Below are 45,805 nucleotides of genomic sequence, written 5' to 3'. Positions count from 1 at the left end.
GTACGTTCCCACGCGTTACTCACCCGTCTGCCACTGACGTATTGCTACGCCCGTTCGACTTGCATGTGTTAAGCCTGCCGCCAGCGTTCGCTCTGAGCCAGGATCAAACTCTCAAGTTGGACTTGAAACTTTAAACCGGCTGATCACAACGTTTGACGAGGTCCCACCATAATCATTGAACGCGATTCACATCGCGGACAACGTGATCTCATTGCTGAGACCATGGTGTAACCTTTGAAACGTGTACCGCCGAAGTCTTTCGTCCGATCCCGAACTGAAAGCCGAAGCCTTCAATTGCGAGACCCGCAAGGACTCCGCCGTCCACGTTTCTCTTTCTTCATCTTCACTTGTCAAACAGCCCGGGTCCGAAGACCCAACTTCCATCGCTGGAAGTCGCACGAAGCACTCATCGGACGACAAATAACAACCGATGGCTATCGGCTGTTGATTCACTCAACCTAGTGAGGAGCTTCACAGGCGTAGCTAGATGCCTTGGCAAAGGCCAAAGCAGCGCCGCGCTCAGTGGGCGGTTTATAGTCCCACCCTCGGACGGTTGTCAACGCCCATCGTCAACAAATTGTTGCCCTGGGCAAAACTTCTTCGCAGCGCGAAAAAGCCCTGCCCGCCGCGGGACTGACGCCGTACTTGAGCCACATTCCTGCGACGTTCTCACAAGGAAATAAGTCTTGAATCGCCGATTGCTAGGGGCATCGGCCGGCGGCTTCAGAATTTCGTGGCTTCGGGTAAAGGGCGATCGGCAAAGCGCATCGTCCATCCAGACGACCGCGACGCATCAAGGGGTTCAGGCGCCATTGATGTTCGCGACTCTGCTCAGCACGACGTGCACGCGAGTCTCGGACGAGCATGAAAGACCCGCGGTTTCTATCGCGCCCTCCTGCGGGAGGCGCCGGAGTCCGCGAGGTGCAGGAATTTAGCCGGTCGCAGGCGGCCATCGGGGGACAACGGTTTGAATACGGCACGCGGTGGACATGGCGGACGCGAGACCGGGATCATCGACCTCGGCCACGAACCGCCGCTTTCCGCCGATGGATCCGAAGCAGCCGTGATCGATCGCCGCCGCATCTCCGTGCAGTGGTTCAGCGGCACCATTCTCACAGGCCTGTGCGGCGCGGCCCTCATCGGCGGCGCCGTTTTCGCGTCGCTTGATGGCGAGACCACCTTCGCAAGAATGCCAGAGCGCGTGGAAGGCGCGCTGCGCGGTTCGGTCGGCGCCGGCGACCATCAAACAAGCCTGCACAAGAGCGACCGCCTGCCACCGCCAAGCGAGGCCGCCGCCGCAAGGCAGGTCATCCGCGTCTCGACCGTGACCCGCGCCGGCAACCGCGACGTGATGCGCGTGCGACCGTTCGTTCGCGTGTCCGGCAACCTGTCGATGGCGACCAGCGATCTCAGTGCGAAAATCCCGCCTTTCAACGCCCAGCGGCTGCTGTCCGACGTCGGAAGCCCCGCGCGAAGCGGTTCCGACGATGCCGATGCCGCCGCCGCGGCCGAACCCGACGCCGAAGTCTCCTTTGTTACCCGCGACCTCGCGCCGCTGCTGCCGAAGGCGAAGATCGCAGCCACGATTCCGCTCGATGAAATCATGGTGCGGGTGCGCGATGCCTCGAACTGGCGCGGCAACAGCGGCGTGAGATATACCATGGCCGATGCGACGGCCGACGCCGCCGGCGCGACGTCGAGCATCAAGATGGCCTATGCGGGCGAAGGCGGCGTCGATCCCTATGCCGGATTTGAAGCCCGCATCGTTCCCGAAAACGTGACGCTGCTGCCGAAAACCAAGGACCAGCTCACCGGCGGCAATCCGGTCGGCGAACGCGTGCATCTGGTCAAGAAAGGCGACACCGTCGTCTCGGTGCTGCGCGACCAGGGCGCGACGCCGGAGGAAGCGAGATCGATCGCCGCGACGCTAGGACCGCGCGGCCGCGACGGCGGGCTCAGGGAAGGCGAGAGACTGCGCATCCTGATGGCGCCCGCGGGCCCCGGCCAGCGGCTTCAGCCCTATCGCGTGATCGTGGCGAATGACTCGACGATCGAGGCCGTCGCCGCGCTTTCGGATCTCGGCAATTACGTCGCCGTCGACGTCACAAGCATGAATTCTGGCGGAGAGATTGCCGACAGTAACGACGACGATGACGACGACGGCAGCGGCGTCCGGCTTTACCAAAGCATCTATGAGACCGCGTTGCGCGACAAGGTGCCACCCGCCATCATCGAAGACATGGTCCGCATCTACTCCTATGACGTCGATTTCCAGCGCAAGGTCCAGCCCGGCGATTCGTTCGACGTCTTCTATGCCGGCGACGACGAGGCAACGCCGACGACCGAGAAGAACGAGGTGCTTTACGCCTCGCTCACCGTCGGCGGCGAGACCAAAAAATACTATCGCTTCCAGACCCCCGACGACGCCGTCGTCGACTACTACGACGAGACCGGCAAGAGCGCGAAGAAGTTCCTGGTCCGCAAGCCGGTCGCCAGCGCCATCATGCGGTCCGGCTTCGGCATCCGGCGTCACCCCATCCTCGGCTACGTGAAGATGCATACCGGCGTCGACTGGGCCACGCCGTACGGCACGCCGATCTTCGCGACCGGGAACGGCGTGGTGGAGAAAGCCGAATGGGAAGGCGGTTACGGCAAGTACGTCCGCATCAAGCACAACAACGGCTATGAAACCGCCTATGGTCATATGTCGGCCTTCGCCAAGGGCATGGAGCCCGGCAAGCGCGTGCGGCAGGGCCAGGTGATCGGGTTCGTCGGCTCGACGGGCCGTTCCACCGGAGCGCACGTCCACTACGAAATTCTGGTCAACGGCCGCTTTGTCGATCCGATGCGGGTCAGGCTTCCGCGCGGGCGATCGCTGGAGGGTCCGCTCCTCGCCAGTTTTGAGAAAGAACGCGACCGGCTCGAGGCCATGATGAACAGCCGCAATGCCGGCGCCCGGGTCTCCGACGCGGCAGGCACCCCTGCCCTGCCCCAGGCACGACAGGTCTCCAACCGCTGAGGCGGAGTGATCAAGCCGGGCGAAGGATCCGCATGTCGGCTTAACGCGAGGGTTGCTCACATGCGCGCAGCGTCGTGACGTGAACGCCCACGGGATGGCCCAGGATGTCAGACAGGGTGCGACAATGTCCGTCCGCGCACAGCCGCCACTCGCCGGCCAGGCCGGAATTTCCGAGCACGAGTTGCGGCATCGGAGCGCGCTGCGGCCGCCACTGAAACCAGCCGTCGATAAGCCTTGCTTCCGGCGGCGGCTCCATGCCGGCGCCCGATCCCTTCACGCGCGCTTCCACCAGTTCGAGGCCATTTGGCGTGACGCGCCAGTCTTCCTGCCAGCCGGTCTTCTCGATCGAATGGGTCCACGCCAGCGTGAATGCCGCAAGCGCCAGCGCCTTGGTGACACCCGCGGAGATCAGGCAAAGGCTCATGTCGCAGCCGCCGCGGAACGGGATCGTTGCCGCCACTGCCAGAGCAGGATCGCGAGCGCCAACGCGTAGCCGACCCAGTCGCTGTACTGGAATTCACCGAGCAGACAGAGCGCGGCGACGAACGCGATGACCCGTTCGGCCGGGGTCATGCGAGTAAACAGATAGCCGATCGCGACCATCCCGAACAACCCGATCGCCACCAGCGCCTTGACGGTGGAATAGGCTACGGCGCCGTAGAAGCCGAGTTCGGCTGCCATCGGATCGCCCGCCTGCAACATCAGCGATGGCGAATACACCGCGATGAACGGAATCACGTAGCCCGCCAGCGCGATCCGCATCGCCTCCCAGCCGATCTTGTCCGGGTTTTCCTTGGCGATCGGTGCGGCCGCCAGCGCCGCCAGCGCCACCGGCGGCGAAAGGTCGGCCATGATGCCATAATAGAATGCGAACATATGGCTCACGATCAGCGGCACGCCCAGTTTGGCGAGCGCGGGCGCGGCCAGCGAGGCCGTGATGATGTAGGTCGGGATGGTCGGAATACCGGTGCCGAGCAGGATCGACAGCAGCATCGTCATGATAAGCGCCAGGAACAGGCTCCTGGCGCCAAGACCGATCACCCAGCCGCCGAACACAGTGCCGACGCCGGTTTGCGTCATCATGCCGATAATGGTGCCGACGATGGCGCAGGCCATGCCGACGGCAAGCGCCGACTTGGAACTCTCGGCGAGCGAGTCGCGGCAGGCCACCAGCGTGGCCCGTCCCCCGCGCGTCAGCAGACTGAGCACGGCCAGCCCCGCAATCACATAGGATACAAATACGATATCGAGACCGTTCCGCGACAACACGCCGACGATCAGCGCGAGTCCGACCCAGAACACATAGCGCAACGCTTTATTGGGCAGGCCGAGTACGATGCTGGCGCCAAGGATCAGCGTCACCGTCAGCGACAGGCCGATGATGCCGGCGTAGAGGGGCGTGAACCCCTCGAACAGCATGTAGACCAGCGCGGCCAGTGGCAGCACGAGAAACCAGCGATCGACCAGCGCCTTCCAGGCGCTTGGGATCTCCGCCCGCGCCATGCCGACCAGCCCGTTCTTGCCGGCTTCGAGATGCACCATCCAGAACGCGGAGGCGAAATAGAGAATGGCCGGAATCACGGCGGCCTTGACGATGACGGAGTAATCGACGCCGAGCGTTTCCGCCATGATGAAAGCGACCGCGCCCATCACCGGCGGCATGATCTGCCCGCCCATCGAGGCGGTTGCCTCGACGCCCGCGGCGAACGCGCGGCGATAGCCGAACCTGATCATCAGCGGAATTGTGAACTGGCCGACCGTGACCACGTTCGCCACGCCGGAGCCCGAGATCGTGCCCATCAGAGCGGACGCGATCACCGCGACCTTTGCCGGACCACCGCGGGTGCGGCCGAACAGCCCGAGCGAGACGTCGGTGAAGAGCTGGATCATGCCGGCACGCTCGAGGAACGAGCCGAACATGATGAACAGGAAGATGTAGGTCGCGGACACATAGATCGGAACGCCGTAGAACCCTTCAGTGCCGTAGGACAGATGAGTGATGATCTGATCGAAGGCATAGCCGCGATGATTGAACGGCGCCGGCAGATATTGCCCGAAGAACCAATAGACCATGCACGCGCCGCACATCAGCGGCAGCGCGAGACCCATCAGCCTCCGGGTGCCTTCAAAAATAAGCACGGCGAGCAAGGTTCCGACCACAAGATCAAGCGTGGTGGGGTCGCCGTCACGCAGGATCAGGTCGGCGTAGAAGATCCACTGGTAGAGGCCGCACAGAAATCCGATGCCGCCGATGAACCAGCCGAGCGCGCGGCCCGCATTACTCTTCGCGGTGAAGTTGGCCACCAGCCCGAACGTCATCAGGATCAGGAAGCCGACATGGACGCCACGCACCACCTGGCTCGGGAGCACATTCCACGCCGCGATCACGATCTGAAAGGCGGCGAAGGCGATGCCGATGGCGTAAGCAAGGTATCCCCAGCCGCCGGGACCGAACCCTGCGGGGAATCCGTGTTCGAAATTATCGAACTGCGTGACGGGCGCCGCGGCGGCGTGCGTCTGCGACATCTCGACCTCTCGGCGGACATCGTGTCCGGTCCTTGTTTCGATCCTCCGTCCGAATTCAATCGCTTCGACGAATACACAGGCGGGAGAAACGATCGATCACGTCGCTCCGCATCCGGAATAATGCCGGCGCTACTTGATAAGTCCTTTTTCCTTGAAGTAGCGGATCGCGCCGGGATGCAACGGAACCGGGCTATTCATCGCGGCGTCTTCCAGCTTGATGCCACGCGCGGCCGAGTGCGCCGCGACAAGGTCGGGCAGCGATTCGTAAACCAGCTTCGTCATCTGGTAGGCGAGATCGTCGGACACCGCCGAACTGGTGACGAGGTAGTTGACGACGGCCGCGGTCGGAACGTCCTTGTCCTGCCCCTTGTAGGTGTTGGCCGGAATGATCGCGGAGACAAACGGCGGCCCGATCTTGTCGACGATCTCCTTGGGAACCGAGACCACGACGATGTCGCTCGAATTGCTGAGATCCTTCAGCGAAGCGACGCCAAGACCGGCCGATTGCAGCGTCGCGGTAAGCTGCCTGTTCTTCATCAGGTCGACGGACTCGGCGAACGGCAGATACTCCACCTTGCCGAGATCGTTGTAGTCCATGCCGGCCGCTTTCAGGATCGCCCGCGAGTTCAGCTCAGTGCCCGATTTCGGCGCGCCGACCGAGAGCGTCTTGCCCTTGAGATCGGCCAGCGTCTTGATGCCGCTGTCGGCGGTTGCAACGATCTGGATGTAGTTCGGATAGATCGCGCCGATGGTCCGCAGCTTGGTCAGCTTGGTCTTGAAACCGGCTTCTGCGTCGCCCTCCCACGCCGCTTTCAGCGAGTCGCCAAGCGTGAAGGCGATCTCGCCACGTCCCTGCTCCAGCAGGTTGAGATTCTCGACCGAGGCCTTGGTTGCCTGGACCTGGGTTTTCACGTTCGGTATCTTGTCGCTGTATATTTTGCCGATGGCGACGCCGAGCGGATAGTAAACGCCGGAGGTTCCCCCGGTCAGCACGTTGATGAACTGCTGCGCGTGGGTGGCAGACGCCGAAAGGATGGCGGTGGACAAGGCAACGGCAACGATGAATTTCGAACCCATCAGATCGTTCTCCCGTTTGCTCGGAAGAAAGTGACCGGGTGGCGCGACGCGGTCAACGTGGAACAAACGAAGGTACGACGAAAACCGCTTTAGACATTGGTATGAGTGAAGGCGCCTCGAACGCGCATACGGATCGCACGCGCATATCGGAACATTGCCTCCATGCACTTCTGCTGTTGTGGCCTGTCAGCGCAACACTTGCGGCGCAGCCGATATCGTTTCGATGTCCTGACGGGGGTTTGCTTGCGGCCGAATTCGGCGGATAACGGCTGCTTGCTAAACTCTCAATCCTTTTTGCATCGGCCAAGCGCAAGATCCGAACCATGACCGAACAACGCAACCTTTTGCGCGCGATCTTCGATGCGGCTGTGGCCACCGCTCATCCCGACAACATTCTCGATGCGCACCTGCCGCGCGCGCCGAAAGGCCGCGTGATCTGCCTTGCCGCGGGAAAAAGCGCGGCCGCCATGGCCGCGGTCGTGGAGCGGCATTACCTCGACGCCGCGGGGCTCGACCCCGAACGTCTGGTCGGCGTGGCCACGACACGTCACGGCCACGGCGTGCCGACACGCCGCATCGAGGTGATCGAGGCCGGCCATCCCGTGCCCGACGAGGCGAGCCTGCGCGGCGCCGATCTCAGCTTGACGCTCGCGAGCAGCGCGACCGCCGACGATTTGCTGCTGGTGCTGTTGTCGGGCGGCGGATCGGCCAACTGGATGGCGCCGGTGGACGGCGTATCGCTCGCTCAGAAGCAGCAGGTCAACCGCGCTTTGCTCCGCTCCGGCGCGCCGATCGGCGAGGTGAATACGGTGCGCAGGCATCTGTCGCGGATCAAGGGCGGGCGGCTGGCGCATGCAGGACGATGCGCGGAGATCGTAACGCTGGCGATATCGGATGTGCCGCGCGACGAGCCGGCCGACATTGCTTCCGGCCCGACCGTACCCGACCCGACCACGCTGGCCGATGCCCGCGCGCTGGTCGCAAAGTATAATCTCGCGCTCGACGACGCCGTCATCCGCGCACTGAACGATCCGGCCAATGAGAGTTGCAAGCCGGGCGACGCCGCCTTCGCGCGCGCTCGCTTCGATATCATCGCGCGCCCCGGCGCCTCGCTCGCCGCCGCCGTCAGGCGCGCGCGCGATGCCGGCTACGAGGTGCTCGACCTCGGCGCCGATCTCGAGGGCGAGGCCCGCGATGTCGCCGCCGATCATGCAAAACTGGCGCTGAAAGCGCGCGCCGAAGGCCGGAAACTCGCGATCCTCTCGGGTGGTGAACTTACCGTGACGGTGCGTGGCAACGGACGCGGCGGACCTAATCAGGAATACGCGCTGTCGCTGGTATCATGGCTCAAGGACACGCCCGGTATCTCCGCGCTGGCGGCTGACACCGACGGCGCCGATGGCGGCGGGGGCAGCCCCTCCGATCCGGCAGGCGCGGTGATCGATGCCCGCACTTTTGCGACGATGCACGCGCAACACCTTGATCCCGTCGCCTATCTCGCCAACAACGACGCCACCGCGTTCTTCGCCGTTACCGGCGACCTGCTGCTGACCGGGCCGACCCTTACCAACGTCAACGACCTCCGCGTCATTCTGGTTGATGCCGCCTGATCGACGCGGCAACCATTGCTGGTGTCATGCGAGCCGACGCACGACGTGCCGGTTCAGGCCGCGGCTTCGTGCTCCTGACAGATCGCGCCGCTATCGGCATCAGAGAGCGGCTCGTCGAGTACGGCGCAATGATGCGGCGAAGCGGTCCCTGGCGCGGCATTGCAGCGAAAATGCCGGCAGGTGCGGCAGATGCCGAAGGCACGCCCGTTGTTGCGCGCGATCATTGCCGAGAGGATGGCCTGCAGCGTCGCCAGCAGTTCGCCGGCATCGCCGCCGGTGGCGACCGTGATGTCGTCTGCCAGTCGCCTCAGCGGATCGTCTCTCAACACGGTCTCGCCGCGCCGGGTCAGCGCCAATTCGACGGAACGGCCGTCGCGAGCGCTGGCCTGCCGCGACGCCAGCCCCTTCTGCTCCAGCGCGATCAGGGTTTGGGAGATCGTGCCGCGGGTCGAACCGGCATAATCGGCCAGCGCCGCCGGCGTGCGTGAAAAGCGGTTGGCGCGCGACAGGTAGCGCAACGCCTCCCATTGCGCGGGATTGAGGCCGGCAATGTTGGCGCCGCTACGGCTCAGCCGGTCCAGCCGACCGATCAGATAGGCCGCCTCATGTGCCGAAGATAGTAGCGACTCGCTATTTTTCATTGACTCGATCCAGATCGTCAGTCACACAGATAGGTATCGACTCGATATTATCAATCGGAGTATTCCATGCCTTCTTCGGTCATCAGATTTTCCGTGGGAACGTTCGCCGCTGCGCTTATACAAGGCGCACTGGCAACATCGTCCCTTGCCCACGACATCCACGCCAAGCCTGACGCAGCCGTGCCGCCGGCCTTCGACGTCACCAGCGCCTCCGCCTCGACCGATGGCCGGCTCGCCACCTTCGCCATGGAAGTCAGCGGCGACGCCGGGTCGCTGAAGCCGCAAAAGGTCGGCAAGCTCGCCGGCGCGAAGGTGGACGCCTATGTCTGGCCGACCAAGCTCGATCCCGCGGCGGTCGGATTTGCAAAGGGCTTGGGCATCCTGGCGCTGGCCATTACCGCGCACCCGGATTTCGACGATACGCCGCTGTTCGACGAAAACGGCGACGGCGACCCGACCAACGACGGCGCCGGCTGGCATTCGCACTGGGTCGTGCTGGCAAGCGACAAGGCCTGCGCCGGCGGCCTCAAGGTGCTGGACATCTCGCCGGGCCAGGATTTGTTGCCGGCCACCGCCCCCGGCCTGCCGCTGGCGCTGGACAGCCCCGGCATGAGCCCCATCATCAAAGGCAAGACGGTGCGCATCACCGTGCCGGTCAAGGGCGCGGAGAACGTCAACTTCGATGCCGTCGCCGCGCATCTGCAGGTCAACGAGGCCGGTAAGGCGCCGCTTTTGTGCGTTACCGGGACCTACAAGGTTGCGTCAGGCAGTCTCACGCTGCCGGGCGTTATCGTGAAGGAGAAGAAATAAGCTTCGCGACCAGGCGCTTGCGAAGCGCGTCCCGATCAATCACCGATGCGGCGATGCGAGCTACGCCGGGATCAGCACCGCCTCGTCGTCGTCGATCTGGTCGTCGAGCGGAGCGAACGTGCTGAGCGGTCTGGTCGACAGCGTGATCGGCTTGCGTTGGCCGTGCGCGGCCGGCGCCGCATGGGGTTGCCGGACTGCACGCGACAGCGCGAACAGCGTGGAGCCGACGCGGCCGCCGAGCTGGATCAGATCGCGCTCGGAGCAGCTCGAGGCGATCGACAGCGCCAGCGTATGCAGGTGGCTGCGGCGGTAGCAGAACAGTGCCAGCATCGCTCGTACATCCGGAGCGACGCTGGCGATGAGCTGAGGCAATCCATGCTCGTTGGCACGATACATGGCGCCCAACAGATCATCCTTGACTGGACATATGTCGTTCTCGAAGGTGTCCCGACTCGACCACATGGAAACTCTCCTGGATCAAGAGGATGCAACGCAATTTCCTAACGGGAAGTTAACCACCTGCACAAAGAGCGGCTGGACGACCTTGCAATCCGGTTCCGAATCAGACGGCGGCCGTGATCCGATGCGCGGAAAGCCGATCAGGCGTTGAAGGCCATGACCACCGACAGGCCGAAGCCGGTCAGATGATGGAGCGCCTGATCGACGCCGATCAGCGTCCAGAACCACGGGTGCTGGCGCTCCTGCGTCACCTCGAAGGTCGAGGAAATGAAACCCTTGGCGCGGTCCACGACGATATGGATCGCAAAATCGACGAATGCGAGAAACCAGAAACGCGGCGCGATCACCAAAATCAGCGCCAGCGCGAGCGCCAGATGCACGAGGCAGTGCGCAAGCAGCGGTAGCGCCCAGCCGGTCTTTTGATCCTTGCCGATCGCCATCCACGAATTTTGCAGCACGAAATCGGCAATCACGTGCTTGACGGTCAGCACAAACATCCAGCCAGCCAGCGGACCGACTGCAATCGTCGACGACAATGAGGGAAGCAGCACCCGAACGCCCCTTGTTAGTGACACGGTTCTAGCATTCGCATCCGTTTCTTGCGAGTATCCTGGCCAAGTCGGGCTCTGAAGAACTACAGCTCAGGCACCAATTCCGTCTGCGGCCCGCTCCCTGATACCCGCAATGACGCGCTTCAAGGTTTCCTGCCGCGGGTCCGAACTCACCGCTGCGCGGGCCTTTGTTATGGCATCCGCCAGATCCGGGCAGGACAATGCGCCCTCGAGCGTCGGCTTGATGAGATCGTCGACGATCAAATTCCAGTCCTTCAGACTCTGCACGTAACCATCGCCGTGTCCCCCCACTATCTCGGCTGTCGCGACCACCGCGGCGACTGCGGCAGGCTGCTTCGTCAGGCTGCGATCGATGATGTGCAGCCAGCGCTCGACCCAGGCGCGCTCTCTGGCGTAGCGGAGTGAGGACAACCGCCATCGCTTGAGCGAGGCCTCGATCCGGAGGCGGCGACGCCGCAAGCGGCTTGCCGCGCTGAACCGCATCGTGACCGACAGGTGCAGCCATCCCGGATACTCCAGGACCCAGAGCGCATAATCGGCCACCGTTTCCGGCAGCAACAACACCAGTTCGTCGAGACGCAGCTTGCGGATATCGTCCGGCGGAACGCCCCGCCTTGCTTCGGCCTCGGCAAGTTTAAGCTGCGCCATCCGGATCGCGTCATCATATGCCATGCGCAGGGCCAACAGCCGCGCAATCTCGGCAAACAGGGCATCATCGACATTGCGCCGGCCGATGAAGCGCCTCAGTCGTGCGACATAGAGTTGCGCATAGCCCGGTCCCTGATAATCGATCAGCCGGTTGACGGCTTCGGTTGCGACCGCCGCGACTACGTCGGGGAGGCCCGCGGGCAGTTCCGGATTCGGATCATTGTCGTCGCCGAGGACGTCCGCGAAGATCGAACGGATTGCATGGAGAAATCCGACGACTTTGGGAACGCCGAAATTCATGCCAGCCCGGGCGTCGCGACGGCCGGCGCCTGACGTTCCGCAAGCCGCTCCTCCAGCTTTCCGATGTTCTGAAACAGCCGCGCGCTGGCCAGCCGCAGGAAGTAGAATCCGAATTCGGGATTCTGGACGTAAAGCTGCTCCACCTGACGATAGCTGACACTGAGCACCGTGCCGCTCTCGATGCATTCGAGCGACTGGGTACGCTCGTTGGTAGGAGACAACATGCCGAGTTCGCCGACGATCGCGCCGACCGGAAGCTCGATGCCGGACTCGACCAGGCGATAGCGGCCGCTGACGATGTAGAGCATCGTCTCCGCTTTCTCGTTCTTGTAGAACAGCATTTCGCCGGCCTCACATTTGCGCTCGGTCATGAAGGGTTTCAGCCAATCCATCGACAGGTCGCTGTTCACCGATTTCTTCACGTCGCGTATGAGCTGCAACATCTGGTGCAGGCGGTAGCCGTTAAGACAGAACAGCACGGCGTGAAGCCCGAATTGCAGGAAGCTGTGAAATGGAATCGCCGTGATCATGAGAACGAGATTTGCCAGCATGCCGAACACACGCAGCGGAATCATGGTCCGCATCGTGTAGGTGGCAACAATGAAAACCGAAGCCGCCAGACTGCCGACGGTGCCGACGTGTTCGGCTAAATGTGATGTGTCCATGACGATCCAGCCAATTTCCCTGACGGTGATGAGGTGCGCAGCAATCTTCAGCCTGCCCCGGCGGCCGGGGCGGCGTGAGATATACACCGAATCATATTCAGCTTTCCGGTAAAAGCAGCGTCCTGCCAGCGCGCCGCCGCTGTCCCTTCCCGTGGGCGGGGTCGCCGCGTTGCGCACTTCCGTCGGAGATGATCGCCAGCGTTTTCGAGCGTGGCATGTCCTCAGGCTTGATCCGAGGACGGAAACGGTCCACGTGAAGAAGCGCGTCCATTTTCAAATCGGAGCCCGCTTCTGATTCTGTCGGACGCGGAAAGGAGCTAGAATTCTCCGCCCGGCGCGGCCTTGTTCGAACCAGCTTGATTGGTCTTTTGGCCAACGGACTGCAGATAGGCGACCAGATCGTGACGTGAGGGCGCATCGAGCACGCGCACCGGCATGCGTGCTCCCGGCACGAATTTCTTCGGATCGGCCAGCCAACGGTCCAGATTATCCCCCGACCAGACCAGACCGGCGTTCTGGAGCGCCGGCGAGTAATGATAGCCGGGGACAGTGCCTGCCTTGCGGCCAACCACGCCGCCCAGCCGGGGACCTGTCTTGTTGGCGTCCAACTCGTGACATGCCGTGCATCGTTCGCTGAAAAGCTGCTTGCCGTGAACCGGATCGGGTGGCGCGTTGGGCAGGAAGCGCGCGAGATTCTTGCTTTGCGACGGATTCACCGACCGGAGAAGCGTGTAGCTGAGCGTGATCGTATCGACAGCGTGGTTATCCGGATCCTCCGCGAAGGCCGGATCGACGAAAAAGACAACGGGCATCTCGATCTTCTGATGGGGGTCGAGGCGCTCTTCGTTGAAACAGAAACACTGAATTTTATTGAAGTACGGCCCGCTGGTATTCGGCGTGACATTGTAAGTCGCGTGGCCCACGATCGACTCGTTGCTCAGATTCTCGGCCGTGAAGAAAACCATCTTCTGCTCGCCGAGATGAACGGTCACGGTACGCTGCTCCGGTTCGAACTTCCACGGCAGATCCGAAGCGACGTTGGTATCGAACACGACCGTAACGGTCTTTTTGGAGGTGACGGTCGGATCCGCATATGCCCGCTGCGTCGTTCCTCCGTATCCCGTCGCGCTGCAGAACACGCGATATATTTTCGGAGAGTAGGCGACGAGTCCAAGCATAATGCCGAGGGCCCCGAGCGCGGGCAAGAGGACGTTCAGGTGCTTGCGGTAGCTCGGTTTCATTTCGATCTCTCCACGTCGATGTCTCCGCGAGGCCGTCCGGATTGATGCAATGCAAGCCGTCCACCGCGGAGTGCGGGCACATTAATGCAAAACGAGATATCGCCGACGCATTCAGTGCGGATTGACGAACTTGTGATCTCATTAGAATCGGACGATCATGTCGCTCAGATCGAGAGCACGAACCAACGACTTTGAGCTAGACTGCGTTACGCAACATTCGCTCCGGAGAATTGTCCTGGCAGACGGAGCCGGTGCGCTCTCGCATCGCTGGCGTCTTCACCAGCACCTGGGCGACATGCAATCGGGAGCCCGATGGCGAATTGGATAGAGGAATTCCGGCACGGATGGCAGGGCGTCTCCGAGCCTCCGGCGATTCTGGGCCTCGGGCTCGCGGCCGTCTGCCTGACGCTCTCAACCGCGTTCCGGTTCGGAATCTCGATGCTGCGGCCCGACGTGCCCTACAGCCCCTATCTTCCCGCTGTTTTCGTTGCCGCGGCGTTCGGCGGAGAACGGGCCGGCATTGCCGCGGCGGTTGGCGGCGCGATTCTCGGCCTCATGCTGGATTTCGGCGGGGCGGCGCAGGGGCTGGCCGCGGCGGTGCTCATCGCGGTCTATTCCATCGTCTCGGCGCTCGTCATTCTGGGCATTCGACGTCACCGTTCGCTGGTGACGCACTATCGCGAGCTCACAGCTCGCCTCGACAAGGAACAACACTATCGCGAATTCGTGGTCAGGGAGCTTCAACATCGGCTCGGGAACAAGCTCGCCACCATTCACGCGGTGATCCGGCAGGCGCTTCACGATTATCCAGCGGCATGGAACAGAGTCGACAGCCGCATGCGCGCGCTGTCGGCCACCGACGACCTGATCGCAAGCACGGACGGTCGTGGCTGCGACATCATCGATCTCTTGAAGTTGGAGCTCGGTCCCTATGGCAACGTCCGCTTCACCCTGGATGGCGATCCATTGTTCCTGCCGGCGAAACTTGCGGTCAGCCTGGCGCTGATGTTTCACGAGCTTGCTACCAATGCGGCCAAATACGGCGCATTCTCCACGACCCATGGTCTTCTCCATGTATCATGGACCGTGACCAACGACATCCTGTCGATCGTCTGGGACGAGTCGGGTGGCCCAACCATCACCGCGCCGGGAAAGCCGGGATTCGGAACCCAGCTCTTGAATATCGGCCTCCGCCCATTCAACGGCAAATCGGAGATCGCGTTTCTCCGCACCGGGCTGCACTGCATGATGCAATGCCGGATCGAGACAATCACCGACGGCCAATAACACCATCCGTTCTGCGATTGGACCTTCTACGGGCGGAGTACATCGTCCGGCGAGTACGTCATCGCAAACAGATGCATTCGCCTTTCGCTCGCCGGGAAACCGCCAGGAAAATGCCGCAGACGGGACAGCGTTCACAAGCGCGTCGCCGCGGAACGCATATGAAGGCTGCCGGTTCTATCGGGTGTTGCGTGCATCGACAGCGCAACGGACCAACTCGACGAGGAGTATCCCATGCGAACCTACATTGTGTCTCTGGCAGCCGCTGTCGCACTCGGCGCCGCCACTCCCGCGATGGCTTATGATTCGGGCAGTCTTCTCTCGATGCAGGATGCTCTCGCCGTCGCAACCGACATCGGCCTTGTCACCGTCTCCGATACCGAGTTCGCCGGTAACGAGTGGCAGATCGAGGGACGCGATATGTCCGGCCGCTATATGGAAGTCGACGTCGATGCCGTCACCGGCGAGGTGTTGAACGTCGACCGGTAGCGACATCATCCGCCGTTTCGACTGGCGTCCGCACGGGGCGCCAGCAGCATCGGTCCGTATCGAAGGGCGAACAGGCCGAAGCCGCCGATCCACAGGATTGCTGAAATCTCGAGCAGCGCGGGCAGCGATCCAATGGCGGCCGCAACGCGCCCGGCGGCGGCAAGGATCACAAACAAATAGATCAGCGTGGTGATCCGGTCCGCCGCAAGCGCGCGGCCGGTGTGGCCAAGCGAAACGCGGGTCATGACACCGAGTGTCATGGTGCCGATGGCGCCGGCGGTCAGCGCATGGATCGCCGCGGCTTCCGGAACATGGGAACTCATCATCGACGCGCCCAGGAAAGCAGCACCGATGACGACCCAGAGATATCCGGCATGAAGAACCGTCAGCAGCGGCTCGGACAAGGTGACGATGCCGCGCCAGCGCGCAAGCCGCCACAGATTCAATGCCGCGGCAACGACCAGCAGCCCGCCGACAGGCGCGAAATCCGGAAACACGGCCCACCCGATCATTCCCGCATGGAGGGCCGCGAGCGCAACGACATCGACCCGGCTGTGTCCGGCAGGGAGAACCGTCGTTCCGCGCTTCGTCAGCCAGTTGCGTGTGAATACCGGGATGATCCGCCCACCGACGACCGAAATCAGAACGATGATCGCCGCCAAGGCGAGGCGCCATCCGAGACCCGTTGGCACGGCGAAACCGGCTCGTTCCAGATACATCAAAAGATCAGCAACGCCGAGAACGGCGATGGGCAGTGGCATGGGCATGTTGCGCCAATTATGCCCGGCAGCGATTTCGCGGGCGCAGACCGCGCAAAGCACGAACGGAAAAGCAAGATCGATTGCTGCTGCAAGCCCGAACGGGATCAATGCCGACACAAGACATGCAATGCGGCCCGCGAGCCATAACGCTGCCAGCGCAGCGAGCGGAGAGCCGCTGATCGGCGCCCGGCCGGTCCAGTTCGGAATTGCGGTCAACAGAAAGCCCGCGATCGCCGCCATGACGAACCCGAAGAGCATTTCATGAATATGCCATGTCAACGGATCGAAGCGGCTGGGCAGCGCGATCCCCATCATGAGCATGACGATCCATCCGGCCAGCGCCGCCGAGGACCACACGCCGGCCATCAGGAAAAACGGTCTGAATGCCATCGTCCAGATCGCCAACGGCGTGTTTCTCAAGTTCTCCGCGGCTGGCATGGCCATGCGCATCTCCCCGGCGTTCTGCCCGATTATATCAGCTTCTCGGAGCGAGCGATCGCGGGCCGCGGGGAATGGTACCTTCGATACCGCTGCATGAGATTGCGCTAACGCAAATCCCGGGAGGCGGCTTCGACCGTGTAGCGAAGCCGCCTTGCAGGATCTTATCCCCGCAACACGCAGCGGACCCGATCAATGCGGGTCGTCTAGCGCTGCAGTTTGCCAGTTCGACAGAACCGAGAACAATTCATCGCGCAGAAACGGTTTCGAGAGTCTGGGCCGAGCTGAATATTCCGGCGGAAAGACCTTGTCGCCGCTGTAGCCGGTCACGAAGGCAAACGGAATTTTCAGAACGGCCAGCCGTTTGGCGACTGCAAAACTTTTTTCTTCGGAGAGACCGATGTCGAGAAGCGCAAAGTCGGGGGCTCGTTCGGCGATCATCACCAGCGCCTGCGCGACGCTCGAAGCGACCCGGACCCGCGTCACGCCGAATTCCGCGACCGTCTGCTCGAAGTCGAGTGCGATGATGGCGTCATCCTCCACGATCAGGATGTCGCCGGGCATGCCGGCTGACGTCGCCGCCGAACCACCGGGAACGATGGGCTTCATAGGTCTGATCCACTAGCTGAAATTTCCTGGACGCCGACGAGGGACTTCCCCCTCTGGTTCCCGCGCGGAACCGACCATACCGTCAAGGAGTTGTCTGTTCACTTTTGAACATAATTCATCAGCCGCTTTGGTTAGGGTCCCGGGAACAAGGGAGACGAGCATGGCCGCAATGCAGGATTTGCAGGGGAACGGGGATCGCCCGTTCAACAATCTCCTGCGCCGGCTCAGTCAGGCTGATTACAGGTTGATCGAGCCCTGTCTCACGACCGCCACCGCGGAAAGCAACGATCTGCTCTACAATCCCGGAGACAATGTCGAAATCGTCCACTTTCCCTGCGGATCGAGTCTCGCATCCTTTCTGGTTCCCAACGAAGACGGCCGCGATGCCGAAACCATTCTGGTCGGCCGAGAAGGCGCCGTCGGCGGCATCGTCAGCCATGGATTTCTGCCGGCCTATACGCGGATCACGGTGAAGGTGGGAGGCCCCTTCGTACGATTGCGCATCGCCAGTCTGGAGGCCGCTAAGACAAAGTCCAGCTCGCTGCGCAATCTGTTCGCGCGCTATGCTGATTGCATGCTGGCCCAGGTTTTCCAGTCTACCGCCTGCAACGCCATCCACTCGATCGAGCAGCGCACGGCCAAATGGATTCTCGCGGCGAGTGAGCGGACCGACAGCGAGCTCGTGCCGCTTACCCACGAACAACTCTCGACCATGCTGGGCGTCGGCCGTAGTTATGCCAGCCGTGTGATCCAGACCTTCAAGGCCGAGGGCGTTCTGGAGACCCGGCGCGGCGCCATCCTGGTGCGGAACCGGGACGCCCTGACTGTCCGCGCCTGTCTCTGCAATGACGCGGTCAAAAGCCATTTCGAGGAGGTTTTGCGCGGCGTTTACCCGACGGAAGACGCCCGAACCGCTCAGGAGTCGGTGGCGCCGGCAAAATGAGTTCCCCAAACGGCAAACGGCGCATTGTTTTTTGATGATTTCCGGCTATATAGCGTCGCAGCGAAAAAAGCCGGAGCCGCAATGTGCGCGGTTCGCATCCATCCGGCATTCCGACAACAAGTGGCGCCAATGACCTGGCCGGAAGCGACCAAACCCTGACCGCTTTTGCCGCGTGAACCGATCACGCCGCGCCCGTTCCCGTGACCTTAATTTCCCGCAGGACGAACCGCCGCCCGACACCTGGGCGACGCGCGGTTTTCCCCGATCAAGAAGAACCATTCCGATGAATCTCCGCAACGTCGCCATTATCGCTCACGTCGACCACGGCAAGACCACCCTGGTGGATCGCCTGCTGCAGCAATCCGGCACATACCGCGACAATCAGCGCGTGGTCGAACGTGCAATGGATTCCAATGACCTCGAACGTGAACGCGGTATCACCATCCTGGCCAAGGCGGCCTCGGTGCAATGGAAGGACACCCGTATCAATATCGTCGATACGCCGGGCCACGCCGATTTCGGCGGCGAGGTCGAGCGCATCCTCAACATGGTGGACGGTGCGCTGGTGCTGGTGGACGCCGCCGAAGGTCCGCTGCCGCAGACCAAGTTCGTGGTGTCGAAGGCGCTGAAAGTCGGCCTGAAGCCGATCGTCGTCATCAACAAGGTGGACCGTCCGGACGCGCGTCCAACCGAAGTGGTCAACGAGGTGTTCGATCTGTTCGCCGCGCTCGACGCCAGCGACGAACAGCTCGACTTTCCGATCCTCTACGGTTCGGCCAAGCAGGGCTGGATGGCGGACAGCCCGGAGGGGCCGCAGGACGCCGGCATGCAGCCGCTGTTCGACCTGATTGTAAGGCACGTCCCGCCGCCGCAGGTTGAGGAAGGCCCATTCCGCATGATCGGAACGATCATCGAGGCCAATCCCTATCTCGGCCGCATCATCACCGGCCGCATCACTTCCGGCGCGATCAAACCCAACCAGAGCATCAAAGTGCTGGCGCGGGACGGCAAGCTGGTCGAGCAGGGCCGCATCTCGAAAATTCTCGCGTTCCGCGGTCTCGAGCGCACGCCACTCGACGAGGCTGAAGCCGGCGACATCGTCGCCATTGCAGGAATGACCAAGGGGACCGTCGCCGACACCTTCTGCGATCCTGTTGTCGAGACGCCGATGCCGGCGCAGCCGATCGATCCGCCGACCGTCTCCATGACCTTCATGGTCAACAATTCACCCCTTGCCGGCACCGAGGGCACCAAGGTGACAAGCCGCATGATCCGCGACCGGCTGCTGCGCGAGGCGGAGGGCAATGTCGCATTGCGCGTGACGGAAGCCACCGACAAGGATTCCATGGAGGTCTCCGGCCGCGGCGAATTGCAGCTCGCGATCCTGATCGAGACCATGCGCCGCGAGGGATTCGAGGTTTCGGTCTCACGCCCGCGTGTCGTGCTGCGCAAGGATGAAACCAGCGGCGAATGGCTGGAGCCGGTCGAGGAAGTCATGATCGACGTCGACGAGGAGCATTCCGGCATCGTCGTGCAGAAGATGAGCGAACGCAAGGCCGAGATGACGGAGATGAAGCCGTCCGGCGGCAACCGGCTGCGGCTCGTGTTCCACGCGCCGACCCGCGGGCTGATCGGCTATCAGGGCGAACTGCTCACCGATACCCGCGGCACCGCCATCATGAACCGGCTGTTCCACGGCTATGCGCCCTACAAGGGCGACATCCAGGGCCGACGCAACGGCGTGCTGATCTCCAACGATCAGGGCGAGGCGGTCGCCTACGCGATGTTCAAGCTTGAAGATCGCGGACCGATGATGATCGAGCCGGGCTGGAAGGTCTATCGCGGCATGATCGTCGGCGAGCACACCCGCGACAACGACCTCGAGATCAACGTGCTCAAGGGCAAGCAGCTCACCAACATCCGTACCACCTCAAAAGATGAGGCGGTACGGCTGACGCCGCCGATCCGGATGACGCTGGAAAAGGCGCTGGCCTATATCGAGGACGACGAACTGGTCGAGGTAACGCCGAAGTCGATCCGCCTGCGCAAGAAGCACCTCGATCCCAACGAGCGCAAGCGCGCCGAGAAGACCAGGGACCTGGTGGCGTAAACATCGTCCTGCGGGCGATTATCGCCCTTGCGAGCGCGGACGGCCGCCCACGCTCATCCCGTCGCGAGGCACCAGGCCAGAATTCCCTTCTGGGCGTGCATGCGATTTTCCGCCTCGTCGAACACCACCGACTGGGGTCCGTCTATCACCTCGTCGGTGACCTCGTCGCCGCGATGCGCCGGCAGGCAGTGCATGAACAGCGCGTCCGGCCTGGCGAGCCCCATCAGCTTTGAATTTACCTGGTAGGGCCGAAGCAGGTTGTGACGGTGCTCGCCGTCCTTGTCGCCCATCGACACCCAGGTATCGGTGACGATGCAGTCCGCGCCGCGCACCGCCGCTTCAGGATCGGTGCCGAGCCTGATTGATGCCCCGCTCGACCTGATCCAGTCCTTCAGCGGCTTGTTTGGCGCAAGCTCCGGCGGCGTCGCGATGTTGAGGTTGAAGCTGAAGCGCTCCGCCGCATGCGCCCACGACGCCAGCACGTTGTTGTCGTCGCCGGTCCACGCGATGGTACGACCCTTGATCGGTCCGCGATGCTCCTCGAAAGTCATCACGTCGGCCATCACCTGACAGGGATGCGAGCGCCGCGTCAGTCCGTTGATGACGGGCACGGTCGCATGCGCCGCCAGTTCCGTCAGCGCATCGTGGCTGAGGATGCGGATCATGATGATATCGACGAAGCGCGACAGAACCTTGGCAGTATCGGCGATGGTCTCGCCGCGCCCGAGTTGCATCTCGGCCCCCGTCAGCATGATCGCCTCGCCGCCGAGCTGGCGCATGCCGACGTCGAACGAAACCCGAGTGCGCGTCGAGGGCTTGTCGAAGATCATCGCCAGCGTCTTGCCGTCGAGCGGCCTGTCCGTGGTTCGGCCCGCCTTGCGCTGTTTCTTCATCGCCACGCTGGCGTCGAGGATCGCGCGCAGTTCCGACGTCGGGACGTCGAACAGATCGAGAAAATGCCGCGGCGTCTTGCTCATTGCGCCGCTTCCTTCTTTGCACGCGCACCGGAAAGCCTGTCGCAGGCCCGCTCCAGCCGCCGCACCGACTCATCGATCTCGGTTTCGCCGACGATCAGCGGCGGCAGCAGACGCACCACGTTGTCGCCGGCGCCGACCGTCAAAAGTTTTTCCTCGCGTAGCGCGCCGACCAGATCACCCGACGGCACCACCGCCTTGAGGCCGATGAGAAGTCCCTCGCCGCGCACCTCGCTCAGCACATCGGGATGGCGATCGACAACCGAGGCCAGCTTCTGTTTCAAGAGCAGCGACATCTTTCGCGTCCGCTCGAAGAAGCCGGGCTCCAGCATCACGTCGAGCACGGCATTGGCGGCTGCGACCGCGAGCGGATTGCCACCGAAGGTCGAGCCGTGCGAGCCCGGCGTCATGCCGGACGCGGCTTCCGCGGTTGCAAGACACGCGCCGATCGGAAAGCCGCCGCCGAGCGCCTTCGCCAGCGACATGACGTCCGGCGTGACGCCGATGCGCTTGTAAGCGAAAAGCTCGCCGGTGCGGCCCATGCCCGTCTGCACCTCGTCGAACACGAGCAGCAGGCCGTGTTCGTCACAGATCTGACGCAGCGCCCGGAAGAACGCATGGGACGGCTCGCGCACGCCTCCTTCGCCCTGCAGCGGCTCGATCAGGATGCCGGCAGTCGCAGGACCGATCGCCTTCTTCACGGCGTCGATATTGTCGAGCGGCACTTGATCGAAGCCGTCCACCGGCGGACCGTACCCTTCGAGATATTTCGCCGAGCCGGTAGCGGCCAGCGTCGCCAGCGTGCGGCCGTGGAAGGCGCCCTCGAAAGTGACCATGCGATAGCGTTCCGCATGGCCCCTGGAGGCATGATAGCGACGCACCACCTTGATCGCGCACTCCACCGCCTCGGCGCCGGAATTGGCGAAGAAGACGAAGTCGGCGAAGCTCTGCCCGCACAACCGCGCCGCCAGCCGCTCGCCGTCCGGCGACTTGAACAGGTTCGAGACGTGCCAGAGCTTTGCCGCCTGCGCCTGAAGCGCGGCGACCAGATGCGGATGGCAATGGCCGAGCGCGTTCACGGCAACGCCGCTGGTGAAGTCGAGATAGCGTTCGCCGTCAGAACCGACCAGCCACGCGCCCTCGCCGCTCTCGAACGAGAGATCGGCTCTTGCGAAAACGGGCAACAGATGGGACGCCGCGGCTGTGATCATAATGGTTTGCCGGTTGATGGTGGGAGCGGATCGATCCGACCGCGCTGTGGCGATCGATCAACTGTCGGCTCCGGAAACGAAACGTGCCGCCTTTCCGGGCGGCACGTGAGGTTATTCTAGGTGTGCAGCGATCACTGTCAATATTTCCCTTGCGCGGCGGTGATGCGTGAAAGTCGCATAAAGCACCGATTTTTCGATTTTTTGGTAGAACATGTGGACGCTGCCGGGCCGGACTCTTGCGCGTGAGTCACGCCATATTGTAGCGTTAGAGCCGTCGGATACGACATCTCGTGCGGCGTTTTTGATCCTCGAAGGTCCCTGTTCTCGGCGTAAGCGTCCTGGCGATTTTTCCGCCCGGCGAGGGCTAAGGGATTCTGCCCACACGGGTTTTCAGGGGAACGCTTTCAGGTGCGGCCTTAGCGCAGGCACGCGTGACACAAGGGAAACGTGCGATGACGGTGATAACCTGGACCGACGACCGCGTCGAGCAACTGAAAAAGCTTTGGGAGGCGGGTCTCTCCGCAAGTCAGATCGCCGCCGAACTCGGCAACGTGACGCGCAATGCGGTAATCGGCAAGGTACACCGGCTCGGTCTGTCGGGCCGCGCCAAAAGCCCTTCATCAGCGGTTCCACGGCCGCGCAAGGCCCGTCCGGCCCAGCACATGATGCGGGTGTCACGTCCCGTTTCCCGCGGCAACACCGCGCTCGCGCATGCCTTCGAGGTCGAGCTCGAGCCGGATCCGATCGCCTACGACAATGTGGTGCCGATGAGCCAGCGGCTGTCGCTGCTCGAACTCAGCGAAGCCACCTGCCACTGGCCGGTCGGCGATCCCTCGACACCGGATTTCTTCTTCTGCGGCGGCAAGGCGCTCTCCGGCCTGCCCTACTGCGCGCACCACTCGCGCATCGCCTATCAGCCGGCCGCAGACCGGCGCCGGCACTCGCCGAAGGCGCGGTAAACGGCTTGCATGATGTCTTCCCTGCCTGAACGCAGGGACCCATGAGCACTGCCGCCGTTATCACGACAGCGCTGATCGCCTCCTATCAAAACAGAGATGTTCCCGGCCTATGCGTTCGCAGTGGGAGACGGCGATTTACTCAGCCGCCTTCGCAAACTGCTCGTCCAGCGCGTAGCCAGCGCCGCGCACAGTGCGGATCGGATCAGGCCCGCCATCGGGATTGAGTAGCTTGCGCAGCCGGCCGATGTGAACGTCCACGGTGCGCTCGTCGATGTAGATGTCGCGGCCCCAGACGCTGTCGAGCAGTTGCTCGCGGCTGAACACCCGGCCGGGATGCTCGAGGAAGAATTCCAGCAGCCGATACTCGGTCGGACCGAGATCGACCTGCCGGCCGGAACGCCAGACGCGGTGCTTGTCGCGGTCGAGTTCGATGTCGCCAAAGCTCAGGATCGTCGCGAGCCGCTCCGGGCTCGCGCGCCGTAACAGCCCCTTCACCCGCGCCAGAAGCTCGGGCACCGAGAACGGCTTGACGACGTAGTCGTCGGCGCCGGTCGCAAGCCCCCGCACCCGCTCGCTCTCCTCGCCGCGGGCAGTCAGCATGATGATCGGAAGCTGCCTGGTCTCGGGACGCGCCCGCAGGCGGCGGCACAGTTCGATGCCGGACAGACCCGGCAGCATCCAGTCTAGCACCACAAGGTCGGGGATGCGCTCCTTCAGCCACGTATCGGCTTCGTCGCCACGCGCCACCGCTTCGACCTCGTAACCCTCGGCCTCGAGGTTGTATCGCAAAAGCGTGGTCAGCGCCTCCTCGTCCTCGACAACCAGAATGCGTGCAGTCATTGGTGTCCGCCTGCTGCCGTTTCAATTTCCCGAAACCGACGCAAATCCCGTCATATCGCCCTTGGGACGCTTGTCGAGCATCTGCTGGCCCTCGATCATATAAAAAACGGTCTCCGCGATATTGGTGGCGTGATCCCCGATCCGCTCGATGTTCTTGGCGCAGAACATCAGGTGGATGCATAACCCGATATTGCGCGGGTCTTCCATCATGTAGGTCAGGAGTTCGCGGAACAAAGAGGTGCAGATGGCGTCCACCTCCTCGTCCCCCTTCCAGACCGCCATCGCCGACGGCAGGTCGTGCGCCGCATAGGCGTCGAGCACCGATTTGACCTGGGACTGCACGAGGTCGGTCATGTGCTCCAGACCGCGGATCAGCTTCAGGGGATGGAAATCGCTGTCGAGCGCGACCACGCGCTTGCCGATGTTCTTGGCGAGATCGCCGATCCGCTCCAGATCGATGGCGACCCGCATGGCGCCGACGATCGCGCGCAGGTCCACCGCCATCGGTTGCCGCCGCGCGATGGTGCGTACCGCACGCTCCTCGATCATGCGCTGCAATCGATCGATCTCGGCGTCGGTGTCGACGACGCGCGCGCCGAGCGCGGTGTCGCGACGGATCAATGCATCCACGGACTCTACAATCTGCCGCTCGGCAAGACCACCCATCTCGGAAACGAGCCGCGTCAACTCCTGCAGATCGTCGTCGAAAGCCCTGGCGGTGTGTTCGAAAGCCATTTCAATTCTCCCCGCGCATGCGCGCGTAGCGTCAGCCGAAGCGGCCTGTGATGTAATCCTGGGTGCGGCGGTCGGCAGGCGACGTGAAGAGCTTGTTGGTCGGTCCGAACTCGACCATTTCGCCGAGATACATGAAGGCGGTGGAATCGGAGACGCGCGCCGCCTGCTGCATGTTATGGGTGACGATCGCGATGGTGTATTGATCCTTGAGTTCGTCGATCAGTTCCTCGACCTTGGCGGTGGAGATCGGATCGAGCGCCGAGCACGGCTCGTCGAACAGGATCACCTCCGGCCGCACCGCAACTGTCCGCGCGATGCACAACCGCTGCTGCTGGCCGCCGGAGAGGCTGAGCCCGCTGGCGTTGAGCTTGTCCTTGACCTCGTTCCACAAGGCGCTGTTGCGCAGCGCCCTTTCCACCCGACCATCCATCTCCGATTTCGGCAGTTTCTCGTACAGGCGGATGCCGAACGCGATGTTTTCATAGATCGTCATCGGGAACGGCGTCGGCTTCTGGAACACCATGCCGACCCGCGCGCGCAGGAGATTGAGATCGAGCCTGGGGTCCAGGATATTGGTGTCGTCCAGCAGCACCTGGCCTTCGACGCGCTGGCCCGGATAGAGGTCGTACATGCGGTTGAAGATGCGAAGCAGGGTCGATTTGCCGCAACCCGAAGGACCGATGAAGGCCGTGACGCGGTTGGCGGCGATCGACAGGTTGATGTTCTTCAGCGCATGGTGCTGGCCGTAATAGAAATTGAGGTTACGGACGGCGATCTTGGCCGCAGCGTCGAGATCGATAAACGATGCCGGAGCGGTCGCACGCGTGGAGATGGCAGCGGAAACGTCGGTCATTTTGCGGTCCTCTCAGAGCCGATCAACCTCGCACCAATATTCAGCGCCAGCACGGCCAGCGTAATCAGCAGCGCTCCGCTCCACGCCAGATCCTTCCAATAGGCGTAGGGGCTTTGCACGAAATTGTTGATGGTGACAGGAAGGTTCGCGATTGTGTGAGTCAGATCCACGCTGAAGAACTGGTTGCTCAGCGCCGTGAACAATAATGGCGCGGTCTCGCCGGCTACGCGTGCGGTCGCAAGCAGCACTCCTGTGATCAGTCCCGCCCGCGCGGCACGATAGGCGATGCGCCTGATGACGAGCGAGCGCGGCAGTCCAAGCGCGGAGGCCGCCTCGCGCAGCGAGTTCGGCACCAGGTTCAGCATATCCTCCGTGGTGCGCACCACGACGGGAATGACGATTACCGCGAGCGCGAGCGAACCCGCGAGCGCCGAGAAGCCTCCCATCGGCACCACGACCGCGCCGTAGATGAACAGGCCGATGATGATCGACGGCGCACTGAGAAGGATATCGTTGATAAAGCGGATCACCGGCGAGAGGCGATCGTGCCTGCCGTATTCGGCAAGATAGGTGCCCGCAAACATACCGACCGGCGCGCCGACGCCGACCCCGATCACGGTCATGATGACGGAGCCGACGATGGCATTCAGGAGCCCGCCCTCGGAAGCGCCGGGCGGCGGCGTGTTCTGCGTGAAGATCTGCCAGCTCATCCCGGCCAGGCCATTGTAGAACAGCGTGAACAGGATGAACCCGAGCCAGGAGACGCCGAAGGCAGCGGCGGCAAAGCACAAAGCGCGGACGACGATGTCCCGGCGGCGGCGGGACACATAAATCGGATTCATGGCTTCACCCGAACAGTTGCGATCTCTGAACAAACGAATTCGTTCGTCCGGAAAGGCCGCTTTTCGTTTTCTCGGATCATGCCTATTTCCCCGCCTTCTTCTCCAGCCGCAGCAGCATCAAGCGCGCCACCGTGAGCACGAAGAACGTCAGCACGAACAACAAGAGGCCGAGCAGCATCAGGCTCGACTGATGCAGGCCGTCGCTTTCGGCAAACTCGCTGGCGATCGCTGCGGAGATCGTGGTGCCCGGCGCGAAGATCGACGGCGTAATGCGAAACGAGTTGCCGATGATGAACGTCACCGCCATCGTCTCGCCGAGCGCGCGGCCGAGCGCCAGCATGACGCCGCCGATGACGCCGACGCGCGTATAGGGCAGCACGACGTGACGCACGACTTCCCAGGTGGTGCAGCCGACGCCATAGGCCGCCTCTTTCAGGACCGGCGGTACGGTTGCGAACACGTCGCGCGAGATCGCGGTGATGAACGGCAGCACCATGATCGCGAGGATCAGCGAGGCGTTGAACAGGCTCAGATAGGACGGCGGACCGCCAAAGATCGAGCCGAGGACGGGCACGCCTGCGAACACGTCGATGAAGAAGGGCTGCACCGTATTTGCGAGAAACGGGCCGAGGATGAAAAAACCCCACATGCCGTAAATGATGGAGGGAATGCCCGCGAGCAGTTCGATCGCCATGCCGATCGGCCTGCGCGCCCACAGCGGGCACAGTTCGGTGAGGAAAATCGCGATGCCGATGCCGACCGGAATGGCGATCGTCATGGCGATGACCGAGGTCAGGATCGTGCCATAGAGCGGGCTCAGCGCACCCAGCACCGGCGACTCGGCGGACGGCGCCCAGCGCTGAGTCGTCAGGAACGCGCTTCCGAACTCCACGATTGCGGGCCATGACCCGACCATCAGCGAAACAATGATCCCGCCGAGCAACAACAGAACCAGAATCGCGCAGATCCGCGTGGTCCAGTAGAACGCCTTGTCGCCGAGCCTGAAGGCGTTTAGCGCGCTGGTGCGGTCATGAAAGCCCGCCTGCTCTATCGCGCTGCCATGAACGGTCATTTCCGCCACGCCTGTCCCCTATTTCCTGCTATCCATGACATCCGGCAGACGTGGAAACATCGTCGTGCAAGGGCTCCTGAAAAATGGAGGAGCGCCATGGCACTCCTCCACAGCCTAGATCAGCTCTTGATCTCGGAGGTCCAGGTTGTCTCGATCTGCTTGACGACCGACTCCGGCATCGGGATGTAGTCCAGTTCCTCGGCCATCTTGCCGCCCTTCTCGAACGACCATTTGAAGAACTTGATGGCCTCGGCGGAGGCCGCTCTGTCGACCGGCTCCTTCTGCATCAGGATGAACGTCGCCGCGGTGATCGGCCAGGAAGCCTCACCCGACTGATCGGTCAGGATCACGTAGTAGCCCGGCGCATGGGCCCAGTCGGCGTTAGCGGCCGCGGCCTGGAAAGAGGCAACGGTCGGCCGCACCGTCTTGCCGGCCTTGTTGATGAGTGAGGCGTAGACCAGCTTGTTCTGCTTGGCATAGGCATACTCGACATAGCCGATCGAGTTCCGGGTCTGGCCGACATTGCCGGAGACGCCTTCGTTACCCTTGGCGCCGACGCCCACCGGCCACTCGACCGCGGTGCCCTCGCCGACCTTGGATTTCCACTCGGCATTCACCTTGGACAGGTAGTTGGTGAAGTTGAACGAGGTGCCCGATCCGTCTGAACGATGTACGACGGCGATCGCAGCCGAGGGCAGCTTGAGTTTCGGGTTGAGCTTTGCGATCGCAGGGTCGTCCCACCTGGTGACCTTGCCGAGATAGATGTCGCCAAGCAATTCGCCCGAAAGCACCAGTTCACCGGGCCTCACCCCTTCGACATTCACGACGGGGACGATCGCGCCCATCACCATCGGCCACTGCAAAAGGCCGTCCTTGTCGAGCTTGTCGGCTTTCAGCGGCGCATCGGTCGCGCCGAAGGTCACGGTCCTGGCGAGGATCTGCTTGATGCCGGCGCCCGACCCGATCGACTGGTAGTTCAGGCCGTTGCCGGTCTCTTTCTTGTAGGCATCGGCCCATTTCGAATAGACCGGGAACGGGAAGGTCGCGCCCGCGCCGGTGATGTCAGCCGCCCTCGCCGGAAGCGAAAAGGCGGACGCCGAGGCGGCAACGAGGCCGGCGGCGGCGATGGCCTTGAAGAAATTCATGTGTGGTCTCCATCGTATCGAGCAGAGCGCAGATGCGCTCATGACGTCCGTCTAAGCGCGGTCGATGCTGCTTTTACGAAGGTTTGACGACAGCCGGATGACAGCGGCAAGCCGTTGCAACCATTGACCTTCAGGCGGGGGAAATCGCCGGCGCCAGTGGAAAACCCGCCGTGAACGTCGCGCCATGGCCGGGCACGCTTTCGATCAGCAGGCGGCCGTGATGACGGTTCAGGATATGTTTCACCAGAGACAGGCCGAGGCCAGTGCCGCCCTGAGCGCGGCTGTCGCCGACATCGACGCGATAGAAACGTTCGGTGAGGCGCGGCAAGTGCTCGGGTGCGATGCCGGGACCGAAGTCCCGCACCACCACCCGGAATTCCGGGACGCCGTCGGGCGCCGCATCCATCATCGACGACACCACGATCTTGCCGCCCGACGCGCCGTACTTCAGCGCATTCTCGATCAGATTCTCGAACAGCCGCAGCAACTCCTCACGATCGCCGGCGATCATCACCGGCGTGTCGGGCAATGCGACCTCGATGTCGACCTGACGCTCCACGGCCAGCGGCTCGAGTCCGTCGACGACCTGGCGCACGATCGGAATGAGATCGACAAGCGCGTCCGGCCGCACATGCGCCGACAGTTCGACCCGCGACAGCGACAGCAAATCGTCGATCAGCCGCGCCATGCGCGTTGCCTGAGCGTGCATGATGCCGAGAAAGCGGTCGCGAGCGCCTGGGTCGTCGCGTGCCGGGCCCTGCAGCGTGTCGATGAAGCCTGACAATGCCGCCAACGGCGTGCGCAACTCGTGGCTTGCATTGGCGACGAAGTCGGCGCGCATTTCCTCGACCCGGCGCAACGGCGTCTGATCGTGGAACGTCAACAGCATGCAGTGATCGATGCCGCCGAACGCGGTCGGCACCGGAACCGGCGTGATGATCAATTCCATCCAGCGATCGACCGGAACATGATTGAGATAGGTCGCCCGCCGCGTCTCCCGTGTTGCGATCGCCTCACGCAACGCCGTGACGATCTCAGGTGACCGCAGCGCGAATTGCGCGAGCTCGTTCTTGCGCAGCGCCGGCACGAGCTGCGCCGCCGCGGCATTGAGATGGATGACGCGGCCGGCCCGGTCCAGCAGGACATTGGGGTCCGGCATGCCGGCAATGATGGCATACGCCGCCGCGGTCTCCACCGGATTGGCGCCGAGTTCGGTTTCGCGCGATGCGGCCGGATCGTGAACCTGCCAGGGCACTAATGCCGCAGCGGCAATGCAGACAAAAGCGGCGATGGCGCGAGAGGGCTGCAGGCCGCCGAACAGGACAAGCGCGGCGAGCACGAGCCCGGCGACCAGCAGAATAAGCGCCGCGCGGCGCAACCGATCAGCCCAGGGTGCAGATTTCGCAACGGACACAGCCATCCGCGAAGCGGCTCCTTCCGCGGCCGCGTGAATGCTGTCAGGCGCCGGAGTCGCCATGCTTCCCCAGGCAGGACACCTTAGCCGCTGGCTCGACGCTCGGCGCCGGCTGCGCATCACGCGCGCGCTTCATGCGCGAGCTGATGACAACCTCCCGGAACGTCAGCAGGATGAGGGAGATAACGAAAGGCACAATGTAATAGAGCAGCCGGAACAGCAGCATGCCTGCCAGCAAATCCTTCTTGTCCATCTGCCAAAGACCGACAAGCATGGCGGCGTCGAACACGCCGAGCCCGCCCGGCGAATGGCTGGCGAAGCCCAGCAGCGTCGCGGACACGAAAATCACGGCAACAAAGACGAAGCCGACATTGGGCTGATCCGGAACCAGCACGTACATCGCGAGCGCGCAAAACCCCAGATCGACGATTCCGATCAGGATCTGCAGCAGCGTCAGCGATCCGCCCGGCAGAACCACCGTCCACGCTCCGGCGCCGACACGACGCGGCCGGATTCCAACCCAGACAATGTATCCGACCAGACCGAGAATTATCGCGATCGCGATCAGCCGATTGAACCAGGCAGGGAGCTGATCGACGCTGGTCGCGGCTTCCGGATGATAGGCGACGCCAAGCCCCAGCACGGCGGCATTGCCGAGCCAGAATGTGAGACCGGCCAGAAAACAGACCTTCGCGACGTCGACCGCGTTCAATCCCCAGGCGGAATAGATGCGATAACGCACCGCGCCGCCGGTGAAGACGCTGGCGCCGACGTTGTGGCCCACCGAATAACTGGTAAAGGCCGCGAACGCCGCGGTGCGGTAAGGAATATGCGCGACGCCGATCGCCCGAACCGCGAACAGGTCGTAGAACGTCAACGTGAAATAGCCGGCGGCGACAAACAAGCCCGATAGCGCGATCGAGCGCGTCTCGGTCCGCCGGACAGCTTCCATAACCTCGTCGAGATCGATGTCCCTGAGGATATGGACCAGCACGTAAAACGCGACCACAATGATCGTGACGCTGATCGCAACACCAAGCTTGTGCAGGATTTGGTTCCGGCGCAGAATCGAGATCGCTCTGCGTATTGATCCTAGCATCGAGAACCTCGAATTGCGGTCCACGACGAAACAATCGCCATTCCGCATTCATTCACGTGGACAACGTCGTAACCTGTACTGGTTCCTAGTGGAATTCCGCCGGCGTTAACAAAGCCTTTTATTTCAACAAATCAGAATATTGTTTCAACAAATCAAGAGCGTCCCGGCGGTTCGCCGGAGGCTGCCTGGCGCGATACAACCCTGTCGCGCAGCCACGACCCTATCGCGCATCCCACAAGATAGGTTCCAAACATTACCAAACCAAGGTCGAGCCAGTAACCGAACCGACCGGGAACCACATGCGTCAGCGCCGCGACGACGAGCGCTGCGACTAATATGGACAGCGCCTGCGCGACCCGCTTCGAGACCGCCCGGCCGCGATGGACTACCGCGATCCAGCCCATGGCGAAACCAAGCAGAAACGATCCAGCGAGCCAGCCCCAGTGAAACTCCGCCAGATAGACCATATCCTTACTGCCTCACAATGAAGTCAATGCGGCGATTCTTGGCCTTGCCCTCTTCGGTATCGTTGGTGGCGATCGGCTGCGTGCTGCCGTTGCCGATCGGTTTGAAACGATCGGAAGGCATTCCGGCCTTCACCAGATAGTCCACGACGGCCTGCGCACGACGCTCGGACAGCGTCTGATTAAACGAAGCATCGCCATCGCTGTCGGTATAGCCGACGATCTCGATTGTCGCCGTCGGACAGCGCAGCGCGGTTTCCGTCAGCCGGTCCAGCAGGCCGATGGAATCCGGATCCAGCGTGGCCTGGCCGGTCTCGAACTGGATCGTACGCTTGCCCAGCAGGTCGGCGAACAATTGCTGACAGACCGCCGGATCGACCGGAGCCGCCGCCGGTTTGACCGACACTTCGAGCTTCGCCTGCCAACCGCGCGGCAGGTCCTTGGGCAAATCGGCGCGGAGCTGCCTTGCCGCCGCATCGTACAGCGCGTCCCCGGAGAGCTCGACGTCCCGGTCGGAGACGACAAGTCTTCCCGTCGACAGCCGCGACAACGATCCGAGCGCTCGCGTAACGACGGCATCAAACCCCGCCGGCGCGCCGAGACTGGCCTTGAGCTTGTCGACGACCTTCTCGCCGAACTTGCGGCCGGCGGACGCGACGATCGCGGCATGAACGGTGTTGTCAGGCACATATCCGGTCAAAGTCAGCGTCGCGGCGACCGGATCCTTGTTGGCCTCGAAGATATATGGCGGGGCATGAATGTCGTTGGTGACCGAATATCCCTCCGGCAGGTTTTTCAGCGCCGCCGCGATCGCCTCCCGACCGCCGAGTTCGCGCGCCATGCCCGACAGGTTCACCGCCATATCGGACATCGTGGCCTTGCCGGTCTTGAGCTTGCCGATTTCGCCGATCAGTAACGCGGCCGCCGTTTCGAAACGCGGCGGGGCGCCGCGCGACAAATTCATGTGGTCGGCGATGTCGATGCCGGAAAACGTCGTACGTGCGGCATCCAGCAGCTTATTTCTGACGACCGGCAACGGTGCGTTGCCGCTGAGCGTCACCTTGCCGACCCCACGTTCGATGGTCCAGACGAACGGCTTGGCCTCGGCAACGAGCGCGGTGCGGTCGTTGACGAGCCGCACACCCGGCACGGCCTCGACCGAAGCCACCGCGTTGCTGCGCTCCTGATCCGAAAACGCCTCGGCCGAGAACGTGATGTCCCGGCCGGCCGCGCTGATCGTGGTCTTGTCGAGAACGCTGCCCTTGAGCGCGGCGTCGGCACGCGCGCTCAGATCGGCTTCCAACGGACCTGTGGTCGTCCAGGCGGCCAACACCCAAAGGATGACAAGGGGAATGACGCCCGGCCACCATTTGCTGCTCCACCTGAAAAATCCGCGCATTCGATATCCTGTGTCGCGCAAAACTTGCCCGCTCAGGGGCGGACCGGATCACGCGAGCCGAGCCAGCATCTGAAGCGCTCACCCGGCAAGGCCGGCCGCTGATTCGGCCGGCCGCGTGCTGGAAATGAAGAGAAAACAAACCCTTGCCGGGCTGTCAAACCGGAAATAGGGCGGAAGTCTCGTCGCCGCGGCCCCGAGGTTCGGATAACCGTTTCTTCAGCCGTTTCCCGCTAAAGACGTCATCGACAATAAGGTCGGCTGATCAACTCGATGAAGCAGCTTCGCGACGCCGTCATTCGCACCGGGCTTGAGGCGCTGTATTTCAGCGGCGCTCATCACCTGCTGCGACCAATGTTCGCGGGCATCGGAACGATTTTCATGCTGCACCACGTGCGGCCGCGCCGAGACAATCCGTTCCAGCCCAATCGTCACCTGGAAGTGACCCCTGAATTCCTGCGCATGACGCTCGCCCATGTCCGCTCGCGCGGAATCGATATCGTGACCGCCGACGAGATGCATCGCCGCTTGAGCGAACGCGATTTCTCGCGACGGTTTGCCTGCTTCACCTTCGACGACGGCTATCGCGACAACCGCGACTTCGCGCTACCAGTGATGCGCGAATACGACGCGCCTCTCACGGTCTATGTCGCGAACGACTTCGCGGACGGGACTGGCCGCATCTGGTGGGTCACGCTCGAACGGATCATCGCGATTTCCGACCGCATCGACAGCACGATCGGAGACACCTCCATTCGTCTCGACACCCGCACGGTTGAAAACAAAAAAGCTGCATTCATTCAAATTCACGATCTGCTCCGCGCCCTGCCCGACGATCGCGACATCGCGCCCGCGATCAGCGAATTGTGCGCACGCCATGGCGTCGATGAGTCCGCTGTCAGCCGGGAGTTGTGTCTATCCTGGGACGAGTTGAGGCCCTTCGCCGCCGATCCGCTGGTCACCATCGGCGCGCATACCGTCAGCCACTGCAACCTCGCGAAACGAAACGAACAGCAAGCGCTTGATGAGATCGCCGTCAGCCGGACGCGGATCGAAGCGGTCTTGCAGCGTCCTGTCGCCCACCTCGCTTATCCCTATGGCGATCGCCGCGCTGCAGGGCCGCGTGAGTTCGCCTTTGCCAGCGCGACCGGCTTCAAGACAGCCGTCACCACGCGACCCGGCATGATCTTTCCCGAAAATGCAAAGCATTCGACGGCGCTACCGCGGATTTCCCTCAACGGAAATTATCAGACCGCGCGCGTGCTGCCGGTGCTGACGTCGGGCGCCGCCACCGCCATGTGGAACGGCTTCCGCCGCATCGACGCCACGTGACGACCGGCGGGCGGACGTGCAGGCCATCCGCCGCATGTATTACGCTGCGGGGGCCGCTTCGGAGCCGCTCCAGGGCCGTCCCGGCGAGGCGAGACCGATCAACTGCCCCTGGATGTAGTCGCAGCCCCAGTCACGCAGCATGACGGCGGATTGCTCGTCCTGAACCCATTCGGCCACCGTTTTGATATCGAGCCGCCGCGCCAGATCGATCAGCGTCTGCACGAAAGCCCGATCGTCCGGAGAGCCTGCAATATTCTGCACGAACGCACCGTCGACCTTGACGATGTCCACCCCGAGCTTGCGCAGGTTGCGGAACGAGGTGTAGCCGGCACCGAAATCGTCGATCGCAATCTGGCTGCCGAAGCTCTTCAGCCGCTTGACGAATTCCCTGACGCCGTCGATGTCCTGAATCGCAACGGTTTCGGTGATCTCGACGATCAGGCGTTCGGCAACGCCGGGATGCGCGCCCATCAATGATTCGATCGCCGCCCACCAGTCGGCATCCATCGTGGTCTCCGGCGAGATGTTGATGCTGAGCCGGACGCCGGGCGCTGCGGCAAGTTCGGCGATCACAAGCTCGAGCACGCGATGGTCGACCAGGCGGATCAGGCCGAGCTTCTCCGCGACCGGCACCACGTCTGGCGCGAGAAGGAATTGGCCGTTTTGCTGGCGCATCCGCACCAGGCACTCATAGAACGCCGGTTCGCGCGTGCGAGCATCGACCACCGGCTCGAATGCGGTGAGGATGCGCCGCTCGTTCAGCGCGGTGACGATCTCGTCGGTGACCCGGATGTTGGTCCGCCGCTGCGCATCTCGGGCGACATCCGGCCGCCATACTGCGAACGACCCGCTGCGACGGCTTTTGGCGGCTTCGAGAACTTCCTGGGCGCGATTGATCGCTTCGTCGGCAGTGCGCGCGTAACGCGGGGCGAGGACTGCGCCGATCGAGGCGGTCACCGAGACCGGCCCGGACCTGGTTGGCACGATCTCATCGCGAATGCCGGCCAGAAGCCGCTCCGCGGCGACATTGATGTCGTCGCTCGTGCAGTTCATCAGGATCAGTCCGAACTTGTTCCCGGAGAAGCGGCCGAGCACGTCGCCGCCGCGCAGGCGCGTGCGAATACGCTTCGCGACGTCGCCGATCACCTCGTCGGCGACATCGAAGCCGAAAGCGTCGTTGATGCGCGCAAGATGGTCGATGCCGAGCAGCAGGAACGCGAACGACGACCGATAGCGCGCCGCCTCCTCGATCGCAGCGGCCAGCGCGGCCGTCAGATGCGTGCGATTGAGTTCGCCGGTCAGGGCATCGTTCTGCGACAGCCTGACAAGCTGCTCGTCGCGGGCGCGGCGCTCGTTCTCGAGCCGCACGATGCCTTCGACGCGCACCGCCTTGCCGTCGGCTCCGGCGAACCAGCGGCCGGATTCCTCGATCCAGAGCATCGGCGCCGAGGCGCTGGCGCGCACGCCGTATTCGATGCGGTAGACCGCGGCCTCCTCCGGCCGCCGCTCAGGAACTGTGGCCCGCAGGATGTCAGCCCGGACCGACCCCGACGGCTCGATCAGCCGGGCCAGCCCGGCGCCGGTTGCGAGCGAAGCAGGCTCGATATCCCTGAAGATCGATGCCGCTCCCTCGGTCCAGGTCATGACATCGCTGGGCACATCCCAGACGAAGGCAGCCTGACCGAGCGCGGCGAGAATAGACGAGACGTCAGGCCGGCCGGGCGGCCCATCAGCAATCTGCGGCGTGCTTGCGCTGGATGGAGACTTGGCTGCCGGTGAGGTCGCGGATGTCACGGTCGCCTCATTTTGGGACGCAGACAGGTGATTCCATTGAAGCATAGGACCTCCCTGCCGCCAGTCAAAGCTTATAAACGCCAGAAAAGCCGGTCATTTACCAGGGGAACCGGTCGCGCCAGCTCCCCGGCATGACCCTTGCGAGGTCCATCTCAAAGGCGGATGTGGTGTCCCGAAACAGCACACCCCGGGTGGGATACCAATGAAGATCACGCAAACCGACCGTATCGCCGCAACGGACGTCAATGCGCGGAACGACGACTTCGCGACGAGACGAGCAGGCGCCGCGGGGGTAACGGAAACAGCGGAGGTAAAGGAAATAACCGTCATCGCGCCGGCCGAGCATCCGCCGGTTTCGCGGCCCCCGGCGCGTCATGACGCGTACTTCGTCACGCAACTGATCGCCATGGCACAGCACAGCCCGCAAACGCGGGTGTTGCGCCGAGCCGAGCCGCAAGTTGCTCGCTCTGCCTACCACTCCACGAACGAACAGAAACAGGACAACGCGCAAACGGCGCCGCGGCTGCTGCGCGTCATTTGAGATCGCGCGGACGCTGGATCCAATCGATCCGGAATCGTGATCCGTCCGCGCCCTTCTCTATTGGCCCGATCCTTCAGAGCAGGTTTGGCTTGGATTTGGGCGGCTCGCCGGAAGGTGTCGGCGTCCCGCTGCCCGGCTCGACCTCAGCCGTCGGAGTGTCAGGAGGCCTGTCCACGGCGCTCTCCAGATGAACGACCACTGTCTCTGGCGTGGTGTTCGCAACCGGTTCGGCGACGGACGCGATCGTTGGACCGCCGGACGTCGGAAGCGAAGCAGATGCGGGCGTGGAAACGGGCGGGTCGAAACGCGGCTCGGACGCCGGGACCTCGGTCGCTTGCTGCAAGGGGGCGGCCTTCGCGCGGGCCGGCCGCCGCGTCCGCAAGGCGATACCGGACAGAAAATCGACCAGCGCCAGCAGTGTCAGCATGAAATAGGTCGATGAACCGAACTGCGGCAGCATCACGAATTCGGCTGCAGCGGCGCCGAACACCACCAGCGCCAGCACATGGTCGGTGAGGTATTTGCCGCCCGCACGAGAGCTCTTGATGATCTCGAGCAGCAGAAGGACGATGCCGAGCGCAAGCAGCACGTCACCGAGCGTCACCGGCAACGCCACGCCAGACACCAGCGCCAATGTGAAAACGGGCTCCGTCAACAGGACGCCCGGCATCAGGAAGACGATGATGTTGCAGATCGCGAGAGGAATAAGGAGCAGCGGGAAACCGATCATGGACATCGGCAAGGCCTCCTTCATTCAAGCGGGAGGGTCGAATTCGCGCCGAATCCACCCTGCCCTTCTCGCTCCTTATCCGGGCTATTTATTTCGGGTATTTCCGGCCTGTTGCTCCGAACCCTGAGAACGTGGCCGGATCAGGAGTCGCTTCTGGCCTTCAAAACCTGACGCCCCTTGTACATGCCGGTCTTGAGGTCGAGATGGTGAGGGCGTCGCAGTTCGCCGGAATCCTTGTCCTCGACATAGGTCGGCTTTTTGATTGCGTCCGCCGAACGGCGCATGCCACGCCGCGAAGGCGATGTTTTTCTTCTTGGAACGGCCATGTCGGTGTCCTTGCAGGATGTTGTTGTCGGATTTTCCGGATGACGCCTGGTGGCCAGGCGCGCCGGCCCGTAGGCGTGGGCTGAATGCTGTAAGTTGGGGCTTATAATGGAAGGAAAGCGCCAAAGCTAGGGCTGCAAACCTTCAAAATCACCGCGAACCTCAGGAGCCACCCAAATCTCAGGAGCCGCCATTGTCGCGCCAGCAAATGCGCAGTTCGGCGGCCTTTGCCCGCACCATATAGGTTCCGGCCAGCCGGCGTACTCCGGGACCGGGTTTCCGGGCGCTGCGCCTGACCGGATTGGGCAGGATCGCAGCCATGAGAGCGGCTTCCCGGGCCGTCAGGCTGGCAGCGGAGCGCCCAAAAGCATAGCGGGAACCGGCCTCGGCCCCAAACTGCCCGTTTGGACCCCATTCGGCGATATTCAGGTAGATTTCGAGGATCCTTTGCTTTGGCACCACGGCGTCGATCCACATCGCCAGCGGAAATTCCAGCGCCTTGCGGATCAGGCTGCGTCCCGGCCAGAGGAACAGATTTTTCGCGACCTGCTGCGTGATGGTCGACCCGCCGCGCGTCACCTCGCCGTCCCCGGCATCGTCGATCACCTCCCGCAACGAGTCCCAGTCGATGCCGTGGTGGCTGCAGAATTTGGCATCCTCCGACGCGATCACCGAGCGTGGCAGCGCCGGCGACATCGTCGCGAAATCGATCCACTGACGTGACATCGGTGCGCCGGACAGCTTGCGCCATATCATCAGCATCGAGACCGGATGGCCGGTCCGGTACAGTGGCGTCAGCAAATAGGGCAAAAGCAGCAGGCCGACGACGGCCAGCAGCGTGAAACGGATCGCCCGCCGCATCAGGCCGCAACGCCTTCGACGATGGACCGGCACACGGATTCAGCCGGTCCGCCACAATGCATCAGACCGCGGATGACGGCAGCGCAGCCGGCGAAAGCTGGCATCGAAAACTCCTTTCTGCCGGATCATATCACGGCCAAACCGCATACTGCCGGATCGGACGGAATTGACGAAGCCGGTGTCATGGACGATTGTCCGGCCCGATCGACCAAAAAGGGCTGTTGAGCCGAGTTGTCATTCAAAGCCGCATCAGCGGCTATCGGGAATCCAGTAACACGAGAAGAATTCGTGAATACTGGATTTGGGGTGCGTCGCTTCGCGCCCCCCGAAATGGCACAGGAAAGAGACCCAGATCGTTTTTTATTCGTGTTCTATTGGAGCTCTTCTTGATGACGTCCGGACTTTCAACCGCCGATTTCGCCAAACGCCTGGACAGGACGGCGGACGAGACCGAGGCACTGCTGGGCAAGCTGCTGGCCGACACGGTGTTGCCCGACGAGATCGCGCGCCCGAAACGGCTGATGGACGCCATGCGCTATGCCTCGCTCGATGGCGGCAAACGGCTGCGGCCGTTTCTGGTCGTTGAAAGCTCGGCCGTGTTCGGAGTTCCGCGCGACGCCGCGCTGCTCGCCGGTGCGGCACTCGAATGCATTCATTGTTATTCGCTGATCCATGACGATCTGCCGGCGATGGACAACAGCGACCTTCGCCGCGGACGGCCGACCCTGCACAAGACCACCGACGACGCCACCGCAATCCTCGCCGGCGACGGACTGCTGACGCTCGCCTTCGACATCATCACCCGTGACGAGGTCCACGAGAATCCCGCTGTCCGCCTAGCGCTGACGCGTGCGCTGGCGCGCGCCGCCGGCATTGGCGGCATGGTCGGCGGACAGATGCTCGATCTTGCCGGCGAGGGGCGCTTCGGAGATCGCGAGCCTGTGGATGTGGCGCGCTTGCAGCAGATGAAGACCGGCGCCCTGCTCCGCTTCGGCTGCATCGCCGGCGCGTTGCTCGGCCAGGCCTCACAGAAGGACTATCAGGCGCTCGATACCTACGGCCGCGCGCTCGGCGAAGCCTTCCAGATCGCCGACGACCTTCTCGACGTCGAAGGCGACGCGGCTGCGCTCGGCAAACCGGCAGGTGCCGACGCGGCGCTGGGCAAAACCACTTTCGTCACCCAGCTCGGCATCGACGGCGCAAAGCAGCGCGTCCGCGATCTTCTGGCGAAGGCGGACGAGGCGTTGTCGGCCTTCGGCGCGCGCGGCGATGTACTGCGCGCTGCAGCGCATTTCGTCGCCGACCGCAAGAACTGAGGGCGGCGATGGCAGGCAAGGATACCGACGAGGAATTCTTGCTTCGCTTCAGGAAGATGCCGGCGCCGGTGCGCGTGGTCTATGCCCGCCCGCGCACCTTCATTGCCCTTGTCATCGGCATCGTCGCATACCTGCTGCTACCGCATTCGCTGCGGCTGGTGACCCGACTGCTGATCGGGTGGGACGTTTTCGCCGCGTTCTATCTCATCCTGGTCTTCACTGTCGTGTTCAGCAGCGGCCTCACCCACATCCGCCGCAACGCACGGCTTCAGGACGACGGCCGCTTCGTGATCCTGCTGGTGACCGCGACCGGCGCATTCGCCAGCATTGCCGCGATCGTGTTCGAGCTCGGCGACCACAACCACAGCGGACCGGAACTGGGGCTGGCGACGCTCACCATCGCGCTGTCATGGGCGGCGGTACACACCACCTTCGCGCTGCACTACGCGCACGAATATTATCGCGGGACCCAACCCGGCGGTCTGCAATTTCCGAGCGGCAATCGGCACGAGGATGCCGACTACTGGGATTTTGTCTACTTCTCCTTCGTGATCGGGATGACGGCGCAGGTGTCCGATGTCGGCATCACCGACAAGATCATCCGCCGCACCGCCGCGGCGCATGGCGTAATCTCGTTCGTCTACAACACGGCGCTGCTGGCGCTGATGGTCAACATTGCAGCCAGCGCGATCTGACCGCTCGCTTAGAGCGTTTTCGAGCGAAGGGAAAACCGGTTCGCGTAAAGAAAACGCGTCGAATCAAAATTATAGAGCCCCGCTTCTGATTCCATCGGAAGCGGAACGGCTCTAGTGGCAAATCTCGACATTGCTGCCACCGCCAAGAACGCCACCGCCCTGCGCGGTGGTGCGGAACTCGATCCGGCAGCCGCGCTTGATCGGATGGCAGGTATGATCGTCGCAGACAACGCCGCCTTGCTCCGGCTTCGCGCTCGCGCGGCTCGGCAGCCTGGGCGCGGCGGCTTGCGGCGCATCCAGTTCGTCGTTGAAGCGGCTACGGCCGGCGCGGCGGGGGCGACGATTATCGCGCTCGCGCGATGCGGAAGGCACCTTGCGTTCTTTCCGCGCGACGCACTCGTTGTCGTCGTTGAGCACCTTGCCCTCGCCGCAGGTGATCTTGGCACAGGCATCGCCATCGGCCTTGTAGCCATGACGGCAGATCAGCGGGCAGACCCGCGCCGTCTTGCTTTTGATGACACCGAGCGTATCGAGACTGGCGACCTTCACGTCCAGCTTCGCATCGGCATGGCGATTGAAATTTTCGAGCGACAACCGGGATGCCTTGCCCCATTCACCGTCGGCCGATCCGTTGAAGCAGCCGACACGCCGCAATTCGATCTGCACCGATTTATTGATCTCAACGGCCGACAAGGCCGGTTGCGCGACAGGCTCCGCGGCCGGGGACAGCGAGGCGGTCTGCTGCGCCGGCGCCTGTGAAGCCGACGGCGCTGAGGACGATGCAGGTGCGCCGGCCTGACTGGGGCCGCGGGCCTGCATGTTGGAGGTTGCCGCTTCCGCTTTGGAAACCTGTGTGTCGGCGGCGCGCTCCGCCGCCTCGCGCGACTGCTCCGCCGCATCAACTTTCGCCTGCTTGATCCGCTTCGCCTGTTCGGCGGCGATCCTGGCGTCTTCCGCGGTCTTGGCAACGGCTGCGGCCTTGGCAATTTCGCCCTGTTTCGCGCCTTCGGCTGCCAGGCGGGCTTTTTCCTCCGCGGTCTCGCGCGCCTTCGCGGTCGCGGCAAGACGCGCATCTTCCGCACGGATCTTGTCGATCTGACCTTTGGCGAGATCGGCATAGAAGCCGGTCGGATAGCTCTTCAGGAACGTGTCCCATGCAGCACGCGTCCCTAGCTGCAGCGACAATTCGTAATCGCGGCGAACGTCGACGCGCGCGTCCGCGACAGGAGCGACGGCGGAAGGCGCAGCCTTGACCGGCACCAGCGGCACGTCCTCACCGCCAAGCGAACCGTAGACGTAGGGCTCCTGCCGATTGTTGGTGACCTTGAGCACGTCGTCGCGCACGAAGCCGAACGCCTTGCGCACGTCGAGACCGGGGGTCGCGATATGACGCACCAGAGCATCGGTGAACGGGCTGTTCTTGTTGTCGCCGTCGGCGGCAGTCGAGCCGGCCTTGGCCGCATAGGCGATCAGCGTATTCGGCGAGGTCGGCTCCACCTTGGCGAGGCCGCGGCCGACCGAGCGCATGCTGACCTTTTTCATGGTCTTGTTGAACGGATTGTCGCGGCACGCGTCGAGAATCACCAGCCGCAACTGCTTGGCGGATTCGACCGCGACCAGCACGCGATCGAGCGACACCGCCTCGTCATAGACATCGGTGTCGCGCTGAAGCGCTGCGTCGACAGGAATCAGATAGTTCGTGCCCTCCACCTCGATGCCGTGACCGGCATAGTAGATCACCGCCATGTCGGCGTTGCGCGCCTTGTCGCCGAAGTCGCGCAGCGCCCGCCGCATGTCAGCCCCGGTCAGATCGTGGCGCGCATCGACCACGTCGAAGCCAGCCTGTTTCATGGTCTGGGCGAAAGCGGCTGCGTCGTTGTCAGGATTGGCGAGTTGCGGAACGTTGCGGTATTGGGAGTTGCCGATCACCAGCGCCACGCGGGTCGCAGCCGAGGCCGCTTGACAGACCAGCCCCGAGACCGCGACCAACAAAAAACCGAACAAACCAAGATATCGTCGCAAGCCCATGGCGGCACGTCCTGATCGTCTATTCATATCACACTCGCCGCTTTACCTGAAATCCTGGCCCGGCTTTGTGAACCAGGTCACAATCGACAGACAGGTACATCCTCCAGGTCGAGTCTTTCCATACCGAATAAGACGCGGGCAACCCGCAAAACGTTCAAGCGGCGCGCGGGCCGAACAATGTCTTGCGTGGCACCACGTTTACGCGGAGCGGCAAGGTTGCTATAGGCCGGCCAAGGGGCGGGCAGGATGCGGCAAGGGCGCAAATCGCAAGGCTGGATCGGGGTCTTTACGGCCTTCGTGTTCGCTTTTCAGGCGTTTCTTGCCACCGCCGTCGCAACACAGATGGCGGCTACCGCGTCGACTGACCCGTTTGCGATCTGCCATACCCTCCCCGAGGGAACAGGCGATCAGCCGGCAGGCACCACGCACGCCGCCCATCACCCGTGCATCATCTGCTCGTTCGCCTCGATAGGCGGCCTGTCGCCGTCTCCCGTCACGATCGCCCTCGTTCGCCCGAGCAAAACAGTCGTTGCCGTCCAGGCACGCCCGGCGCGCGTCGTCGTCAGCAAACAACGCTCTGCCCACCTCCCTCAGGGTCCTCCCGGGATCGCGTAGCTCACGACCTTTCGTCGTTTTGCTTACGTCATCATCTGGAGGACTTGTTATGTCACGCCTTACGCGTGCGCTGTGCGCCGCGAGCACAGTCGCGCTTGTTGTATCCGAAACCGCTTTCGCCCAGTCGCAACTGCCGCCCATCGTCGTCCAAACCGCGCCCAAAACGACAAAGCGGATGTCGGCGACGCCCCGCGCGCCGCACCCGGCCGCCGCGAAGCGTGCGACGCTGCAAGTAGCTTCACGGCCGCCCGTTCCATCCGCCCCCTCGGCGGGGGGCGGCAGCCTGACGGTGCCGACCACCGCTGAGGCGACCGCAGCCATAGAGCGTACGCCGGGGGCCGTCGCGGTCGTGCCCGATTCCCGATTCAAGGACGGGCCGGCGAACACGATCAAGGACGTACTCGACTGGGTCCCCGGCGTCGTCACGCAGCCCAAGTCGAACATCGACAACCGGGTGTCGATCCGCGGCTCCGGTCTGACGCGCAACTACGGCAATCGCGGCATCAACGTTTACATGGACGGCATCCCGATCAATACCGCGGACGGCCTGTTCGACCTGTTCGAGATCGATCCCACCGCCTATCGCTATGCCGAGGTTTACAAGGGCGCCAACGCGCTGCAGCTCGGCGCCAACGCGCTCGGCGGCGCGATCAATTTCGTCACGCCAACGGGCCGGAACGCGAGCGCCTTCGACGCGCGGTTCGACGCCGGCAGCTTCGGCTATGTGAAATCGCAGTTCAGTACGGGCGGCGCCAGCGGACCATACGACTGGTTCGTCAACGGATCGGCGCAACGCGAAGACGGATTCCGCGATCACAGCAGCGGCAATATGGAACGCGGGAGCGGAAACTTCGGCTACCGTTTTTCGCCGGACGCCGAAACGAGGTTCTACATCAACGCAAACACATGGCGCCAGCGCCTGCCGGGCGAGTTGACCAAGGCCGTCGCGCTGAACGCGCCCCGGAGCGCGGATTCGGAATTCGTTCGGCAAGACCAGCAGCGCAACATCGATTCGGTTCGCCTCGCCAACAAGACCACATTGCGCTTCGGGCCCACCACCGTCGACTTCGGCGTGTTCACGCAACAGCGCCGCGTCGACCATCCGATCTATCGATATCTCGACTACCACGTATCCGACTATGGCGGTTTTGCCCGGGCGACCGACGATCGGATGATCGCCGGATTTCGCAACCGCCTCATCGCCGGCGTCAATCTTCAGGCCGGCGTCATTGACTACAAGGAATACGATAACCCAGGCAATGCCGTGAAGGGCGCGCTGCTGACATCCGCGCTGCAAAAGTCACAGAACCATTCGATTTATGCGGAGAACAGCTTCTTCATCGTGCCGAGCGTCGCCCTGATCGCGGGTGGCCAGTTCCTGCACGCGGTGCGCGATCAGGAGGATCGCTTCCTGTCGAATGGCGACCAGTCCGGCGGACGCACATGGGACATCTTCAGCCCGAAGGTCGGTGTGCTGTGGGACGTCGACCCGGCGTGGCAGGTGTTCGCAAACGCCTCGCGCAACGCCGAGGTGCCGACCTTTGACGCCAATACGTTTACATCGCCGGCGAGTTCGGACGTCACCGCGCAGACCGCGACGACCTTCGAGATCGGAACTCGCGGCCGGCGCCCGGATCTGACATGGGATATCGCGCTATATCGCTCGGAAATCCGTCACGAGCTGCAATGCCTGAGAACGTCGCCGTACAGCCTGTGCAGCGTCGTCAATGCCGACAGGACGGTGCATCAGGGCGTCGAAGCCGGGCTCGGCGCCGCGTTCCTCAAGTCCGTCTTTTCGCCGGAGGATCGCTTGTGGTTCAATCTCGCATATACCTATAGCGATTTCTTTTTCGACGGCGACGCGCGCTGGGGCAACAACCGCCTGCCGGGCGCGCCGCCGCACGCCGTCCGTGCTGAGGTTCTCTACAAGCATCCGGGCGGTTTCTATGCCGGTCCCAATGTCGAGTGGATGCCGAAGGCCTACTTCGCGGACAACGCCAACAGCCTGACGATCGACCCTTACGCGCTGCTGAACTTCAGGATCGGTTACGACCCGGGTCCCGGCTGGTCCGGCTATGTCGAAGCGCGCAACCTGCTCGACACCCGTTATATCTCGAGCACGATGACCGCGGATATCGCGACCCCCGCCTCCGCTCTGTTCAATCCGGGCTACGGCCGAGCCATCTATGGCGGTTTGCGCTACCGGATGTGACGACACGGCTGACCGGCACCATGGCGGTCGCTGCGATTGCTGGGAGGGATGCAAACAGGATTGAACATGAGCGTTTGGAGCGGGTCATCGTGAGAACCTGATGGGGACGGCGAGCGTGATGGAGCCGCCGCCGATGTTGGGCGGCGGGGCG

General features: G+C 63.0%; 42 protein-coding genes and 1 rRNA gene. 14 read left to right on the top strand and 29 right to left on the bottom strand.

The annotated features are described in order from the left end of the window. Nucleotides 1–119 (bottom strand): 16S ribosomal RNA (locus ACS3WB_RS14280); the annotation flags it as partial. A gap of 848 nt (nt 120–967) precedes the next feature. Between ACS3WB_RS14280 and ACS3WB_RS14275 the strand changes: the two genes are divergently transcribed. Further along, nucleotides 968–3,019, top strand: a complete 2,052-nt coding sequence (locus ACS3WB_RS14275) for a M23 family metallopeptidase (RefSeq protein ID WP_438276155.1) — start codon at nt 968–970, stop codon at nt 3,017–3,019. 40 nt (nt 3,020–3,059) lie between these two features. Here ACS3WB_RS14275 and ACS3WB_RS14270 read toward each other — a convergent pair whose 3' ends face one another. The 3 genes from ACS3WB_RS14270 to ACS3WB_RS14260 form a co-directional block, all read right to left on the bottom strand. Then, a complete protein-coding gene (locus tag ACS3WB_RS14270) occupies nt 3,060–3,443 on the bottom strand; it encodes a DUF1850 domain-containing protein (RefSeq protein WP_438276154.1) in 384 nt (127 codons plus the stop codon). Then, nucleotides 3,440–5,545, bottom strand: coding sequence for a TRAP transporter permease (locus tag ACS3WB_RS14265; RefSeq protein ID WP_438276153.1), 2,106 nt, complete (start codon nt 5,543–5,545; stop codon nt 3,440–3,442). Before ACS3WB_RS14265 ends, ACS3WB_RS14270 begins: the two co-directional genes overlap by 4 nt. 129 nt (nt 5,546–5,674) lie before the next feature. Then, nucleotides 5,675–6,622 (bottom strand): TAXI family TRAP transporter solute-binding subunit, encoded by a 948-nt coding sequence (locus ACS3WB_RS14260; RefSeq protein ID WP_438276152.1) that lies wholly within the window; start codon nt 6,620–6,622, stop codon nt 5,675–5,677. A 323-nt stretch (nt 6,623–6,945) separates the two neighbouring features. On the opposite strand from ACS3WB_RS14260, the gene ACS3WB_RS14255 reads away from it, so the two are divergent. Continuing rightward, nucleotides 6,946–8,232, top strand: a complete 1,287-nt coding sequence (locus ACS3WB_RS14255; protein WP_438276151.1) for a glycerate kinase type-2 family protein — start codon at nt 6,946–6,948, stop codon at nt 8,230–8,232. 53 nt (nt 8,233–8,285) lie between these two features. Here the strand turns inward: ACS3WB_RS14255 and ACS3WB_RS14250 are convergent, their stop codons facing one another. Beyond that, nucleotides 8,286–8,873, bottom strand: a complete 588-nt coding sequence (locus ACS3WB_RS14250) for a MarR family winged helix-turn-helix transcriptional regulator (protein WP_438276150.1) — start codon at nt 8,871–8,873, stop codon at nt 8,286–8,288. Nucleotides 8,874–8,939: 66 nt separating this feature from the next. Here ACS3WB_RS14250 and ACS3WB_RS14245 point away from each other — a divergent pair, with 66 nt between their 5' ends. After that, a complete protein-coding gene (locus ACS3WB_RS14245; protein WP_438276149.1) occupies nt 8,940–9,683 on the top strand; it encodes a hypothetical protein in 744 nt (247 codons plus the stop codon). A gap of 60 nt (nt 9,684–9,743) precedes the next feature. Here the strand turns inward: ACS3WB_RS14245 and ACS3WB_RS14240 are convergent, their stop codons facing one another. The 5 genes from ACS3WB_RS14240 to ACS3WB_RS14220 form a co-directional block, all read right to left on the bottom strand. Next, complete coding sequence (locus ACS3WB_RS14240) at nt 9,744–10,145, bottom strand: hypothetical protein (protein ID WP_438276148.1); 402 nt, start codon at nt 10,143–10,145, stop codon at nt 9,744–9,746. A 137-nt stretch (nt 10,146–10,282) separates the two neighbouring features. After that, nucleotides 10,283–10,639, bottom strand: coding sequence for a DUF3307 domain-containing protein (locus ACS3WB_RS14235; protein ID WP_438276158.1), 357 nt, complete (start codon nt 10,637–10,639; stop codon nt 10,283–10,285). A gap of 144 nt (nt 10,640–10,783) precedes the next feature. Next, on the bottom strand, nt 10,784–11,662 hold the full coding sequence (locus ACS3WB_RS14230) for a DUF6537 domain-containing protein (RefSeq protein WP_438276147.1): 879 nt from the start codon (nt 11,660–11,662) through the stop codon (nt 10,784–10,786). Beyond that, nucleotides 11,659–12,327, bottom strand: a complete 669-nt coding sequence (locus ACS3WB_RS14225) for a Crp/Fnr family transcriptional regulator (RefSeq protein ID WP_438276146.1) — start codon at nt 12,325–12,327, stop codon at nt 11,659–11,661. Before ACS3WB_RS14225 ends, ACS3WB_RS14230 begins: the two co-directional genes overlap by 4 nt. 317 nt (nt 12,328–12,644) lie before the next feature. Then, nucleotides 12,645–13,568, bottom strand: coding sequence for a cytochrome c oxidase assembly protein (locus ACS3WB_RS14220; protein ID WP_438276145.1), 924 nt, complete (start codon nt 13,566–13,568; stop codon nt 12,645–12,647). 312 nt (nt 13,569–13,880) lie between these two features. Here ACS3WB_RS14220 and ACS3WB_RS14215 point away from each other — a divergent pair, with 312 nt between their 5' ends. Continuing rightward, a complete protein-coding gene (locus ACS3WB_RS14215) occupies nt 13,881–14,855 on the top strand; it encodes a sensor histidine kinase (protein ID WP_438276144.1) in 975 nt (324 codons plus the stop codon). 231 nt (nt 14,856–15,086) lie between these two features. After that, nucleotides 15,087–15,341 carry a PepSY domain-containing protein gene (locus ACS3WB_RS14210; protein ID WP_438276143.1) on the top strand — a complete coding sequence of 85 codons (255 nt, stop codon included), beginning with the start codon at nt 15,087–15,089 and terminating at the stop codon, nt 15,339–15,341. A gap of 5 nt (nt 15,342–15,346) precedes the next feature. Here the strand turns inward: ACS3WB_RS14210 and ACS3WB_RS14205 are convergent, their stop codons facing one another. Further along, nucleotides 15,347–16,546 carry an NnrS family protein gene (locus ACS3WB_RS14205; RefSeq protein WP_438276142.1) on the bottom strand — a complete coding sequence of 400 codons (1,200 nt, stop codon included), beginning with the start codon at nt 16,544–16,546 and terminating at the stop codon, nt 15,347–15,349. Nucleotides 16,547–16,732: 186 nt separating this feature from the next. Beyond that, nucleotides 16,733–17,149, bottom strand: coding sequence for a response regulator (locus tag ACS3WB_RS14200; protein ID WP_438276141.1), 417 nt, complete (start codon nt 17,147–17,149; stop codon nt 16,733–16,735). Nucleotides 17,150–17,309: 160 nt separating this feature from the next. Between ACS3WB_RS14200 and ACS3WB_RS14195 the strand changes: the two genes are divergently transcribed. Next, nucleotides 17,310–18,092: a Crp/Fnr family transcriptional regulator gene (locus tag ACS3WB_RS14195; RefSeq protein WP_438276140.1), complete on the top strand. Its 783-nt coding sequence runs from the start codon at nt 17,310–17,312 to the stop codon at nt 18,090–18,092. A 283-nt stretch (nt 18,093–18,375) separates the two neighbouring features. Continuing rightward, nucleotides 18,376–20,202, top strand: a complete 1,827-nt coding sequence (gene typA / locus ACS3WB_RS14190) for a translational GTPase TypA (protein WP_438276139.1) — start codon at nt 18,376–18,378, stop codon at nt 20,200–20,202. A 53-nt stretch (nt 20,203–20,255) separates the two neighbouring features. On the opposite strand, the gene argF is transcribed toward typA, so the two are convergent. Further along, entirely contained in the window at nt 20,256–21,179 is a 924-nt protein-coding gene (argF, locus tag ACS3WB_RS14185) for an ornithine carbamoyltransferase (RefSeq protein WP_438276138.1), read from the bottom strand. After that, a complete protein-coding gene (locus ACS3WB_RS14180; protein WP_438276137.1) occupies nt 21,176–22,387 on the bottom strand; it encodes an aspartate aminotransferase family protein in 1,212 nt (403 codons plus the stop codon). The genes argF and ACS3WB_RS14180 overlap by 4 nt, the downstream gene beginning before the upstream one ends. A 452-nt stretch (nt 22,388–22,839) precedes the next feature. Between ACS3WB_RS14180 and ACS3WB_RS14175 the strand changes: the two genes are divergently transcribed. Then, entirely contained in the window at nt 22,840–23,346 is a 507-nt protein-coding gene (locus ACS3WB_RS14175; protein WP_438276136.1) for a GcrA family cell cycle regulator, read from the top strand. 135 nt (nt 23,347–23,481) lie between these two features. Here ACS3WB_RS14175 and phoB read toward each other — a convergent pair whose 3' ends face one another. From phoB to ACS3WB_RS14125, 10 genes are all read right to left on the bottom strand, one after another. Then, nucleotides 23,482–24,186, bottom strand: a complete 705-nt coding sequence (gene phoB / locus ACS3WB_RS14170) for a phosphate regulon transcriptional regulator PhoB (protein ID WP_438276135.1) — start codon at nt 24,184–24,186, stop codon at nt 23,482–23,484. 21 nt (nt 24,187–24,207) lie between these two features. Next, the gene (gene phoU, locus ACS3WB_RS14165; protein WP_438276134.1) at nt 24,208–24,921 is read right to left on the bottom strand and encodes a phosphate signaling complex protein PhoU; all 714 of its coding nucleotides are present in this window, start codon (nt 24,919–24,921) and stop codon (nt 24,208–24,210) included. 31 nt (nt 24,922–24,952) lie between these two features. Then, a complete protein-coding gene (gene pstB / locus ACS3WB_RS14160) occupies nt 24,953–25,774 on the bottom strand; it encodes a phosphate ABC transporter ATP-binding protein PstB (RefSeq protein ID WP_438276133.1) in 822 nt (273 codons plus the stop codon). Then, complete coding sequence (gene pstA / locus ACS3WB_RS14155; RefSeq protein WP_438276132.1) at nt 25,771–26,616, bottom strand: phosphate ABC transporter permease PstA; 846 nt, start codon at nt 26,614–26,616, stop codon at nt 25,771–25,773. Before pstA ends, pstB begins: the two co-directional genes overlap by 4 nt. A gap of 82 nt (nt 26,617–26,698) precedes the next feature. Then, nucleotides 26,699–27,688, bottom strand: a complete 990-nt coding sequence (gene pstC, locus ACS3WB_RS14150) for a phosphate ABC transporter permease subunit PstC (protein ID WP_438276157.1) — start codon at nt 27,686–27,688, stop codon at nt 26,699–26,701. A 119-nt stretch (nt 27,689–27,807) separates the two neighbouring features. Then, nucleotides 27,808–28,833 carry a phosphate ABC transporter substrate-binding protein PstS gene (gene pstS, locus ACS3WB_RS14145; protein WP_438276131.1) on the bottom strand — a complete coding sequence of 342 codons (1,026 nt, stop codon included), beginning with the start codon at nt 28,831–28,833 and terminating at the stop codon, nt 27,808–27,810. 130 nt (nt 28,834–28,963) lie between these two features. Beyond that, nucleotides 28,964–30,253 (bottom strand): ATP-binding protein, encoded by a 1,290-nt coding sequence (locus ACS3WB_RS14140; RefSeq protein ID WP_438276130.1) that lies wholly within the window; start codon nt 30,251–30,253, stop codon nt 28,964–28,966. A gap of 37 nt (nt 30,254–30,290) precedes the next feature. After that, nucleotides 30,291–31,346 carry a UPF0104 family protein gene (locus ACS3WB_RS14135; protein ID WP_438276129.1) on the bottom strand — a complete coding sequence of 352 codons (1,056 nt, stop codon included), beginning with the start codon at nt 31,344–31,346 and terminating at the stop codon, nt 30,291–30,293. A 152-nt stretch (nt 31,347–31,498) separates the two neighbouring features. Continuing rightward, nucleotides 31,499–31,813, bottom strand: a complete 315-nt coding sequence (locus ACS3WB_RS14130; RefSeq protein ID WP_438276128.1) for a hypothetical protein — start codon at nt 31,811–31,813, stop codon at nt 31,499–31,501. A 4-nt stretch (nt 31,814–31,817) separates the two neighbouring features. After that, nucleotides 31,818–33,209: an OmpA family protein gene (locus ACS3WB_RS14125; RefSeq protein ID WP_438276127.1), complete on the bottom strand. Its 1,392-nt coding sequence runs from the start codon at nt 33,207–33,209 to the stop codon at nt 31,818–31,820. 270 nt (nt 33,210–33,479) lie between these two features. On the opposite strand from ACS3WB_RS14125, the gene ACS3WB_RS14120 reads away from it, so the two are divergent. Further along, nucleotides 33,480–34,538, top strand: a complete 1,059-nt coding sequence (locus ACS3WB_RS14120) for a polysaccharide deacetylase family protein (protein WP_438276126.1) — start codon at nt 33,480–33,482, stop codon at nt 34,536–34,538. A gap of 39 nt (nt 34,539–34,577) precedes the next feature. Here the strand turns inward: ACS3WB_RS14120 and ACS3WB_RS14115 are convergent, their stop codons facing one another. Further along, on the bottom strand, nt 34,578–36,275 hold the full coding sequence (locus tag ACS3WB_RS14115; RefSeq protein ID WP_438276156.1) for an EAL domain-containing protein: 1,698 nt from the start codon (nt 36,273–36,275) through the stop codon (nt 34,578–34,580). A 259-nt stretch (nt 36,276–36,534) separates the two neighbouring features. Between ACS3WB_RS14115 and ACS3WB_RS14110 the strand changes: the two genes are divergently transcribed. Beyond that, nucleotides 36,535–36,873 carry a hypothetical protein gene (locus ACS3WB_RS14110; RefSeq protein ID WP_438276125.1) on the top strand — a complete coding sequence of 113 codons (339 nt, stop codon included), beginning with the start codon at nt 36,535–36,537 and terminating at the stop codon, nt 36,871–36,873. A gap of 73 nt (nt 36,874–36,946) precedes the next feature. Here the strand turns inward: ACS3WB_RS14110 and ACS3WB_RS14105 are convergent, their stop codons facing one another. The 3 genes from ACS3WB_RS14105 to mtgA form a co-directional block, all read right to left on the bottom strand. Continuing rightward, nucleotides 36,947–37,609 (bottom strand): hypothetical protein, encoded by a 663-nt coding sequence (locus tag ACS3WB_RS14105; RefSeq protein ID WP_438276124.1) that lies wholly within the window; start codon nt 37,607–37,609, stop codon nt 36,947–36,949. 134 nt (nt 37,610–37,743) lie between these two features. Then, complete coding sequence (rpmF, locus tag ACS3WB_RS14100) at nt 37,744–37,929, bottom strand: 50S ribosomal protein L32 (protein ID WP_438276123.1); 186 nt, start codon at nt 37,927–37,929, stop codon at nt 37,744–37,746. 178 nt (nt 37,930–38,107) lie between these two features. Then, the gene (gene mtgA / locus ACS3WB_RS14095; RefSeq protein WP_438276122.1) at nt 38,108–38,788 is read right to left on the bottom strand and encodes a monofunctional biosynthetic peptidoglycan transglycosylase; all 681 of its coding nucleotides are present in this window, start codon (nt 38,786–38,788) and stop codon (nt 38,108–38,110) included. A 389-nt stretch (nt 38,789–39,177) separates the two neighbouring features. Here mtgA and ACS3WB_RS14090 point away from each other — a divergent pair, with 389 nt between their 5' ends. Then, nucleotides 39,178–40,104, top strand: coding sequence for a polyprenyl synthetase family protein (locus tag ACS3WB_RS14090; protein WP_438276121.1), 927 nt, complete (start codon nt 39,178–39,180; stop codon nt 40,102–40,104). 8 nt (nt 40,105–40,112) lie between these two features. Next, nucleotides 40,113–40,799, top strand: coding sequence for a DUF1345 domain-containing protein (locus tag ACS3WB_RS14085; RefSeq protein WP_438276120.1), 687 nt, complete (start codon nt 40,113–40,115; stop codon nt 40,797–40,799). Between the two features lie 111 nt (nt 40,800–40,910). Here the strand turns inward: ACS3WB_RS14085 and ACS3WB_RS14080 are convergent, their stop codons facing one another. Beyond that, complete coding sequence (locus tag ACS3WB_RS14080) at nt 40,911–42,827, bottom strand: caspase family protein (RefSeq protein WP_438276119.1); 1,917 nt, start codon at nt 42,825–42,827, stop codon at nt 40,911–40,913. A gap of 246 nt (nt 42,828–43,073) precedes the next feature. On the opposite strand from ACS3WB_RS14080, the gene ACS3WB_RS14075 reads away from it, so the two are divergent. Continuing rightward, nucleotides 43,074–43,442 carry a DUF2946 family protein gene (locus ACS3WB_RS14075; protein WP_438276118.1) on the top strand — a complete coding sequence of 123 codons (369 nt, stop codon included), beginning with the start codon at nt 43,074–43,076 and terminating at the stop codon, nt 43,440–43,442. A gap of 49 nt (nt 43,443–43,491) precedes the next feature. After that, entirely contained in the window at nt 43,492–45,654 is a 2,163-nt protein-coding gene (locus ACS3WB_RS14070) for a TonB-dependent receptor family protein (RefSeq protein ID WP_438276117.1), read from the top strand. Nucleotides 45,655–45,805 lie beyond the last annotated feature (151 nt).

Source organism: Nitrobacter sp. (genome assembly GCF_051535215.1).
In the GTDB taxonomy this organism is placed as follows: domain Bacteria; phylum Pseudomonadota; class Alphaproteobacteria; order Rhizobiales; family Xanthobacteraceae; genus Nitrobacter.
The sequence above is the reverse complement of the archived record's forward strand: the minus strand, read 5'-3'. Positions and strand labels throughout refer to the sequence as shown.

Bases quoted from the DNA above. Each gene is read 5' to 3' on its own strand.
- ACS3WB_RS14270 (WP_438276154.1), bottom strand. From the start codon at position 3,443: ATGAGCCTTTGCCTGATCTCCGCGGGTGTCACCAAGGCGCTGGCGCTT.
- ACS3WB_RS14265 (WP_438276153.1), bottom strand. From the start codon at position 5,545: ATGTCGCAGACGCACGCCGCCGCGGCGCCCGTCACGCAGTTCGATAAT.
- ACS3WB_RS14260 (WP_438276152.1), bottom strand. From the start codon at position 6,622: ATGGGTTCGAAATTCATCGTTGCCGTTGCCTTGTCCACCGCCATCCTT.
- ACS3WB_RS14255 (WP_438276151.1), top strand. From the start codon at position 6,946: ATGACCGAACAACGCAACCTTTTGCGCGCGATCTTCGATGCGGCTGTG.
- ACS3WB_RS14250 (WP_438276150.1), bottom strand. From the start codon at position 8,873: ATGAAAAATAGCGAGTCGCTACTATCTTCGGCACATGAGGCGGCCTAT.
- ACS3WB_RS14245 (WP_438276149.1), top strand. From the start codon at position 8,940: ATGCCTTCTTCGGTCATCAGATTTTCCGTGGGAACGTTCGCCGCTGCG.
- ACS3WB_RS14240 (WP_438276148.1), bottom strand. From the start codon at position 10,145: ATGTGGTCGAGTCGGGACACCTTCGAGAACGACATATGTCCAGTCAAG.
- ACS3WB_RS14235 (WP_438276158.1), bottom strand. From the start codon at position 10,639: ATGTTTGTGCTGACCGTCAAGCACGTGATTGCCGATTTCGTGCTGCAA.
- ACS3WB_RS14230 (WP_438276147.1), bottom strand. From the start codon at position 11,662: ATGAATTTCGGCGTTCCCAAAGTCGTCGGATTTCTCCATGCAATCCGT.
- ACS3WB_RS14225 (WP_438276146.1), bottom strand. From the start codon at position 12,327: ATGGACACATCACATTTAGCCGAACACGTCGGCACCGTCGGCAGTCTG.
- ACS3WB_RS14220 (WP_438276145.1), bottom strand. From the start codon at position 13,568: ATGAAACCGAGCTACCGCAAGCACCTGAACGTCCTCTTGCCCGCGCTC.
- ACS3WB_RS14215 (WP_438276144.1), top strand. From the start codon at position 13,881: ATGGCGAATTGGATAGAGGAATTCCGGCACGGATGGCAGGGCGTCTCC.
- ACS3WB_RS14210 (WP_438276143.1), top strand. From the start codon at position 15,087: ATGCGAACCTACATTGTGTCTCTGGCAGCCGCTGTCGCACTCGGCGCC.
- ACS3WB_RS14205 (WP_438276142.1), bottom strand. From the start codon at position 16,546: ATGGCCATGCCAGCCGCGGAGAACTTGAGAAACACGCCGTTGGCGATC.
- ACS3WB_RS14200 (WP_438276141.1), bottom strand. From the start codon at position 17,149: ATGAAGCCCATCGTTCCCGGTGGTTCGGCGGCGACGTCAGCCGGCATG.
- ACS3WB_RS14195 (WP_438276140.1), top strand. From the start codon at position 17,310: ATGGCCGCAATGCAGGATTTGCAGGGGAACGGGGATCGCCCGTTCAAC.
- typA (WP_438276139.1), top strand. From the start codon at position 18,376: ATGAATCTCCGCAACGTCGCCATTATCGCTCACGTCGACCACGGCAAG.
- argF (WP_438276138.1), bottom strand. From the start codon at position 21,179: ATGAGCAAGACGCCGCGGCATTTTCTCGATCTGTTCGACGTCCCGACG.
- ACS3WB_RS14180 (WP_438276137.1), bottom strand. From the start codon at position 22,387: ATGATCACAGCCGCGGCGTCCCATCTGTTGCCCGTTTTCGCAAGAGCC.
- ACS3WB_RS14175 (WP_438276136.1), top strand. From the start codon at position 22,840: ATGACGGTGATAACCTGGACCGACGACCGCGTCGAGCAACTGAAAAAG.
- phoB (WP_438276135.1), bottom strand. From the start codon at position 24,186: ATGACTGCACGCATTCTGGTTGTCGAGGACGAGGAGGCGCTGACCACG.
- phoU (WP_438276134.1), bottom strand. From the start codon at position 24,921: ATGGCTTTCGAACACACCGCCAGGGCTTTCGACGACGATCTGCAGGAG.
- pstB (WP_438276133.1), bottom strand. From the start codon at position 25,774: ATGACCGACGTTTCCGCTGCCATCTCCACGCGTGCGACCGCTCCGGCA.
- pstA (WP_438276132.1), bottom strand. From the start codon at position 26,616: ATGAATCCGATTTATGTGTCCCGCCGCCGCCGGGACATCGTCGTCCGC.
- pstC (WP_438276157.1), bottom strand. From the start codon at position 27,688: ATGACCGTTCATGGCAGCGCGATAGAGCAGGCGGGCTTTCATGACCGC.
- pstS (WP_438276131.1), bottom strand. From the start codon at position 28,833: ATGAATTTCTTCAAGGCCATCGCCGCCGCCGGCCTCGTTGCCGCCTCG.
- ACS3WB_RS14140 (WP_438276130.1), bottom strand. From the start codon at position 30,253: ATGGCTGTGTCCGTTGCGAAATCTGCACCCTGGGCTGATCGGTTGCGC.
- ACS3WB_RS14135 (WP_438276129.1), bottom strand. From the start codon at position 31,346: ATGCTAGGATCAATACGCAGAGCGATCTCGATTCTGCGCCGGAACCAA.
- ACS3WB_RS14130 (WP_438276128.1), bottom strand. From the start codon at position 31,813: ATGGTCTATCTGGCGGAGTTTCACTGGGGCTGGCTCGCTGGATCGTTT.
- ACS3WB_RS14125 (WP_438276127.1), bottom strand. From the start codon at position 33,209: ATGCGCGGATTTTTCAGGTGGAGCAGCAAATGGTGGCCGGGCGTCATT.
- ACS3WB_RS14120 (WP_438276126.1), top strand. From the start codon at position 33,480: ATGAAGCAGCTTCGCGACGCCGTCATTCGCACCGGGCTTGAGGCGCTG.
- ACS3WB_RS14110 (WP_438276125.1), top strand. From the start codon at position 36,535: ATGAAGATCACGCAAACCGACCGTATCGCCGCAACGGACGTCAATGCG.
- ACS3WB_RS14105 (WP_438276124.1), bottom strand. From the start codon at position 37,609: ATGTCCATGATCGGTTTCCCGCTGCTCCTTATTCCTCTCGCGATCTGC.
- rpmF (WP_438276123.1), bottom strand. From the start codon at position 37,929: ATGGCCGTTCCAAGAAGAAAAACATCGCCTTCGCGGCGTGGCATGCGC.
- mtgA (WP_438276122.1), bottom strand. From the start codon at position 38,788: ATGCGGCGGGCGATCCGTTTCACGCTGCTGGCCGTCGTCGGCCTGCTG.
- ACS3WB_RS14090 (WP_438276121.1), top strand. From the start codon at position 39,178: ATGACGTCCGGACTTTCAACCGCCGATTTCGCCAAACGCCTGGACAGG.
- ACS3WB_RS14085 (WP_438276120.1), top strand. From the start codon at position 40,113: ATGGCAGGCAAGGATACCGACGAGGAATTCTTGCTTCGCTTCAGGAAG.
- ACS3WB_RS14080 (WP_438276119.1), bottom strand. From the start codon at position 42,827: ATGGGCTTGCGACGATATCTTGGTTTGTTCGGTTTTTTGTTGGTCGCG.
- ACS3WB_RS14075 (WP_438276118.1), top strand. From the start codon at position 43,074: ATGCGGCAAGGGCGCAAATCGCAAGGCTGGATCGGGGTCTTTACGGCC.
- ACS3WB_RS14070 (WP_438276117.1), top strand. From the start codon at position 43,492: ATGTCACGCCTTACGCGTGCGCTGTGCGCCGCGAGCACAGTCGCGCTT.